This is a genomic window from Polymorphospora sp. NPDC050346 (genome assembly GCF_040655695.1).
Lineage (GTDB): Bacteria > Actinomycetota > Actinomycetes > Mycobacteriales > Micromonosporaceae > Polymorphospora > Polymorphospora lycopeni.
Window position 1 is genome coordinate 1 of sequence record NZ_JBFAKM010000046.1, and the last position, 51366, is coordinate 51366.

Sequence of the window (51366 nt, forward strand, 5' to 3'; positions counted from 1 at the left end):
GCCTAAGCGGAGCCACCACGGGAGGCGTCCCGCCTGCAAGCTGGCAGGCGTGGGCGGGGCGTTCTCCTTCACTGGGGGACACGCATGATACGCCACGCGAGCATGGCGTAGGTGTCCGAATTCCCGGGACCAGTTTGGCACACCGCATTCCGGCCCTGCCAGCTAACGCGCGACAGACCACCGTTCGGCGCAGGACTTTGCACCAGTACGTCAAGTTCGACCTGGGGAATCCACCAACCGTCAACGCTGCGGGTGGCGAGAAGCCGTCACCGGTGACCGTCAACGGACGCGACCAGTTCAAGGTCTCGACCACCGTGCCCGGCACGGCCAGGTCCTCACCGTCAGGGCCGGTGCCGTCCTGGTGCGCCAGTCCGAGCGTCGTCCAGATCAGCGCGTTGCAGCGGGTGTAGGCGATCTTGGAGGTGTCCGGGGCCGCGCGCTTGTCTCGCGTCACCTCGGCGACCTGTTCGGCGGCCGCGACCACGTCAGCAGAACGGAGGCTTCCTCTCCAAGGCTGCGCACGGCGCCGCCGGCGGCGTTGACTCCGCCGCATGAACCGGCGTCGTCGTAAGAACCCCGACCGACAGATGCCCATCCGGTTGTCGACCGGCCGCCAGCCGTAGACTCACGGACACGGCGGCCTCACGCCCGCCCGACTCCGAGCCGCAGGCGCCCACGCCGTCGGTGGCGACCGAGGACAAGCCGTCCATGACGCAGCGTGGGTCCTTCCGTGAAGACCTTCTTTCGCGGAGGGCGTGGGGCTCCGTCGGAGGACATCATGGGCAAGCGCAACCGTGGGCGTACCCGGGCCATCCGAGCCGAGATGGCGCAGACCGGAGAGAACTACACGAGGGCGGCGGCCGCGGCCGGCGGCAGGCCCGCCAAGCTGCCGGGCCGGGCTCAGTCCGATGTGGTTCGAGACCACATCGTTCGCCTCCTGGAGGAGAACGCTCGCCGGAACGCGAAGTACGACGAGCACCTCGATGAACTCGAACGCCTCGGTCACCGGTTCGTTGACGGCGGACAAACCGGCCACGACACCTGGGAGATCAGGGACTGGCCCAGCGGCGAACTGATCGCCAAAGGCGACGGCGGCTACGAGGGCTACGACGCCGCAGTGGCAAGGCTCGACCCGGACGAGAAGTGGCTCCACATCGATCACGTAGGCACCGACATCCCGTGGCTCGACGTGGACACCGCGGGATTGCCCGGGGGCCTCGGCGAGGCCATCGAACAATGGGTCAACGGCCACGCCACCGATGAAGAGATCGCGGAGTTCATCGGCTGGCCGGTCGACAAGGTCAAAGACCATCGGTGACCTCGGTGAGGGCCAGAGGAGACGGCACCTGACAGGCGGACAGGCGTGGTGCGAGTTGGTCGAAGGCCTCGCGATCCTCGCCCACGCTTAACCACGACGAAAGCCCGCTGCACTGTGAGCCCGGCGAGTTGACTGTCTGCGCCCAGCCGGTCGGGATCGCGGTGCCCGACCTGGACCGGCTGGCGGAGATCGGCCTCCATGTCGCCACCGATGAGGAGACCTTCCGCTCGACCCGGTTCGGCAGCTCCTGAGCATCAGCCGCCAGTGTGGCCGGGAGCGGGGTCATGGGGGCTGCGTTCCCGGCCGATCCGTTCCTGAACGAAGCTGTCGCAACCCACTGAACTGCCGGCGACGCTCAACACCTGCTGCCCGGAGCGGGGGCCGAAACCACCGTGCAACACCTCGCCAAGTTCATGCCTCCATAACTGATCTTATGGAGGCACAAAAAGTCGTACCCCGGCCGTAGCCTGACGGCCGGCCAGACACCTCCAAGGAGGACCGATGCACACCGACGCCGAACTCGTGTTGGGCGCGCTGCTGGCCGCCCAGGCCGACGGGGACGACACCGGCATGCGCCAGATCGCCGACCACGTCACGCCGGCGACCCGCGCCGAGATGCTCGACCTGGTCGCGGCCGAGCTGACCGACCGCACCCTGGCCCAGATCGCCGACGCCGACCAGATGGCCACCCTGCTCCTGGCCGGCAGCGTCTACTCCCGGCTCGACCGGCACGACCCGCTGATCCGGCACCAGGTTGTCCACCCGTACCGCCCGGTCGTCGACGCGCTGCGCTGGGAGCTGGGCGACCGCGCCGCCAACGCCTTGCGCTGCTGGTAGCCCCCTGCCACCGACCACTGAAGAGAGACGCTGTGACCTTCCAGGACTTCAACATCGTGCCGGTGCGCTACGAGGGCGGCTCCCTCGATGGCACCGTCAACGAGCTTGACCATGCCGAGCACGAGTTGCGCGAGGAACTCGACAGCGGCGCCTGCTGGGACTGGACCCCGGCCACCGTCGACAGCACTCGTGAGGACGTGATCGAGCGGTACCGGCTGGAACACCGGCCGGGCGATGGGTGGGTGTACGTGTACACCGGCACGTTCGAGCGGCCGGTGGAGGACCGCAACTTCACCGCCGAGTTCGTCGGCGGCCCCCGCGACGGGCAGAGCACGGTCTTCCTCGGCAGCATTCGCCAGCGCCTGGCCCAGGCCACCTGGCTGTTCCCCGGCTACCGCCTGGTCCACGACGGACCGGACCCTCTTACCGGCTGGCAGATGCGCCACGACCCGACCCCGGCCGTCGACGAGCAGAGCGGGGATCAACGGTGAGCCAGGCCCGGATCGCGTCCGACTGGATCGACCAGCTCGTGGGGGACCTGAAGCGTTCTGTGCCGGGGATGGTGCTGCTGGCGCTGGACATCACCGTCGACGGCGCGCTGGCCATCGGGGTCCTGCGGGTCCCGCTCGATGCCCGTGCCGGCTGGCACGGCCCTCGGATGCTGCTGGCCATCCTGGATGCCGCCGACGCCCGCGGCCTGGACGTGGTCTGCACCCCCACCGGTGAGTACGGAGCCAAGCAGTCGGCGCTGGTGCGGGCCTTGGGACGGGTCGGGTTCCGCCCCGTCGTCGATGATCCGTCCGGCCACACCATGCGCCGCCCCTCGCCCAACCCACGGATGGACGGAACCTGGTGAGCGAGAACGACGTGGCGGCCGCCGTCCCGAAGGCTCGTGGCCGTAAGAAGGAACCGAAGCCCAAGCCGGCGCCGACCGACCTCGGCCCGATCCAGGTGCTGGGGCACACCGGGCTGGCCGAGTGGCAGTGGGATGCCGGCACCGCGGCCGGGCTGATTCCGCCGGCCGACCTCGGCGGCCGGTGGTCGGTCGCCCTGGCCGACCAGGTCGCCGCCCGCCGCGACGAGATCGTGGCCGTTGTGGGTACCGAGGCCCCGATCGGCGGGCACCGGGCCGCCGAGCGGCTGGCCAGCCGTACTGGTCTGGACGTCGAGAAGTGGGACGTGGAGGCTCTGGCCGACGCCGGCGCGTTGGCGGTCGCCGGCTGGTACAAGGAGTGGCCGTTGTGGGACTGCCGGGCCTTGGACGCGGTCGACGTCGACCAGCTCGGCGCGGTGGTGGCCGAGCGGCAGGCGTGGATCGCCGCGAGCGTGAGCAAGTGGGATGCGCCGGCGTACCTCGGGTGGCGGCGCGACGAGTTCGAGCGAGTCGTCAAGGAGCGCGGGCTGCGGCCGGGCCGGCAGGACCGGTACGCCAAGGCCGACCTAGACGCGCTCGCCGGCGACGAGGACCTGGTCGAGCAGGTGCGCCAGGATCGGTTGCTGATGAGCCACCAGGCCGCGCAGCACCTGGAGATGCGGACGACCGACTTTCGGTACCTCGTGGCCAGCGATCTGCTGGCCCCGCGCAAGCACACCTCGGTGGAGGTGAGCCGGTACCGGTCGGTGAGCGTGCCCCTGTACCGGGTCGGTGACCTGGAGGCGCTGCGCGAGCACCCGGCGATCGACTGGGAGGCCGTGCACGCGGTCAAGCCCGGAGCCCCGTCCCCGCTGCGGGAGCTGGCCCGCCGGCCGGTCGACCGGGCCGCCGTGGTCCGCCGGTGGGTGGCCGAGCTGGGCGACCGGTACGGCATCGAGGTGTGGGCCTGGTTCCACCCCGGCGCCGGCCGCTGGGAGGTCGACTGGGAACGCGTCGACGGCGCTCCGACCGAGAAAGAGGTCCGCAAGGCGATCGCCGCCCACCCGTACCTCAAGGAGCACCGGCACGAGATCGCGGTGGCCACCGACGCCGGCGCGGCGATCCGCTGGGCCCGGGCGATGCGCGAGCCCGGCGCCGCCGTCATCCTGGACACCGAGACCACCGGCCTGGCCGGCTACCTCGTGGAGGTCGCCGTGGTCGACGCCTGCACCGGCCAGACGCTGCTGGACACCCTGGTCGCTCCGGGCTGCGAGATCGAGCCGGAGGCCCGCTGGGTGCACGGCATCACCGACGCCGAACTGGCCGATGCTCCGACCTTGGCCGAGGTTCTGCCCCGGCTGCTGGAGGTCACCGCCGGCCGGACGGTGCTGGCGTACAACGCCGAGTTCGACCACGCCGTCATCTGCCGGCACACCAGCCGGGACGGCCTGGACCCGGCCCACCTCGGCGACTCCGGTGTGTGGGCGTGCCTGATGGGCCGCCGCTCCGACTGGCAGCTCGTCCGCCGCTGGCTCCCGCTCGGCGGCGGCCACCGGGCCCGCGGCGACTGCGAGACCGCGTACGACCTGCTGTGCGCGATGACGGCGCCGGCGTCCCCGCCGAAGGCGGCCCAGCGGTGACGATCAAGATAAGGATCGTCGCGGCCGACGCCGACCAGCTCGACGCGGCCGCCGTCGCCATCGGCCAGGTCCTGACCATCACCAGGGAGAGCCGACCTCGGGCCCGCCGTTCCGGCGACGGCGTCAGCCTCTACCTCGATGTCGAGCTGCCCCCGCCAGCCACCACGGACGGTGCCCGATGACAGGCGCTCTCACCGGCGAGCTGCTGCCCGCCGTACCGCCGTCGCCGGACCCGGCGACGACTACGACCGCTGGCGGCGAGCTGCAGCGGCTGCTGGCCGAATGGCTGATCGGCTACCGGGCGGCGAACACCCGCGCCGCGTATGCCGGCGACCTGCAGCACTGGCTGACGTTCCTCGCCGATGCCGGCGTCGACCCGCTGACCGAGGCCCGCCGCCTGCACACCCACGCCTGGCTACGAGCCCAGGAGGCCGCCGGGGCGGCGACCGCCACCCGGGCCCGCCGCCTGGCGGCCGTGTCCGCGTTCTACGCCTGGATGATCGCCGAAGAGTTGTCCGACCGGGCCAACCCGGCCGCGATCGACCCCAAACGCAAGCCCCGGGTCAACCCGCACCGCACCACCACCTCCGGCCTGTCCCGTGAGCAGGCGATGGCGCTGCAGGCCGCTGCCGACGCCGACACCGGCCCGCAGGCGGCCCGGACCGCCGCGATCGTCGCGCTGCTGCTGTACACCGGTATCCGTGTCAGCGAGTTGGTCGGCGCCGACGTCGACCAGCTCGGCCAAGACCGCGGTCACCGGGTGCTCCGGTTCGTCGCCAAGGGCGACGACCCGCACCTGGTCGTGCTGCCGCCGCCGGTCACCCGCCGTCTCGACGCCTACCTCGCGGGCCGGGCGGACCTGGCCGGCGACCGGCTACCGGTGCCCGTCGGTGGTGCCGGCGCCCGGGTACGTCGGCCGCTGGTCGTCACCGACAGCGGCCGACGCCTGGACCGCGGCGCCGTCTGGCGGCTGCTGCGCCGGCTGGCCAAGACCGCCGAGATCCCCGTTGTGATGAGCCCGCACGTGCTGCGGCACACCTGCGCCACCCTCGCCCGCGACGCCGGCGCCCGCCTGGAGGACATCCAGGACCAGCTCGGTCACGCCGACGCCCGCACCACCCGCCGCTACGACCACGGCGGCGCCCGACTCGACCGTGCCCCGGCCTACACACTCGCCGGATACCTGACGGCCGGATGACGACTGCGGTCGATGCGTGTGTTGGGGGTGAATCGGTTCCGGTGGAGCCCGGAGGTCTGGTGGACAGTGGTGTCGGACGGGCCAGTTACGGTGCTGCTACGGGGGGCTCGGTCCATCGAGCCCGATGGGGAGATGGGCAAGGACTTTGGACAGAGAAACCGAACTCGGCGCGTTCATGGCGTGGCTGGAGGAGCGTACGCCGGGGAACCGCGAATTCATCGATGTCGAGGGGTTTCGGGGACGCGAAATTGGCTTCGACCTGGTCAAGGAGAGCGAAGCCTACGGCCTGGTGGAAGTCGTATTGACGTTCGGCCGCTGCATCGCCAGGATCCTGCCTCCCGGCCGGCGGCTCGCCGCCCAGTACCGGCAGCGGCTGAAAGATCCCCGGTGGCGGATTCCGGCCGCGCGTACCAGCCTGCTGCTCTGGCTCTACCGGCAGGATCTCGAAGGGGTGGAGTACCCCGTCACGAGCGACATCCTGCGCGACGATGAGTCGCTGTACCTCGGCGAACGTCTCACCGAGACCGAGATCGACCGGGCCGCCGGTTACCTGTACGAGAAGGGCCTCATCGAAGGGACGACGACCGGTGAGACCCGGGGGCCGGTACGGGCCCGGCTGACTGCCCAGGGCCAGGAGTGCGTCGAGCGCAATGATGGAGACGTGGTGGCGTACCAGCGGGACCAGCGGCGTGCAGCGACGGTCAACAACATCGGCACGATCAACAACCACGGCGGCGCTCTCGCGGTCGGCAGCAGCGGGTTCACGCAGAACGTCGGCATCGACCCGACCACGCTGGCCCAACTCGTGCAGACCATGCTCGACAGCCTGGACACCCTTCGGATGACCGACGCGGCCCGGACCGAGGCTCGGACCGAACTCGAAGCGGTGGCGCAGGAACTCGAACAGACCGACCCCGAGGAGGCCCGCGTCAACACCGGGCTCGGTCGAGCCGTGCAGTACGTCATGGACGCCGGCCAGCCGGTCGTCACCGCACTGCTCATGCAGATTGCCCGCGCCGGTGGCCTACCGACCGCCTAGCAAGGGGCGGCGGACTCGAGTCGGGCAACCTTGGCCGCGATCTTCGGCAACCGTGCCACGGCAGATCGGCCCGGAGCCGTACGGCTCCGGGCCGATCTGCCGTCTCGGACAGCCGTACCGACTCTCGTTGGGCTGCCGATCGCCGCAGACTCGAACGGCAAGCATGGCCAGGTGCTGATCCAGCACAGGACCCTGTCCGATCCGCTGGCGAATCGCATTCGGAGGTAGGGAACAGGGTCGAGTACCCGAGGCCGTCCGGCCGGTGGAACGCCCCAGCTCCGGCCGGCCCAGAGGCGCGTCCTGTTTCCGAGACGTTAGGCGGCCGCGCCCGCTACGGTTTCCCGACCACGTGGGCTCGGTCCGTCGAGCCCCGACAAGATGGAGCAGTACATTGGATCTGGAATCGGAAATTCCCAGGTTCCTGGCGTTCATCGCCGACCAGCCGACCCGGGCTGGCGAGGCCGTCGACGTGAGCGCGTACCGAGGGGACGAGGATCACGCGTACGAGCTGGTCAAGCTGTGCGCTGACCGCAACTTGGTTCGGAACCTGTCGTCACACGACGCGCCGGCCGCCATCCTCACCCTTGCCGGCCGCGACGTGGTCGAACGGTACCGGCGCGACCTGGCCGACCCGGTCAAGCGGGCGGCGGCAGCGCGGACCGGGCTGCTGCGCTGGCTCTACCAGCAGAAGGCCGCAGGCGCGCACTACCCCATCACGACGCACGTCCTGCAGAGCGAAGAGTCGATGTACCTCGGAGAGCGGCTGACCGAGGACGACATCGACCGGGCGGCCGGCTACCTGCACGAGCAGGAATTCATCAAGGGCACCCGCAGCTCCGGTATGCGCGGCCCGCTTCGAACGGAACTGACCAGCAAGGGCGAGGACTGCGTCGAGCAGTACGGAGGAAACGTGACGGCGTACCAGCAGGGCAGCCAGGGCCGGAGAAACACCAACACCTTCAACTTCGGGCCGATCACCAACAACGGCGGCGCGATGGCGGTGGCCAGCGAGGGCTTCACCCAGAACACCACCGTCGGCGTCGACCAGGACGGCATCGCCAAGCTCGTGCAGACCCTGCTCGACGGGCTCGACAAGCTGCAGTTGACCGACGAGGCCAGGGCGTCCGCGCGGGCCGAACTCGAAGCAGTTCAGCAGGAAGTCCAGCAGCCGCAACCCAACCCCGGCCGCATGACCGCCGGGATCAGCCGCGCCGTGAACTACTTCATGGAGGCCGGCAAGCCGGTCGTCACTGCAGCGTTCATGCTCATCGCAAGCGGCTACGGGCTCCCGCCAGCGGCGTAACACCCTGTCCGCGACGATGCCCTGCCGGGTCCACCGCAACCGGCGGGGCATCGTCGTGCGAAGATCGCCGTCTTCAAGCTTCTGATCTTGCACTGGCAGGTACGGTCCGCCGTCCGACGAGCGAAGGCGAACCCTGCCCAGCGGCCAGTGCTGGTCGACCGCAACGCCAGATACATCGAGAACGGAGAAGGCGTGGACGGAGAAGTCTGGGGCGAGGCGAGCGTGACCTACCCCGACTGGAAGGGCACGGCGCAGCTAGACGAGCGTTTGACGGTTCCGTGGGAGGGGCTTGCGCAGACGGTCGGGCTCGACAGTGACCAGTGGCAACTGGTCGGGTTCAGCATCGGCGGCGGTGAGCATGGGTACGAACTGCGGGTGGTCGCCACACCTCGCGACGTGTGGGAGGAGGGCAAGCTCGATGATGATGCCGAGATCGAGGTAACGGAGTTCCTTGTCCACGATGTCGACCCGCTCGCCATCCTCCAGCGGATGACGCACATGTTCGAGCTGAAGATGCGGATTCGCGTGCTCGACGGCCGCCAGATTCGCGTCCGGGCCTTGTCCGACCTTCCTTCGGAGAAGTTCGTAGACGAGATCTTCGGACCGCAGGAGGACTAGCAACAGGTACGCCGCTGACAGCTCGCACCCCGCCGATCGGAGAAGTGCGTCGGCCCGGAACCGTGAGGGTTTCCGGGCCGATCTGCGTCCGGCCCGGCCTGTTGTGTTGCCGTTTGGTGTGGACCCGATCGTCAAGGCGCCGTGGCGTGCCTGTCCCGAATGTTCACACGTCTTGTGGGTTCACACGTCGGCCCGTCAACGAGCACTTGGGCGCCGCCGAGCCCGGGGCCTGCGACCCTTACCCGACGCCCATCGAGCGAAGGAGAACCGATGCGCCGCCCCAACTTCCGGATCGCGTGCTGCCTGTGCGGCAAGCCCGTCCCGCTGTCCTCGGACGCCTACCTGCTCGACGAGGAATGGCAGCGCCGGTACCCACGGATGGTCGGCACCCTGGCCTGCGGTCACTGCACCGTCAGTGACGACTACTACTGGACCTGTCGCACATCCGGCGACGCCTTCGTGGACGGCCACCGGCCATCGGTCCGCCATCCTGCGGGCAACTGCCACGACTCCTGGAACCACATTCAGGCCCACGGCACGCACGTCGCCATGGTGATGTCGAGCCCGTGGTCCGGCCTGCTCCAGGGGGCCGAGGAGTACCTGCGCCACACCAGCCGGCGCCCCGGGCTGAACCGCGACGTGGCCCGCGACCTGCGGGCCGTGATCGAGCGATGGGACGCTCAGCAGGCGAACCACTGAGGTAGCCGGTTGCGGTCCGGCGCGCATCTCGCATGAGCCGCCACCCGGTCGGCCCGAAGCCCACGCCTGCTGACAGCCTCGCGATCGATCCGCTGACAACGAGGCGGCCGCTTCCGGCGCCTCGCACTGACAGACGCGGTCCGCTGCTGACAGATCGCTGTCGGGTGTCGCCGTCGCGGTGTTGGGTTGCCGATTGGTGTGGACCCGATCGGCAACCCGTGACAGCGTATTAGCCCAGTACAGGGCCACTGTCCGACCTGTCCGCCGTCAGGCGACTGACACAGTCTGTGTCACCGGTGGTGGCGCCATAGGGGTGCTGTGGGAGGTCGAGAGCCGGTGGCGGGCAGGAGCTCCAGGTCGTTCGTGGACCGGCTGCGTACCTCGGGCGGCCCGTCGCACGACCTGCTGGTCCTGTTGGACACGCACAGGGTGATGACCACCGACCAGTTGGCCCGGGCGACCGGCGCCCCGGTGCGGACGGTCCGGTACCGGTTGGAGCGGCTGCGGGAGGCCGGGCTGGTCGACGCGGTGCGGCCGGGCCGGGAGTCGGGGTCGGCGCCGCGGCACTGGTGGCTGAAGCCGACCGGTGCCCGCCTGATCGCCGGTACGGCGGTCGGGCAGGGCCGGGCGCCGTCCGGCATGTTCGTCGCGCATCAGGCGGCGATCGCGCAGGTCTGGTTGGCGCTGCGAGACGAGGGGCCGGCGGCCGGGCTGGTGCTGCGGGACTGGTGGGTGGACCGGGCCGGCTGGCAGGAGTGGGAGGCCCGCCACGGCTACGGCAGCCGGCGGCGTCGGATCACGCCGGACGCGGTCGCCCTGGTCGACGTCGACCACGCCGGCGTGGTCGGCACCGCCGCGGTGTTCATCGAGGTCGACCTCGCCAGCATGACCCAGGTGTTGCTGAAGGAGAAGGTCGGCCGGTATCTGGCGTACGCCACCGATCGGGCGTGGGACGGTGTGTGGCCGCACTGCCCGCCGCTGCTGCTGCTGACCACCACCGCGAGCAGGGCCGCCACGTTCGTCGCGGCCGCCGGGAAGATGCTCGCCGAGAGCCGTCGGGGGAACGTGGTGTACGGCGGTCAGGCCGGCCGGGACATCGCGGCCGCCGAGGCCCTCGTCGTCGCCGCCTGCGGCCTGGTCCGCGACCCGGACACGGCCACAGGCGACGACGTCGTGTGGATGCTGCCCCAGGAGGAGGCGGCGCTGGTGTCGCTGCCCGAACTGCTGGCCGAGCGGATCGAGGCGCAGGCCCGCGCCCGGCACTGGCTGGCCGAAGCCGACGCCGCCGCCGAACGGGGACGGCTCGTCGACGAGCTGCGCGCCGTCGACACGGGCGAGGTCGGCCGGCTCCTGGCGGCGCCGGCCGCCGCCACGATGCTCGAGTACCTCGCCGGCTCCGACCCAGGCCGGCTCGTCGACGAGCCCGAACTCGCCGAGATCCTGCTCGCCTGGTGGACCGACCGCGACGACGTCGCCGGCGACCGGTTGCGGCGGCTGCTGACCGACCGGCACGCCCGGGAGTGGGCCCGCCAGGTCGACGTGCTGCTGGCCGCCGTCGACGCCCGCGGCGACGAGCCCCGGCTGTGCGCGGCCGCCACCAGGCTGCTGCGACACCAGTTGTTGTCGCGCATCGAAGTCGACCTGCTCGGCACCCCGCTCGGTCGGACCCGCGCCCAGCTCCAGGCCGATCTACTGGACGGCTACCACGCCGACCGGGACGCCGGCGTCGCCGCGACGTACGCGCGGCTGTCGTGGCGGGCCCGGCGGGCGACCAGCGTCGAACAGCTCGCCGGCGAGCACGACCAGGAGCACCTGCTGGTGTGCGACGTCTGCCGGATCGTGACCCGCCGACCGGCGCCGGGGGAGTGGCCACCGGAGGAGTCCTGCACGTACTGCGGCGGCGGCGAACCGGTGCCGTACGAGCGCCACGACCAGGTGCCCACGCTCGATGCCCTCGTCGACGAGCTGCGCGCCGTCGCCGGCGACCAGACGCCCGCCGCGGACCCGCTCGTCGACGGGCTGCGGGCCGCTGCCGAAAAGGGCCACCAGGCGGGAGCAAGCTAAAGCACAACTAGTAGTTAGCGGCTGAGGCGGCCTGTTGCCGACCCGGATGCGGCGTCGGTCGGGGAGGTGCGGAGACGATGTGGAAAATCGATGCGACGTCAGGGAACGAAACGACGGCGGCTCGTCGTGAGGAGGGCATGACAGCGGCCAACACCACCATGACGGATGAGATCATGAGCACCGACTTCGACGATCCGCTTGACGAACTGCTGGACCCGACTCACGAGGACGCGTCGCCCGACGAGTACCCGCGGCTGACGAACATCTCCACCGGGTTCATGTACCGCGCCGTGGTCCGGGCACAGGATCCCGCACCGCCGGAGTACGTGACCGTCCCGCTACCCGTCCGCTTGGAGGATCCGAGGTCGACTGTTGCGGTGTCGCAGTGGAACAGCTTGTGGGAGTCCGCGCAGTTCCGCCGACGCTTCTTCGACGAGGAATCCCTTCCGGCGCCCCTGTACAAGGTGGCCGACCGCGGCGACCTGAACGTGGTCTTCGTCCCGCGTACCCGTTCGAGGTACTACGAGTACGCCCCGCTGTTCCACCTGCTCCCGAAGTCCGCCCTACAGCGACACGGCTTTCCGTTGTTGCGTTGCGGGGACTGGCCGTTCTCGGTCCAGTTGACCGACATCGACGCGTACCTTCCGGCTGACTTCGAGACCCGGCTGTCGCGGGCCTGGGCCGGCGCCGTATGGCGACACCTCATGCCGCAATACAAGTCCCCGATCAGCGGGTTTACGAAGGACGATCCGATCCGGCTGCTCGCGCACAATCTCGACTTCTGGATCCCACCGGTTACCGAGGTGATCCAGGACATCCTGCGGGACTTCCCGGAGGTGGACAAGGGCATCACCCCCGGCGCCGTGCACCTGCAGGACGGTTCCGTGCTGGAGGGAGCCGTGGCGGCGAATCCCCGTATGGGGGGAGACGTGTGGCGGGGCGAAGAGGAAGCTGCGGATGTCGTGCGCTGGACGGTCGATGCCGCTGACGCTGATGGCCGGCTGCGCGGCATCCTCGACGCTGTGCGTTCGCACCGCTGCGAGGACGACTTTTCGTCCCGGTGGACCGGTGCCCGCGAGGATTTCGAGCGCAAGCTGTACAGCAAGCGCTCGAAGGTGAAAGTCCGGTTCGTCGAGCTGACCGACACCATCCCGGTGCACGGGCCGGAGACGGAGGTCGTCGGTCGAATGCTGTGCGGCGACTTCCTGGCGCTGCTCGACGAGCGCGACCGTACGGTAGTCGTCCTGCTCAGCAGCGGCGTGACCAAGCTGACCGAGGTCGCGGACATCATGGGGTACCGCAACCACAGCGCCGTCTCGAAGCGCCTGGACAAGATCCGTCAACAGGCTGCACGCTTCTTCGGCTGACGACACGATGGTCGGAGCAAGTTAAAGCGTAACTAGTAGTTAGCGGCCGGGGCGGCCGTTGCGGGCGGGTGGCTGAAGCCCTGGACGGCTCCCGGTTGAGCCGTGGTCAGATCGGCTTGCCGCAGTGGTAGCAGCACCTCTCGGCGTCGTCTGGCGGGTCGAAGGGCAACCCGGGATTAGCCAGACGTAGGGCCGCCTCGGTGGACTGACAGTCGTCGGCGCAGCGCCCGTCTGGGCCGGTCGGGCGGCGCGGCGGAAACACCGTGCACCGGGTGTACCGGTAACGGGGATCGTGGTCGGCGGGATCGGTGCAGCCGTTGCCGCACGGCCAGTCCCGAGCGGCGCTCGCGCAGAACACGCAGTCACGGCTGTCACGGCCGTGCGGACACCGGCGCCGGGCCGGAGTCGCCCCGTCGCCACCCTCCATGGCTGTGACCGTACGACACCTGATCGACGCTCACGGATGACCCTCGTTGAGGTTCAAGACGTGAGACGGCTCGACCGGGGCGTGGTCACGGACCGGCGGAACCCGACCGGACAACCTCCCGTGAGCACTCCGGCCGGGCCCACCGGTACGGCGTGCCGCCACTCGTGGGCGGGGGTGTGGCGACACCGCATCACTGAAGGTAATCGAATGTTTTCGACACGTCGATAGCCTGTTGTCCCCTTTGGGCTTTCATCAAACGAAAGGATCCTTCGTTTGATGAAAGCGGCCGGCAGTCAGGCGGGCAGCGCCGACACCTGTGGCCGGGCGGGTAGCGGCGAGTGCGTACTCGATGCAACCCGCCACGGTGTGATCAAGTTATGGCTCCTGTTACAGGAGCGCGGCCGACCGGGCGCGGTCGGCGGGCCAGGAACGGGCGCCGGCGAGGCGGCCGACGGGGGTGGCCGGGGCGCCCGGCTGCCGCACCGCTCCCGGTCCTCGGCGCGGGGCGCCTGCGGGCCGGGACCGGCTTGCCACCGGTGCGCCTACACCAGCCCGGCCGCGACCAGACGGCGGGCGTGCCGGGCCAGCGACGGCCGGTGCAACGCCGCCCGGCGGAGGTCTTCGATCGCGTCCGCCAACGCGTTGGCGGACGCGCAGTGGCGCGGCCACCAGCGGCCCAGCAGCGGCGTCACCGCAGCGACGACGACGTCCAGGTCGACGTCGTCCGGCAGCCCAGCGAGCACGCCGGCGACGTCGTCGACCAGGCCGAGCACGTCACCGTCCGCGTCACCCAACGGCCGCCCGGTACGCCGCCACGCGCCGGCCAGCTCGACCACCGCGGCGGCCGCCGCGCGGACCTGGTCGACCAGGTCGACGTCGCGCACCGCGGCCAGCCTCCGCACGCCGGCCGCCGCCATCTCCGAGTCGAATGCACCGCCCACGTGCCAGAGCGTAGGCGCAACAGGATCGACCGGGCGGTCGGGCCGCCAGGGCGGGGCACGCGGTATGGGCGTGAGCTTCGAGGCGGCCGGCGTCGCGACGAAGAAGTTGTCGACCGGTGTTGCCGGGGCGTTGCCAGCGGTCTGACGTGCTGCCGCACGTCGACCGGCCGGCCGGAGATTCGGAAGCCTCCGGGGAAGCATCGGGGAAAGCTCCCGGGGAAGCACTAGGCGTACCTGCAGTACGTGCGTCACTGACGTTTCGGCCGTCAAGCGGAGCAAGATATGCGGTTGCTAAGCAACCCGCCGCTGTTGGCGGACTGAGTGCCGCCCGACCACTTGTCTGCGGTGGCCGGTTGAGAGGCATGCTGGCGGTCGTGAGTTCCGTTCAACGACCTGTGGTGCTGGTGAGCCGGAGCCGTACGGGTAAGCGGGCGATGGTGTCGGTGGCGAGCGTCCCCGAGCTGTTGTCGATGTGGGCGTACGACCTGAACGGCGATGTCGATCCGGCCGCTGTGCCGCTCCGGTCTCGGACGCGGGTGTGGTGGCGGTGCTCTGCGGGACATGTCTGGCAGGCGATGGTGTCGAGTAAGACCGCCGCTCCTGGGCGGTGTGGGCGATGCCCACGGACTCGCCATCCGGTGTTGAGCGTTGGTCGCCCGGATCTTCTCCAGGAGTGGGCTGCTGATCTCAACGGGGACCTCGATCCGGCGGCGGTCAGGTGCGGATCTGTGGTGCGGGTGTGGTGGCGGTGTCTGGTTGGTCATGTGTGGGATGCCCGGGTTGACGTTCGTGCGCTTCGCGGTCGTGGGTGTCCCACCTGTGCTGGCGGTCGACGGCCGTCGCCCCGCCTGCCAGATGCGTCGGCGTGGCTAATGGTCGAGTGGGCCCACGACCTGAACGCCGGTCTGGATCCGTTCGCCTTGTCGGCGAGATCGGGGCGGAAGGTGTTGTGGCGGTGCCAGCAGGGCCATACGTGGAGGCAGGCGGTGTCGGACCGTACCCGCGGTCGGGGCTGCCCCGCGTGCTTCGCCACCCGCGGCGAACGCGAGGTGGAGGTTCTTGTCGCCGTCGCGGCGGCGACGGGACTGCGTTACGACGGGCATCCCGCGCCGGCACCGCCGGTGCGCGGACTGCGCGACCTGGTCGACAGCGAGCGTCGGATCGTTGTGGAGTACGACGAGTCCGGGCACCGATACAACGTCGAGCGTGACCGTCGGTTGACCGCACAACTGGAGGCTGCGGGATACCTCGTGCTCCGGATCAGGGAGCACGGCCTGCCGTCGGGCGGTGGGACGACCATCGACGTGCACAGTCAGGACGATCCCGCTGTGATCGGGCGCCGGGTTGCCGTCGCCTTGGCCGCGGCGGGCAGAACACCACGGCCGACTACCGCTTCGACCGTGCCAGCGGTACCAAGGCAGAGTCCGCCACCGATGAGCCAACGAGCGGTCTACCCCGACAACGCCATCTTGGCGGCGTGGTTGCCGGCACCGTCAGGACCTCCCCCAACGTCGGTGAGGGTCAGGCTCCAGAGGGCGTTGACCGAGCTGCTGCACGAGGGAGTGCCGCTGGCATCGGGGCAGCTGAGAGCCCTTCTTGTCGCACGGACCGGGGCCTCACGCTCGTACGCCGGTCAGGTGCTTCGCCAGGCACGCCGCGCCCATGGCAGCCGGTTGCCCACGGTGGGCCGATGACCGGGGTCAGCGAGCGGCTGGTGGAGTCGCCGTGCGGGTGGTGCGGGCGCGCGATCACGCAGCCCGACCGGGGCCGGAAACGGACCTACTGCGACCGGTCGTGCCGGCAGCGGGCGTACGAGGTGCGTACCGCGCGGCGGCGTCTGGACGTCGACGTCGACGCCGGCCGGGTCCGGCTGCAGCCGGCCGAGCGGGTGGTCGAGCGGGTCGTCCAGGCCCGGGTGCCGACGTCGACGGCGCGGTGGGAGTCGCTGCTGACCGAGCTGGCCGCGCAGCTGCACGACGGCCGGATCCCGGCCTGGGACCGCGACCGGATCCGGGCCGCGCTTGCCGGCGTGACCGCCGAGCTGGAGCCGGCGCCACCGGTTCCGTCACCCGTCCGGCCGGTGGTCGACCCGGCGGCCGAGGCGGTGATGGCGGCGGCCGGCGACGGGTCGGTCTCGACCACCCTGACGAGGCTGGCCGCCGACGTCGGGCTGCCGGTCGACGCGGTCCGGGCCGCGCTGGCCGACCTCGCCGCGGCCGGCCGGGCGCGGCTGACCCGGCACGGCGCCGAGGTCGACGTCGATGTCCTGGTCGACCACGCCCGGTTCGCCGTCGACCTCGCCTGATCTGCGTTTACATCTGTCATACACTCGGTGTGTGCCTGAGGAGACGTACGAGTTCGAGGACTTGACCTACGAGCGGTTGGACGCGGCGGGGATCCGCCCGTTGTCGGTGCTCGACGTCCTGCACGGCAGCCCACGGGTGCGCCGGCACATCGGCGCGGCGATGCAGATCGCCGGCCGCGACCGGGCCGGCACATGGATCGTGGTGGCGCTGATCGAGCGGGGCGGTGACGACCGGTACACGGTCACCGGTGCCCGCCAGCTCGACGCCGACGAGATCGCCGCGATCGCCAAGATGATGGAAGGGGACCAGTCATGAGCACGTTCGACGAGGCACTGGACAGCCGGGACTGGTCCGGTGCCGAGGTGGAGACCAACGAGTCGCGCGGCAGCGTGGTCCACTCGACCCGCATGTCCCGCGACCTGACCGAGCGGCTGTTCGCCGAGGCGGAGCGCCGCGGCATCAGGCCCAGCGTCCTGGTCCGCGAGTACGTGGAGGCGGGCCTGGCGGCCGCGGCCGGCAGCGAGACGGTCACGATCCGGCTCGACGTCCTGCACCGGGCGATCGACACCGCCGTCAAACGCGACGCCGCCTGACCAGTTTCGGGATTTTCCGGAGCCCTCCACGCGCGCACGCGTGGAGGGCTCCGGCTTCGTGGGCGATCGGTTATTCGGCGGGCTTGCGGATGTAGGTGCCCTTGCCCTGGTGCCCTTCGATGAGGCCCTCTCCGCGCAGCGTGAGCATCGCTGAGCGGACGACGGTGCTGCTGACCTTGTACTGCCGTTGCAGTTCGGCACTGGACGGCAGTTGGTCGCCCGGTTTGAGGTCGCCGGAGGCGATCCGGGCGTGGATGTCGTCGACGATCCGCATGTACAGCGGCGTGATCATTGTGCGGTTACTCCCAGCTTGGCGGCTGGGCTGATTCGATCACGCGCCGTGGCGCAACTTCAAGCACATGGTGTCATGACCTGCTCGCGTTGGGTCGTTGACCTATAGCACTATGTGTCATAAGTTCGCCCCTGAGTCCGTGCGGTGACCGCCGCGGATTCCCAGCTTGGCGGCTGAGAATCTTGTGGGCTCCTGGCATGGCCCGTGGTCAGCCCGCCGGCGAGATGGCCCGGGCCATGCCGGCCGCGCCGTCTCGTGACCTCGTCCGGGGCGGCGCGTTGACGTTTGCAGGGAGAGGGACCGCGGTGCGTGAGGGACTGGTGCTGGTCGCACGGCGGCAGCTCGCCGCGCATACCCGGGTCGACGGCCGATGCCCGGCGTGTGACCGTCCGGTGGCCGGTCGGGGCTGCTGGTGGTGGGCCGACGCCTGGGGTGCGCTGGTGGCGTACGGGGTGCGGCCGTAGGAGTCGGGTCCTGTCGGAGGGGCGGGACTCGACGCGGCAGGGGCGGCGCCGGACCGGCGCCGCCCCTGCTCATATCCCCCGAGTGTTTCCCCTGGTCACCAACGGTAGATGTCGAACCCGGGGTCGTTGCCCAGTTCGTGGAAGTTGATCAACAGGCCCGTGTGGGTGTAGAAGTTCAGCGCGGAGAAGATCGCGAATCCGAGGCCGGCGAGGGTCCAGGACCAGTACATGATCTGCCAGGCGACCGCACGGCCACGTACGGCGGACGGGAAGGCGAGGCAGCCGAGCGCGGCGAGCCCGTACAGGCCGATCCCGAAGAACAGGTTCTCCAGGGCGGGCCACTGCCCGAACCGGCCTGTGATCGGCTCGGCTTCGGGGGCGCCGCCGACCGCCTCGAACCGCACGATCGCGGCGGCGCAGAAGACCAGGACGACGCCGAGCCACCAGATGATCCAGGTCGTCGGGACGAGCGCGGCGCGCATCCGGTTGGTGTCGACGACGTCGTCCTCGCCGGCGACGGGCCGGCCGGCGCGGGCGAGCCACCAGGTCGCTGAGACCAGGACCGCCGCGAGGATCAGCGACGGCTCCGAGAAGAGGGTGTCGATCCAGGACTTCTCGCTGTGCAGTGGGTGGACGATGGCGCTGATCAGCGCCAGGGGGTAGAGCACGAGGGCCAATGCGCCGAGCGCGGCGACCCAGCCCGAGCGCGACATCGAGTTGCGAGGCATGAGCAGCAGCGGTGCCTTGGCGCCGGTAACCAGCGCCCAGAAGCGCGGCACGAGCATCAACGCCAAGCCGGCGATCACGCCGATGGTCGTGTTGTACATGATCAGGGTGTTCATGGTGCTCCTGTCTCGCCGGCCCGGGGCCGGTGGCGATCAACGTGGTGACGAGATCGCCGGCGAGACCGACACGGCGCGGTAGGAGGCGGGCCGCTGGCGTTCCGGCACCGAGGGCCGGGCGGCGGGATCCGCGCGTGTCGTGATCACGTGCCGGTGATCGTCTCACCTCGGCCGGTGATCGCGCAGCCCCGCCACGCGGATGGCTGTGGACCGGTGACCCGCTGTTCGCCGGCGGCGTCGGCGACAGCCACGTCGGGCAGGGCGCCGGGGGCGTAGGCGACGCCGCTACCAGAGCGTTTGGCCTGGTACATCGCGGTGTCGGCGGCGCGCAGCAGCTCGCTCGCGGTGGTGTGTGTGCGGCCGGTGGCCCAGCCGATGCTGGCCCCGACCGCGATGTCGACGTCGTCGACGGCCAGCGGTGCGGTCAACGCAGCGAGCAGCAGCGCGGCGCACTCGTCGACGTCGGCGCCGGCGTCGACGAGGACGGCGAACTCGTCGCCGCCGAGCCGGGCGACCTGCGCGGCGTCGGGGACGGCGGTGCGTAGCCGGTGGGCGCAGGCGGTGATGACGAGGTCGCCGATGTCGTGGCCGTGGGTGTCGTTGACGGCCTTGAACCCGTCCAGGTCGACCAGGCCCAGGGCGAGCTGGCCGCGCCGGGTGTCGTCGTCGAGCAGGTCGAGTAGGGCGCGGCGGTTCGCCAGCCCGGTCAGCGGGTCGGTGTAGGCCAGGCGGGTGAGGTGCCGGGCCCGGCCGGCGGTGGCCAGCGCGGCGGCTAGGGCCTGCCCGAAGGCGGCGAGCCGCCGCCGGTCCGGACCGGCCAGCCCGCCGCCCAGTCGTAGCCAGGCCGGGCCGTCGAGCCCGGCCAGGCGCAGCACGGTGCCCTCCAACGCCGGCGCTGACGCCGGTCCCCGCTGGGAGAGTTCGCCGGCGGCCGCGTAGGCGTGCCGGCGGCCGGCCGGCGTCGGGTAGTCGACCTCAGCGTCGCAACCGAACAGGCGGGACGCGTGGACGGCGCCGGCCGCGGCGACTCGGTCGACGTCGACGTCGCCCAGCTCGGCGATCGCGGCGGACAGCCGCTCCCACGCCGCCCGGTCCCGGATCCGCCAGCCGTAGGCACTGTGGACGGCCAGCACCGACGGCGGTAACGCGGCCAGTAGTCGGCCGTCGACGGCGACCAGGGCCACCGCCACGACCGCGAGGACCAGGTCGACCAGCCGCAGCCCGGTCCGCAGGTCGGCGTCGGCGGCCGCGACCTGCCACCACCGCCGGCCGGTGGCCAGCGCGACCACCGGCGCGACCAGCGCCTCTTCGGTCACGGCGTAGACGGCGGCCGCGGCGACCAGGGCGACCAGCAGCCGCGGCCACACCTCCGGCGCGACATCGACCGCGTCCAGGTCCGGCCGCCAGCCCAGCCCGCACGCCACGGCGGCGCCGGCCGCCGCGCCCAGGACGTCCTTGCTCACGTTGAACGCGATCTTGTGTGGCTGGCGTTGGCGCAGCACCTTCGCCACCATCACGCCGGCCGCGGTCGTCAGGACCACCCACGGTGCCGGCAGCAACGCCACCGCCACCAGGACAGCGGCCGACGTCGCTGACAACGCCTGTTGTCGACGGGTCACGGCCACCGAACAGCCGGAAGCCACCGCGACCAGCGCCGCGACGACCACCAGGTGCAGGCCCGCCGCCGGCGACCACGACGCCGCCGATACTGCCCAGGCCACCGTCGCGACGCCTGCCGAAACGACGAGGCCGACCAGCGGCATCAGCCACCGGTCGGCCCTCGTCATCGCACCCCCACGCCCGGTCAGCAACCCCCCATCCGGCGGCTGCGTGGCGTCAGGATACCGTCACCATGAGCATCATTCAGATATTCGATACCAGGTATATCCGCAGCTCAGGCCCAATCATGCTCATTGCGTACATAGTGCGCCATGTGTCCCTCCCTCCCGCGCGGTCGCGGGCGAGGTTACCCACCTGAACGGCCTTGGTGCCCGTTTAGATGTCCTTTGGGATTTATGGTGCGTCTAGTGCTTTTTCGGCGGTGGCTGAAACGGGCAGGTGGTAGGCCGTGCTCCTCCAGCGCGACAGCGGCCCTGCCCCGGTTTCGGGGCAGGGCCGCTTGTTGGAGGGCCGGTCTCTTACTGGCCGAGGTGGATGGTGTCGAGCCAGGTGATCCGGGTCGGGCCGGTGCGGGCCCAGAGTTCGCCGTACCGATCGTCTGGGCCGGCGTGGTCGTGGAGGATCTGCCGGGCCCGTTCGATCGCCTCGCGGAGGGTGTCGGAGTTGAAGCCGACGGCGGTGGCCGGGGAGTCCTCGGCCGGGTCGACGACGATGTCGAGCCGGTACTCGTAGTCGTCGTCCAGGCCGGTCGTCCGGTGTGCGGGGAGCATGGTCACCACCCGCCGGCCGCGATGACGGCGGTGGTCAGGGCACCGGCGAAGCCAGCGAGCAGCAGCCTGCCCGCCCAGCCGATGGCGCGGAACTTGCCGTGGATGGCCCGGGACAGCCACCACAGTTCCCGGGCCCGGCCGATCGGGCTGGCCGGCCCGACGTCGCCATCACCGTCGGTGAAAGCGGCGAGGAGTTGGCCGGGGTTGTCCGCGCTGGCGTAGGCGACGAAGCCGTACCCGCCGCCGAGTCGGGGCTGGCCGGCCAGCAGCAGCAGGGTGATCGCGGCCAGCACCGTGGCGCCGGTCAGCCCGGCCGAGATCTGCACGGCGGTCGACAGGCTGGTGGTGACGCCGGCGCCGGTGAGCACGGCGGTGCCCAGACCGAGCATGATGCCGGCGACCTGGAGGTAGCCGGCGGCCTTCGGGTCGACGCGGGCCATCTCGGTGCGGGCGGTGGCGATCTCGCCGGCGAGGGTGTCGGCGGCCCTGGAAGGGCAGCGGACCGCGTGGGTGCCGGCGGCGACCAGGGCGTCAACGCTCGGCGCCTCGCCGGCCTCGCCGCAGGGGCAGGACCAGGTGGCCTGGGTGAGCATCAGTCGCACGGTGACGGCCCGGTCGCCGCCGTGCGGGATCTGGACCTGGCGGATCGTGATGTCCGGCCGGGCGCCGGACGGGCGGCTGTTGCGGGTGTTGATGAACGGCTCTCCGGGGTCAGGCACGGCTACCTCCCGCCACCAGAGACCCGGTGGCGGCCGGGGCACGCCAGCCGCGGACGGGCTTGCTGCCCAGTTCGACCCAGGGGTGGGTCTGGTGGAGCAGCCAGCCGGCGGTGGCCACCGGCGGGTAGCCCAGGACCAGGCCACGGACCGCCAGCGGCAGCTCGTCGAACACGGGCAGCACGTCGATCGGCCGGGTATCGAGGTGGTCACCGATCGGCAGGACGTGGGTGTGCCACAGGTCGGCGGGCAGCACGTCGTAGTAGCGGCCGACCAGGTCGGTCAGCCGGTCGGCGCCGTACAGGTCGGCCAGGCCGCAGGTGCTGCCCAGGTACAGCGGGCCGGCGGCCGGCCGGTACACGCCCAGCGACAGGCTGTTGTGGGCGATGAGGACGGTGGTGGCGCGGGCCTGGTCGTCGTCGTACTCGAGGTAGCAGCCGGGCTTGCGGCCGGCCAGGACCGCGTCACGCAGCCAGGCGTCGGGGTCGTGCCAGGTGCGCCGGCCGGTGCGGCCGTGGCCCTGGCCGATGATCGGGTGCCAGGCGGAGACGAGCGGGTGGCTCCAGTTGGCCAGGGTGGCCGGGCCGCGCCAGGCGCGGCACCGCCGGCCGTTGATGACCGCGACCTGGTCGACCTGGTTGACGAGCGGGGCGGCGGCCGGCCGGGTGTAGACGCCGTGCATCGGGCGGCCGTCCTGCCGCCACGGGCCGGACGTTCCGTCGGCCGGAATGCCCGGCGGGGTGCTGTCGGGTTGGAGGGTCCAGGACCGGTTGCGCGGTGTCCAGCCGCCCCAGATCCGAGGCGGTGTGGTGGAGTCGGTCATGATGGTGCTGCTCCTTCAGGGAGTGGCGGGCGGCCCGGTTGCTGTCAGGGCGGTGGGCCGCCCGCGCTTGACGGGGTGTCGGCTAGCGCCAGGCGGTGGTGATCGCCGCGGTGAGGCCGGGGGTGATGGTGTCGCCGGCCGGCTGCGGGACGAGGTCGTAGTCGTCCTCGATCAGCCGGCACAGCCCGACCAGCAGGTCCCCCATCGCCTGGCGGGGGTCGCCGTCGGCGGCCTCGGCTCGGTGGAGGATGGCGCGGACGGCGTCGATGAGCCCGCGTACGTGGGGGTCGTCGGTGGCCGGGTCGTGCCAGTGGTCGAGCAGGTGCTGGTCGACGAGGTCGATGTCGGGCAGGCCCTTGGGCGACAGCCGGTAGCGGGGGTCGGGGCCGATCTGCCCTGCGAGGACGAGCCAGAGACCGACGACGGCCCCGTTGAGGCGGGCCGGTACCGGTTCGAGGTCGGGCGTGTCGTCGGGGACGGGTTCGAGCCAGTAGTCGGCGACGTAGACCAGCCGGTCGACGAACACCTTCTGGGCGTCGCCGGTCGTGGTTGACGCTCTGGGCATGATGGTGGTGCTCCTTTCAAGGGGGGCAGCGGGCGGCCCGACTGCTGGAGGCTGTGGGCCGCCCGTGCTGATGGTCAGGTGTTGTGCGAGGTGGCGACCGGCTCGACCGGCCAGTCGCCGGCGACGCGGACGTCGCAGTCGGTGGCGTGGAGGACGACCATGCCGTCGCTGTCGGGCGGGCTGACGGCGACGATGTCGAGCACGTCGGGGTCGCCCTCGCACCACAGCGGGTGGTAGATCGAGGTGCCGGGCTCGATCTGGTCGGCGTGCGGCAGCCCGTACAGGTCGCCCTGCTCCTCCCACAGGTCTTGGGCGTACTGGCCGGACTCGTAGTAGGCGATCGCCCGTTCGATGGCGTCCTCGTACTCGGCGACGGTCAGGCCGCGTTGGTGCGCGCCGATGATGAGTTCGCGCCGGTCGTCGGCCCAGGACTCGATCGAGTCGGCCTGGACGAGCAGGTCGGCGGTCAGGTCGACCAGGCTGCGGACCTCGCGCAGCGCCAGTGGGTACGGCGCCTCGGCCAGGGGCGCGGTGGTGGTGACGGTCACCGAGGTTCCCTTCCAGACAGCAGGCGGCCGGGCCCGGGTGGGGCCCGGCCGCAGGGTGGTGGGGTGGTCAGTTGTTGTCGGTGGCGATGTAGGGGGCGCGGTCGCCGCCGGGTTGGGCTGCGCGGCCCTGGGCGACCCATTCGTTGAGCCAGTCGGAGACGGTCTGGCGGGTGGTCTTGTGGCCGTCGGCTTTGAGCTGGGCGGCCAGGGCCGAGGCGCCGGTGCCATCGGTGCCGGCGGCCTTGAGTAGCTCCCAGCAGCGCTCCTTCGCCGTCGGCCCGCTGGCCGGCGCGGCACCCGCACCGCTGGCGTCCGTGGTGCTGCCGGTGTCGGTGGCCGGTGCTGCCGGAGTGGGGTCGACGTCGAGGTTGAAGCCCTGCATGACGTCGTCGAACTCGCTGGCGAGCCGGGCGTCGCGGGGCTTGCCGGTGGCGGGGTCGACGTCGCGGTTGCGCTGCGCGGCGGCGTCGGCGTCGGCGACGGCCTTGGCCAGGTTGGCCTGGGCGCTGTTGAGGCGGGCGTTGACCTCGTCGAGCGACAGGCCGGACATGTCGGCGGGCGGGATCGTCGACACGGGGTCCTCCTTGATCGGTGTGGCGGTGGGGATGGGAGCGGCCGGGGGTGGGGTGCCCCCGGTGAGCGCGGCCGCTGCGGCGATGGTGCGGTCGACGGCGGCGATCAGGTCGGCGGCGCGGGCCCACCGGTTGGCGAGGGTGGCGCCGCCGAGCTGGCGGGCGCGGGTGTCGATCGCGGGCCGCCGGTCGGCGGTGGCCAGCACGACGTGCTCGCGGCCGGCGGGCTTGAGGTTGTAGGTGCGGTACGGCTGGGGCTGTCCCTGGCGCTGGATGGTGGCGTGCCCGGTGCCGGGCATCGTCGCCTCCTCCGAGCTGACCTTCACCTTCCAGCCGAACAGGAAGTTCAGCTCGTCGGCGTCGCCGACGGCCTGGGCGACCCGGATGCCGGCGAGCTTCTTGATCGACGCGGTGCCGATGACCTCGGCGGTGGCGCGCAGCCCGGCGATGACCATGCGTACGCCGGAGTCCCGGCCGATGCGCTGGATCTCCTCCAGGTTGTCGCGCAGCTTGGCCAGGCGGGGGTCGGTGAAGGTCTGCCGGTCGCCGAGGATCTCGGCGCATTCGTCCACGAACACCTCGTACTGCGGCACGTCGGCGCTGATCGGAAGCAGGGTCGAGTTCGTGGCGATCTTCAGGTGGGCGTACGTGCGCTTGCGGTCCTTGGCCACGGTCAGCAGCCAGTTGGTCATGGCCAGGGCCTCGTCGACGTTGTCGGCGACCCATCCGATCGGCGGCTCCGGGACGCGGTCGAGGTTCTTGCGCCAGGCGACCAGCCACGGGATGGCCAGCGAGCCGCCGTTGAGGTCGATGATCATTGGGATCGAGTCGACGGTCTCCAGATGGCGGGCGATCGTGACGTCCATCAGGGTCGTCTTGCCGGACCCGTCTGGGCCGATGTACAGGGCGGTGTACTGGCGGAAGACACCGGCGACCTCGCTGCTGTCGCGCCACACCCCGATCGACAGCGGGTTGTTCACCGACTTCACCGAGCAGTCCAGCGGGTACGGGGCCTCGGCCAGGATCGCGTTGGTGGTGGCGACGTCGATCAGTGCCGAGCCCCGGTTCGCTCCGGCCTTGACGGTGACGCCGCACCCTTCGGGCAGCCGGGCGTCCGACGCCAAACCCTCTTCGTGGGGCTTGAGGGTCTTCCACGAGCTGCCGCCCGGGGGCAGGTCGATGTCGAGGGTGTAGCCGGCGCCGGTGGGCCAGGTGCCGATGTTGACGACCCGGACGTCGTTGACCCGGCAGACCCGGGCGATCCGGGCGACCCACTCGGCACCCAGCTCGTCGCGCGAGTGTGTGATCGGCCCGGCCGCCGCAGCGGCGGCTGCGTTCGCCTGCCGCAGTTGGCGGGCGCGTACGGCCTTGCCGCCGGACCACAGGGCGGCGCCGGCCAGGGTGGCCACACCGAGCGACGACCAGGCCGGGGTGCTCCACAGCATTCCCGTGCCCAGCGTCCACGCCGACCAGGTGCCGCCGCACAACCAGGCGGTGCACCGCAACGTCGAGATGCGGCCGGGCAGGCCGGAGATCTGCCCGGCGAGCAGGGTGCCGCCGACGCCGGCGGCACCGGCGGCGGCGGCCCACCAGGGGCTGATCCCGGCCAGGTCGGCCACGGCGGTTCCGGCCGCCGTGGCCAACGCGGCGGTCACCGGTCCGGTCACCGGCGCCGGCTTGGACCAGTCCCACGAGATTGCTGCGGCGGCCATTAGAGCGCCTCCCGGTTGCGGGTGACGTCCCAGCGCCGCTGACGCGGGTCGTTGATCCGGGCGATGTCGTCCTCGTGCAGCCGGTAGAACGCGGAGGCGGCCTCGGCCAGGACCTCGACGACGCGGCCCTGCGCGCCGAATCCGGCCTGCATCACCTCCACGATCGCCGGGTGCAGCGGCACGTCCGGGCCGGCGTGCGCCTCCACGACGCGCTGCAACGCGGTGGCGACGTTGGCCATCACGTCCGGCAGGGCCTCCAGGTCCTTGCCGACGGTCAGCATCGCCTCCTCTGGATCGGCCGCCGCGGTGTTCCCGGCGACCGCGATCATCTCGTTCGACAGCTCCAACAACGCCTTCATCGACGTCGACATGGTTCCTCCCCTGATGGTGGGAATGGTGAGATCGGTGTTGCCGGCGGCCTGGTCGCCGCCGTGGGGGTTCATGGGCAGTCGGGGCGAGTCCCCGATGGTCGCCTCGGCGACCGGCCGTTCGTCGGCGCCCTCGGGGTGGCCGCGCCACCAGTCGCGCAGCCACTGCCAGAGCCGGGCGGCCAGCCACCGGCTGCCCCGCCCGATCCGGGGGCCCAGCCACCGGCCGGCCCGGCCGACACCGCGACCGATGCCACGGGCGACGGTCCCGCCGGCCGCCATCGACGCGGCCCCCAGTACCCGCCCGAACTTGCGCAGCCGGCCGCTGGCACTCATTCCGGCCGCCGCGCGGGCGGCCCGGATCGCTGCCCGGACCGGGTTACGGGTGTTCTTCATCCCGGCTGCCGCCGCCCGCCGGGCCGCGCCGCCCCCGCCGGATCCGCCGAACAGCCCCTTCGCCGCCCGGCCGAGGGCACCCGCCGCCCGGCCGCGAGACGCGCCAGCGCCAGCCGACCGGGCCGCGGACCCGCCGGCACCCAGGCCCAGCCCACGGCCCGCACCGCTGCGGCTCTTGCCGCCGCCGAGCCCCAGCCCTTTGCCGCGACCGCCGGCACCGGGACCGCTGCGGCTCTTGCCGCCGCCGAGGCCGAGACCCTTGCCGAGGCCGAGTCCCTTGCGACCGCCACCGAACAGGCCAGCGCCCCGGCTGGGCCGCTGACCGGCGGCACCAGCGGCACCGGCCGTCCGGGCGGCGGCGCGACGCTTGGCCGCCCGTCCCCGCGCCGCCTGCACACTGGCGACCGTGGCCCCGGTGCCCAGCACCGCCCCGGCGGTGATGACCGCCGCCGGCCCGGCCGCCGCGTACAGGCCGCTGCCGCCGACGGTCAGCACGTTCGCCAGCGCCACCAGGGCCGGCACCGCCGGCACCTCGTGCACCCGCGTACGGGTGCGCTTCTTCTCGCCCTCGTCGTCGGTGTCGGTCGTGTCGTCGACGTCCTCGTCGACGATGTCGACGTCGTCGACCGGGTCCGGTTCGGTCCGGGCCCGTGGCACCTGGCCGGTCTCGTCCACCGGCTCGGCGGGCGCCTGCGTCGCCGTTTCCGGCGTCTCCACCTTGCTCATCTCACCCTCCCTCCGCAATTACTGTCCGTTGATGTCGTCTGTCGCATGTCGCCTGTCGCCTGGTGTCGCCACTGGCCGATTCCACCGGTCAAACGGGGGGTGCATCCCCATGGCGACAACAGGCGACATGCGACAGGCGACAGGCGACAAGTGACCATCCGTAGTCGCCGACGAGGGGCGAGTGGCCGGCCGGGCGGTGCCCGGCACGCGCAGCGGCGTGCCGGACACCGGCATCGGAACGGTGGTCACTTGTCGCCCATCGCGTCGCCGATCGAGGTGACCAGGACCTCGCCGCCGTCGACCAGACCGTTGGCCACTCCCCGGGCGAGGTCCGCGACCGGGCTGTCCGCGCCGGCCAGGATGATGCCGAACAGCACCATCACCAGCGCGGCCAGCAGGCCGCTGCCGCTACGGGCCAGCCAGATCGCCAGACTGCCCAGCAGCACCAGCGCAATCAGCAGAACCATGTCGTCATCTCCTTGAAGTCGTTGGCTGCGGGGCCGGCCGGTGGTCGGTGTCCGGCCGGCCCCGGCAGGTCAGGCCGCCTCGGCCTGAGTGGCGTCCGGTCCGGCCTCGACGGCCTTGAGCACGAGCGAGACGGTCTTGTCGGACTTGCCGATGAGCGCGGCCAGGTCCTTGTGGGTGGTCACGTCGGGGTTGTCCTTGCGGGCCTGGAGCACCGCCAGGACCGTCGCCGGGCTGATCCGCTCGACCTCCGGGACCGGGCGCCCCTCGAACAGCAGCGGCTCGGCCTGCTCGACCGGCTCGGTCGGGACCGTCGTCGCCGTACGGCGCGGGCGGCGAGCCCCGTCCGCAGCCGCCTGGGCCAGCGCCTGCCGCAACTGTTCGGCCTGCTCGGCCACCGAATCGGCGCGGGCCTCGGCGGCGTGCCGGGCACGCTGTTCGGTGGCCAGTTCCCGGCGGGCCTGCGCGGTGGCGGCCTCCGCGGTCTGAACCCGCCGATGCCACTCCGCCGTCGCCGAGTCGAGCTGGCCCTGGGCGCGTGCCGCGCGGGCCGTCTCGGTGCGTACCTCGGTCCGGGCCGCTTCCGCTTCGGCGGCGATCCGGTCGCGTGCCGCGCGTGCTTCTGCTTCGGCCTGCCGGGCCAACGCGGTCGCGGCTGCTTCCGCTTCGGCCCGCCGCATCGCCCGGTGTGCTTCTGCTTCGGCGCGCTGGACCGCGTCACGTGCTTCCGCTTCGACGCGTGCCCGCCGTCCCGCTTCTGCTTCAGCGCGGCCCGTCGCTGCTTCTGCTTCGACGCGGGCCTGACGCACCGCCGCCGCCGCTTCCGCTTCGACGCGACGGATTGTTGCTTCTGCTTCGGCACGAACCTGCGCGACGGTCGCGGCGGCTTCTGCTTCGACGCGAGCCCGCCGTCCCGCTTCTGCTTCCGCGCGTTCGGCCTCGGCCGCTGCGAGTGCTTCTGCTTCGACGCGCGCCCGGTGTGCTTCGACCGTCTCGGCCCGCGCCGCTTCCGCGTCGGCCCGCGACGGCGACGGCAGCGCCAGCGTCGGCGCCGGGGTACCGGTGTGCGCCAACGCGACCAGCGCCGCGTATGCCGCCCCGCCGTCCTTGCTGCGCGCGGCCCGCCGAACCGCCTGCCGGGCCCGACGCGTCACCTCGTCGGTCACCTTCTGCTGCCGCGCCCGTTCGGCCGCCACCGCCTCCAGGCGTCGCTGCCGCTCGGCCTCGGCCGCCTGCTGACGCCGCCGCTCGGCCCGCCGCGTCTCGACCCGGGCGATCAGCGCCGCAGCCCCGGGCGAGAGCCGGTCCCGCACGTCCTCGGTCCACGCGGCCAGCGTCTGACGCGGGTAGGCGGCCCACCGGCGCCAGCCGAACCGCTCCGGCGGATCGGGCAGGTCACCACGGTCCCGCAGGAGCGGCCGGTGCTTGGCCCCGGAGCGGATCTCCCACACCACGATCCCGGCGACCGACAGCAGCGCCAGCAGCACCGCGCCAGCCTCGTCCTCCGGCTGCGCCTGGATGTGACCGGCGTAGTTGATGGCCGCCGCCGCACCGGCACACGCCCAGGTCAGCGCACGCGGCAGACGAGCCGCCTCACCATCCAGGCGCAGCCGCGACGCGGTCAGCGCCATCACCAGCGCCAGGCCCTCGATGGCCACCGCGATCACGATCCCGACCTGGGTCGGCCACCCCCGAGCCTCGGCCGCAGACAGTTGGCCATAGACCGCACCGCCCAGCGCCAGGGTGTAGATCACGCCGGAGACGATCCGGTCGACGTTGCCGACCGCCCAGGCCGTCATCGCGTCCCGCCGCGACGCCCACTGCTTGCGGCGTTGCTCCCTGTTCTGACGCCGCCGGTCGCGTTCGGCCTCGCGCCGCATCCGGCGCTGCTCCTCCTGCTCCGCCTTGACCTTGGCCTGCTCTGCCGCCAGCCGGAGTTCGCCCTGCCGCGTCCGCAGCTTGCGGTCGGCCGCCGCGTCCGCCGCCGCGATCCGCTGCTGCTCGGCGAGCTGGTCCCGTGCCGCGACGGCCAGCTCCCGCGCGACCCGCCGGTCGCGCTCGGCCAGGCCGGTCAGGTCCGGCCCCTGCACCATCGTCATCGAATGTCCTCCCCCGGGGCCGTCGCCGGCCCCCGCTCGTCGGCGATCAGCGCCCGCGCCGAACCCAGCCGCTCCCGGGCGATCTCGTTCGCCGCGCACGACTGGTGGCACGGCTCGCCACGCCCGTCGCGCATGTGCGTGACCGTCGTGCACAGCCGGCACGGCAACGACTCGGCCGCGAAGTGCTTCGGATCGGTCCAGTTCAGGTGCACCCGCACCACCAGCTCGGCGTCACCGGTCACGGCGGATCACCGCCCAGATCACCCAGACCACAGCGGCCATCACGATCAGGCCCGCCAGGCCGTAGACCAGGTCGGCCGGCACCGGCACCCCCGCCAGGTCCGCCCCCTGCATGTACGCGCCGAACCCGGCCGTCAGCAGGGCCGCGACCAGCCCGACCCCGGGCACCACCCAGCCACCGGCCGGGCCCGGCGGACGGACCGTGCCGTCCGGCCCCGGCCGCAGCTCGACCATCGGTCGCCACGCCAGCCACCGACCCTGCTGGCCCTGGCCGTTCCAGCCCGCCAAGCAGGTGTCACACATCCAGCCACCCAGCGCCGCAGACGAGCGCAGCATCGTGTCGTCCAGCGGGCACGACCACGCGCCCAAGTCCCGACGTACATCCGGCGGCCGCTGGTAGGCGGCGCGCAGCATCGTCACGTCGACCCGGACCAGCTCGTTCCCGGTCGGCTCGCTCCCGCCGCTCGGCGGGATCATCAGGCTGGTCATGCCGTCACCGCCCGCAGCCCGCGGCCGATGCCGGTCATGTCCCGCAGCCTTGCCGCCGGCTGGTCAGCCGGCGGCATCACCAGTCCGGCGACCGGATCGTGCTCGACGACCCCACCGGACACCTTCGCCTGGTACATGGCGATGTCGGCGGTGTGCAGCACCGCCGACATCGGCTCGGCCGTCCCCGCGTGCACCACCCCGACACTCGCCCCGACCTCAACGGTCTTGCCGTCGACCCAGATCGGCAGCTTGATCAGCGCCGCCGCCTCGTGAGCCAGCTCGGCCGCGAGCACAGGCGCGGCCGCCGGCACCGCCACAACGAACTCGTCACCGCCCGGCCGCGCCACGACCGCGTCCTGGCCGTCGACCAGGTCCACCAGCCGCCGCCCGACCTCGATCAGCACCGCGTTACCCGCCGCGTGCCCGAGGGAGTCGTTGACCTGCTTGAACCCATCCAGATCGATCATCAGCAGCCCGTACGGGTGCCCCGCCTTCACCAGCCGCGCCAGCCCAGCCTCCAGACCAGGCCGGTTCGCCAACCCGGTCAGCGAATCGGTGACCGCATCCCGGCGCGCGGTGGCGAGCTGACTTGTCAGTCGACGTCGACCAACCTCAACCACCGCGACGACTCCGGCGGTCAGCACCCCGGCGGTCACGCCGAGCACCAGCCGGGCGCTCATCGCGCAGCCCCCTGGTTCGCCGCCTGCACGGACGCGACGAGCCTGCGGCTGCGGATGATCTGGCGACGCTCGCCGGCGGCGAGGCCGCCGCGGATGCCCCACACGTCGCCGTGGTGCTGCTCCTGGCGGAGCGCCAGCTCCAGGCACTCGGCCTTGACCGGGCAGCCCTTGCACGCCTCGCGGGCCAGGATGACCGCCCGGCCGCCGGTCTCGATGGGGGGGAACCAGGGGTCAGCCTCGCTGTTGACCTGGTACCGAGCCTTGCTCGGATTGGTCATCTCGGGCCGGCAAAGGCCCCGGGTGTCCACCTGCTTGGCCAGGGTCCCGGTCGTCTCGGTAGAGACGCTCGTTCGTGCGGTCTCGGGGTTCGGGACCGCTACGCTGGTCGTTGGCACTCGATCTCTCCTTCCAGGGACTGGATCGGGATTGCCGTCGGGCCTCGTCGTGACAGCGGCGAGGCCCTTGTTCGTGTCGGGGCGTGACCCCATACCACAATTTCTGTATGTCCGTAGGTCTGTATACAGACCTGCATGAACAAGGAAGACGGTAGGTGGTCGCTCGGTCACAGGTCAAGGGTTTCTGTATGCAGACCTTCAAACACTCTCTGTAGATCCACATGCAGAGAGTTCTAGGGTGGTTGTCATGAGCACCGGCGCCACGGACGCCCGACCCCTCCAGGTCCGCGTCGCAGACGACATCCGAATGAAGATCGAGACAGGCGAGTACCAGCCCGGCGACCGCCTACCCACCCTCGATGAGCTGGCCGCAGCGAACCTGGTCAGCCTCGCCGTCGTGCGCAAGGCCATTGACCTGCTGAGGCAGCAAGGACTGGTCATCAGCCTGCAGGGCAAGGGCTCGTTCGTCCGTGAGCGACCGAGCGCGCGACGACACGGGATCGACCGGTACGCCAAGAGCCGCTGGCGGTCCGGACAAGCCATCCTTGCCGCCGAAGCCGCTGCTCAAGGACACCAGGCCGGCCAGCTCATCCGGGAACTGGCCGAGGTGCCCGCGCCGGCCGCCGTCGCCGAGCGACTCGGTATTCCACCAGGGACGCCCGTCTGGGCACGACGCCGTACCACCCTGGTGGACGACCGACCCAATCAGCTCGCCGACTCGTACTACGAACTGGACGTGGTCGATGGCACGCGGATCAAGGAGGAAGACACCGGCCCTGGCGGCGGGTACGCCAGGCTCGAAGAAGCGGGACACGAGCTGGACGAGATCAGCGAAGAGTGGTCGGTGCGGATGCCGACCGGCCCCGAGAGCGTCGCACTGCGCCTGCCTGCGGGCACACCGGTCGTGGACCTCATCCGCACGACGTACACCACCACCGGGCAGCCCGTCGAAGTCATGCTCGCCGTGATCGCGGGCGACATGGTCCAGATGGCGTACCGGTTCAAGATCCCCGACTGAGAGCAGACGTGCAGATCATCCAAGCGGCAACCACGGCAGCACCCGACCGGGCCCGACCCGAGGACAACGAGGATGCGTTCCGGGTCGGACCCGACTGGGCACTCGTGCTCGACGGCGCCGGCCGATATCCCGGCGTGACCGGGGGATGCGTACACCCAATCACCTGGATCGTTACCCGCCTGGCTCACCACATCGGCCAGCAGCTCGCCACGGACGAGCCAGTCACGGCGGTGCTGCACACCGCGATCAACGCCACCATGGCCGACCACGGACCCGAGTGCGATCTCACCGACCCGCTGTCCCCGGGTGCCACCGTCGCCTTCGTGCGGGCTCGTGGGGAAGTCGTCGACTGGTTGGTCCTCGGCGACTGTGTCGCGATGATCGAGCGCTTAGGAGCCGGCTGCGAGGCTGTCATCGACGACCGCGTCGACCAGCTCGACGCCCCCGTGGTCGATACCGCCGTCCGCACCTACGACCCGGCCCACGTCGCACAGGCCCGAAACCGGCCTGGCGGATTCTGGGTCGCCGGCGCTGTCCCCGAAGCCGCTGAGCACGCCCTGGTCGGCAGCGCCGACCGAGAGGACATTGCCCGCGTGATGCTGTGCTCGGACGGCGTTTCCAGACTCATCGAGCGGTACGGCTGGAGCTGGCCAAACCTGCTTAACCTGGCCGATCGAGCCGGATCCCAACGGGTTTTTCGAGCGATTCGACAGGCTGAACAGGCCGATCCAGACCCGCGCCGGTGGCGCGGCAAGCGCCACGACGATGCGACTCTGGTACTCGCCAGGATCACGGAAAACAGGCCCTGACCAGGCCACCCCAACAGCCCAGACGAACTCGCCGAGCAGCTTGGCGCACTCAAGGTAGACCTCGCACATCGAGACCTATCAACTTGGCTGTTTGCCGGAATGATGGTTGATTGATCGCCACGAACTACAACCGTGGATTTCGGACGGCACTGGAGACCGTGTCCTGCCCCGCATTTACCGGGCTGGAGACGTAAGATCCGGCCGACACGACTTTGGAGGCGCCAGCCGACGGACACCTAAGTCCATAAAAAGCAAGAGAGCCTCAAACCCCCAGTTTCGTTTGGCCGCGATTGCGGGGGTCCAAGGCTCCATCAAGCTCGGAGGTCAGCATAGCACCCACCTTCGGGCTGGGTGCTTCGTCGTCTCCAGACACGCCTTCGGCGTGTCCAGATGCCCCTGCGCGTCCTGGTGACGCGGCCCAGCCTTGCCCCCTTGTTGCCCCTGTTCGTACGTCGTTCACTCACCACGCTGCTCCGCAGCGGGTGGTCGTCGGTGTGCCCGGCCTGCCATGTGGTGGTGTCCGGTGACCGCCATACAAGACGCGGCCGAGGCTGCCCGCCAGGCAGAGGTGGTCGGATCCGGCCGGGTTCGTTCGTCGTCGTCGCGGCCGCCGTCGGTGGCCGCGACGTCTGGCCCGTACCGTCCGGCGGCCGGTCGGGGCCCGGCCCGACGTCGCCCCTGGCGGAAGCTGTCGAAGGTCGGGCAGTGGCACGTTCGCGTGCACGCGTCCCGTCCCGGCCGGGACGGCTTCGTCGCGCCCGAGCTGCACGAGGTGGACCTGCCGGCCGGGTATCGGGCGGTGACGGATCCGGCCGAGGTGCTGGCGTTGCTCGACGAGCTGCCGGCCGCGACCGCCGGCCTCTACGCCAACGGGTTGGCATCCCGCCGGGCGGTATGGAGAGCCCTGGTCGAGCACCTGCACGAGTCGGGGACGGTCGTGGCCGGACATCGCAGGCTGGCCGAGCGGGCTCATGTCCACGCCGGACGGCCGGACGACCGGCCGTTCGGCCGGTCCACGGTTGGGAACCATATCCGCGCCCTGGAGGCCGCCATGGTGCTGCACGTCGCCGTACGTGGCGCGTCCAAACAGGCCCTCGGCAGCGACCGGGACCGGGCCCCGGTCTACGTGTTCATCGCCCCGGTCGACCACGTCTCCACCGCCGTACCGGCCGTGCCCCTGGACCCCGCCGGCCAGGACGCCGTCGATGAGCTGGCCGCCCGACTGGCCACCGCCACCACCGCCGACCGGGCCATGTCGTCTGTGGACGAATATGGGCACCTCCCCGAAGGGTCCGCGCATTTTTCTGGCGGGTTAGATGGAACTCACCCCCGTAAGACCACGTATTTTCCCAGCTCAGACCACATGCCACGGTCACAGACGAAGAGCAAAGCGGAGCCGGCTACGCCGGCGCGGCGCGCCAACCCGGGACGCTTCGCGCCCCGGAGCGCCGCTGACCGACGCGTGGCCGTGGCGTACCTCGCCGCCGTAATGGGCTGGCCCTGGAAAAAGCGCACCGAACAGGAGCTTGCCAAGATCACCGGGCCGTGGTTCTCCGCCGGGTGGTCGCCTGACGCGGTCGTAAAGGCCCTCAGGAGCCAGCCTGACGGCATGCCGTGGCCCGGCCCGCTGCCCGAACCCCACCAACGGGACCGACGTGATCCGATCCGTATCCGCAACCTGTGGGCGGTCCTCACCCACCGGCTCCAGGCGTGGACCGACCCGCTCGGCCAGCCGCTCGACCCGCCGATCCCCACCCAGACACCACGCCGCGGCCGTCCACCAGGCCCCGACGCCCACCGCCGTGCCCTCACCCGCCTGATCGCCCAGCTTCCGGCCGACGACCCGCGCCGCGAAGCCGCACGCATCGCCCTCGGAGGACCCGAGCCGACACCACCACGGCGGCAACGACCGGCGGCCGTCGACGCCCAGCTCGCCGCCCTGGCTGCCCGCCGCGCCGCGGCGGCCGCCGAACGCGACGCCGCCGAGGCCGCCCGCCAGGCCCGCCTCGCCCGCTACGGACCCGCGCCCCGCCTCACCGAACCCGACCCCGAACCACCAGCCGCCCCTGCCGACCGCGCCCGCGCCCGGGCGATCTTCCGAGCCCGCATCGAACGGCAACACCGCAACCGGCCCTGACCAGCCAGAACAACTGCCGCCGTACACCCGTGCCAGCTCCCACCTGCGGGAATACGCGTGTATTACGCTTGGGGGGTGCCGTACGAGTGGGAAGAGTGGGCGCTGCAGGCCCTGGCCGGCATCCAGCCCTACGAGGTCCGCCAGGCCCTCGACGCCAAGCAACGGTGGCCGCGTCCAGGCGCCGACCACGCCGGCTTCCGGGTGCTCACCATCTGGGCCCGCACCCGCGGTGGCCGGCCCCTGATCGTCGCCGTACACCACATCGACGGCTTCACCTGGAAGATCATCGGCGCGCGGGACATGACCACCGCCGAGCTGGCCGACTTCACCCGATGGGAGCAGAACCGATGAGCGACGACCAGGCCCTGCCACGCACCCCCGAAGAAGTGGCCAACCTGATGGCCAACCTCACCTTCGACCCGGCCCCCACCCCACAACAGGAAGCCGAACTACTCGACTCCCTCCCGCCGGAAGGCGCCGAGGTCATGGTGGTCCGGTCCCTGCGCCTGCCCATCGAACTCGACGACGCCGTCACCGCGGCCGCCAAGGCCAACGGCATCACCAAGACCGCGTGGATCCGCCAAGCCATCGAGATCGTGCTCACCATGCAAGCCGAAGACGACCAGCCGATCTCCCGCGCCGACGCCCTGCGCGCCCTCACCCTGCTACGCCCCGTACGACGCGCCGCCTAACAACGCGACACACACCGTCCGCGACGGCGAGGATCACCACCATGACCAGCCCACCGGACATCAAATCCCACCTCGACGACGCCGACAGCGTCGTCGACGCGCTGCCATGGAAACTCGGCGACACCGAAGCGGCCCGCAAACGCGCCCGCGGCCGAGTCTCAGCCCTGGCCCACCAAGTCGCCGGCCTCCTCGCGACCGGCTGGACCGTCCAAGAGATCCAACAGGCCCTGGCCACCGCCCCGAACGCCGCCACCGCCCCCGACCCCGCCGCCCAGGAGAAACGCTGGCGCTCCGCACTCAAACAAGCCCGCCACACCAGACGGCAGACACAACGACCACCACACCACGGACCGATCCCGCCCGACCGTCCATCCACCAGCTGACCTGCCCGAGTGGTCAGCGTGGGCGGCTGACGGCGAACAGGAAGACCAGAAGCAACAGGCCGAACCAGAAGTTCCACTTCGAGTTCAGCCGGTAGTAGCTGCGTACACGTTTTCCGGCGCGCTTGTGCGACCTGACGAAGGGCATGACTTCTCCGAGAGAACTCGCTACGAGGGGTAGTGGGAGTCTCGCAGAAACCGTCCGATATTTGTGTCCCTGAATGCGGAGGCGCCGACCAACCGAGCCGCTCGACCTGGTCGCCGGGGCCCCGCCGCCTGCCGGGCCGGCTGCACCAGTAGGCCCCGCGCTTGGGTAGCTGTCCCAGGACCACGAATACTTGATCTTGATTCGGTTCCGGTCGTCGCTGCTGAGGTTCGGACCCTGCATCGCCTGCATCGGATAAGAGCCGGTTATCCGGTACATCAACCCGATCACGGTCAGCCCGGCCTGCGGCCGGCGGTACGGCCCGGACACGCGACCCGGGCACGTTATCCGGCGCATCGGTCCGGCGCTGCCAACGCGAATCCGGCTTGTCGTTGGTTTTTCGCTGGAAGCTATGACCAGGCCGGGACGCTCCCGACAGCGCCCGGGGGTCAGAACGGCTGGGTACCGCCGCTGGCCCGAAGTTCGCCCTTGCTCTTCACATCGATGATGTAGGCCATGCCGTCCGAGCCCTTGCAGCGGATCGACGAGCCCTGCCGGTTGGTGAGGCCACCCTCGCACTGAAGAGTCGCATCCTTATCGAGGTCGCGCTTGACCGCAGCGGCCCCGTCCTTCTGTAGCTGCTCGCTGGACCAGTCGCCCTCGTGTCCGCCACCACAGCCGGCGAGGACGAGGGCCACGGTGACGGCGAGGATCACGCGGGATGTTCTCATAACAGCTCCTTGGGACGGGGGAGGTGACCCTATCTGTCAGGTCCGACATGACCGGGCGCCCCGCATCAGGACGAGACTCGGGGCCGTGTACCGCTGACCGGGTGTGGTCGACGTCGACCAGGAACCACGCCGGCCGCCGTCGCGGGTCGGGATGCGGGGCCGCTCCGTCTCCTACGACAGCTAAACACCAAGATCAAATATTTGCGGTGCTGGGACAGGTACCCAAGCGTGGGGCCTACGACGGCCGTGACCGAGCGCGCTGACCAGTGGTGGAGCAGGTTGAGCGGGGGGGTGTCCCTATGGGTTTCGTCAAGCAGGGATCGGTGTGGCTGGGCGTGGTTGGTAGGGGATCTTGTCGCGGAGCATGGCGTATAGGACGTCGCAGCGGCGTCGGGCGAGGCAGATGAGGGCGGCGTTGTGACGTTTGCCTTCGGCTCTCTTTCGGTCGTGGTAGGCCCCTGCTGGTGGGGTCGGCGAGGGCGGCGAACGCGGCGAGGAAGAAGGCGCGTTTGAGGTTCTTGTTGCCGCCTCGGGGCGGGTGTTCGCCGCGGATGCTGCTGCCGGATCGTCGGGTGACGGGTGCGAGACCGGCGTAGGCGGCGAGGTGGCCGGGGGTGGCGAAGGCGGTGCCGTCGCCGACTTCGAGCAGGATCCGGGCTGCGGTCCTGACGCCGATGCCGGGCATCGAGGTCAGGACCGAGGCGAGAGGGTGCGCATCGAGCAGCCTTTCGACCTCGCCGGCGACCTGGTCGCGTTGTCGTAGAACATCGCGGAGGCTGTCGGCGAGGCGGGGCAGGATCATGTCGGCCGCTGTGGTGCCGGGGACGGTGACGGTCTGTTCGTCGAGTGCGGTCATGATCTGCTCGACGAGGCGTTCGCCCATGCGTGGTGCGTGGGTGACCGCGATCGAGATGAGCTTGCGGCGGCCGGCCTTGCGCAGACCGGCCGGTCCGCCGCAGCGGGACAGCAGCTCCAGGACGGCCTTGTGGTGCACCTTCGGGCCGAGGACGCGTTCCAGAGCGGGGTGGATCTGGGTGAGTAGTCCCCGGATCCGGTTCGATATTCGGGTGGCTTCGCCGGCGAGGTCGTCGTCGAAGCCCACAAGGACTTCCAGCTCGGCCAGAGCCTCGTCGCCGGTGTCGACCCGGCGCAGCGTGTGGGGCAGGGGCCGGGCGGCGTCGGCGATGACGTAGGCGTCCCGGGCGTCGGTCTTCGCGGCACCTGGGTGCAGGTCGGCGATGCGGCGCATCGCCAGGCCGGGCAGGTAGGCAACCTGGTGCCCACACGCCCGGGCCACCGCGACGGGCAGGGCGCCGATCGAGGCAGGCTGGTCGACCACCACCAGAACCGTGCCGTGACCGGCCAGCTTGTCGAACAGTTGCCGAAGGCGGGCCTCGGTGTTGGGCAACGGCGCGTCGTGCAGCCGTCTGCCGTCCGGGGCCAACCCGACCGCGTGATGATCGCCTTTGCCGACGTCCAAGCCGAGGAAGACGTCGTATCCGCCGTGCACCAGACCCCTCCACACCTCGTCGCGTGGGTCCTCGGCCGCGGTCAGAGCGTCGGACTGCCGGCAGCCACGTTACGAAGAGACCTACCCCAGATGGGGGGCGGCCGGGTCCCTATCAGCGGTCCACCGACGCCACCCGACCCGGCGACAACACCCCCCGGATCATCCGTACGACAGGGACTACAGAGCAGGTCGGCGCAGATCAACTGGGGACACGGAGCAGGATCACTGGAACTTGACAGAAGCCCCACGAGCCCCTCGCTCGTGGGGCTTCTCGCCGTTCCCGGCTGCCTCCAGCGTAGGTCAATATGGCCGACCTTCCGAAAACGGCTCAGAATCGCTCTCAGGTCGTCAAATAGCGATCATGAACTATCAAGATCAGCTAAGAATCTGTTACTGGAAACGATAAGCTGTGATTCTATATCCAGAAACAGGAAGTGTGTGGTAGAGTGAGGTCATGAGCGAACCCGTTGAGACGACCGATCCGGAGCTGGTGACCCAGGACTGCCCGGTCTGCGGTCTGCCGTTCAGCTACGCGAAGCGCGCGTCCCGGCCGCCGACCTACTGCTCGCGGACGTGGGACGAGCCGGGCCAGCCGCGGACCTGCCAGGCCCGCGCCAAGGCCCGCCGTGCGGTCACCCGCGCCGCCGGCCTGGACGCGCCGCTGGCCACAAGGCAGGCCGACACCGCCCAGCTGGCGGCCGCGATCGAGGCCCTGCAGGAGCAGCTCGCGGCGTACCTGGCCAACCGGGGGGTGGAGCAGGCCGCGCTGGACCGCGCCCAGCAGGCCGAGCGGGAGGTGGGGGAGGCGGTCGAGCGGGCCGAGCGGGAGACCGCCGCCCGCGACGCCGCCCAGCGAGCCGCCAGCGCAGCCGAGCGAGCCCGCGCCGAAGCCGTCGAACAGCGCCAGGTCGCCGACCGCCGCGTCCGCGACGCCGAAGCCGAGGTCGAGAAGATCCGCGTGAGGGCGGCCCGGGACGTCGCCGACGCCCGGGAGGCGCAGGGCCGGGCCGAGGCCCACGCCGGCGAGCGCGCCCAGGCGGTCATCACCGAGTCCCAGCGCCGTCAGGCCGCCGAGCAGCGCGCCACCGACCTCGCCGACCAGCTCAAGACCGTCCGCGCCGACCTCAAGACCGCCGAGGCCGAGGCCCGCAAGACCGAGCGCGCCCGGGTCGCGGCCGAGCAGCGCGCCGACCGAGCCGAGGCCACCATCGCCACCATCACCGCCGAGCGCGATATCGCCCGCGCCGACGCCGTCCGTCTCGACACCGCCCTCGTCGACGCCGGCCGCGCACGCGACGACCTCGCCACCCAGCTCGCCGCCGCCACCACCGAACGCGACACCGCACGGGCCGAGCTGGCCGACGTCCGTGCCCAGCTCGCCGCCGCCACCGCCCGCGCCGACCAGGTCCAGGCCGACCGCGACGCGATCCGTGCCGACCTGACCGAAGCCCAGACCACCGTCGCGCAACTGCGCGCCGACGTCGCCGACACCCAGGGCCGACTCACCGCGGCCACCGCGGCCGCCGACGCCCACACCGCCACGATCGACCAGCTCCGCGCCGACCTCGCCGCCGCCAACCAACGAGCCGACCGGGCCGAGACCCGGCTCGACCAGTACCTCTCCCTGGCCGCGCAGCAGGCCCAGCTCGACCAGGGCCACACCGAGGGTAGAGGCCGGGCATGACCGGGCCGAGCCCTCACCAGCGTCGACCAGGAGGCATCCCGGTAGTAATCAGCGAAAAATCAACGGCAGGCTGGTCAGAGCCGGGTCCCGCAGGATGGCGGCGCCGCTCGTGTCGACGACCGGTTGACCCAGCGTTACCGTTGATCCCGGGCTGAAAACTACGCCTGGCCTAGCTGCTCAACGCAGACCCCGGCCGCCTTCCCTCCGGGGTATGCCGCCGGGTTTGGTCTTCCTCCTGCGCCGACCCTCCGTTCTCTCGCGTCGCGCAGGGGAAAAACTCCAACTGTTGACAACGTCTATTGTCAGGACCCAAGCTGGTAGTTGACAACACTTGTTGTCAACTACCAGGGAGGTGACGTGACGACGACTGACGCGGACAGCCCCGCCGAGACGCTGGCCGGACCGCTCAGCCCGGCCGCCGCGGCCCGGCTGCGCGCCGACCTGGTCGACCTGGTCGACCGGCATGCCGCCGACCACGCCAGCACCGTCGACCCCCAGACCACCGCGCTGGCCGTCCTCGCCACCGCCCGGGCCGTCGCCGCCCTCGCCGACGAACTCAGCACCGCCGCGGCGGCCGCCGCCGCCCGCGTCGGCGCCGACTACCCCGAGATCGGCCGAGCCGCCGGCATGACCCGCCAAGGCGCCCGCCGCCGCTGGCCCGGCCTGGCCCAGCCGGCGGCCGCCGACCGTGCCGCCCGCGCCCAGGCCACCCGTGCGAGCGCACCCTCCGACCGCCTCAGCCAGCAAGCCGAGGATGCGGTGGTCACCCTGCTGATGCGCCGCGTAGCCGAACGCGGCGACTTCGAGGCGTTTCTCGCCGGCGTCACAGCAGCCGACCGAGCCGCCATCGAGGACGCCATGGAGCGACACGCCGTCCGTCAGCGTGCCAGAGGCGAGCCCGGCTGGTAACCAAGGCCTAGCTTCAAGCTGACCTGGAGGCCCCCGTTTGCGACACCAGCGAGGGTATGAGATGACGGACCCGATGGTCACGGCAGCCGTGGCGACGTGCGGAGGACCAGGCGAACCGTGAGGATCAGCACCATGGCCAGCCCGCCGGACATCAAGGCCCACCTCGCCGACGCCGACAGCGTCGTCGACGCGCTGCCGTGGAAACTCGGCGACACCGAACCAGCCCGTAAACGTGCCCGCGGCCGGGTCTCGGCCCTGGCCCCATCAGGTGGCTGCTCTACTCGCGGCAGGCTGGAGTGTGCAAGAGATCCGGGAGGTGCTGGCCGCATCTCCAGACGCCGCTGCGGCGCCGGATCCCGCCGCCCAGGAGAGACGCTGGCGTTCCGCACTCAAACAGGCCCGTCACGTTAAAAGGCAACAAGAACGCCCACGCCATCCGGCAGGCTGATCTTCGCCTCTGTGCGGGGCATCCGATGGAGCGCCTGGCGAGGGTGCCGAGTCTGATTCCCAGGTCGTGGATGGTCTAGGCGGCTAGCTGCTCGTCTCGAGCCTTCTCCAGCCGTTCGTCGACCATGTCGGCGACCTCGGAAAACGACGGCATCGCCGGGTTCTCGACCATGCGCTTGCTCGAGACCTGGAAGCCCTGACGCCATTGCGGCTCGACCACCTCGTACCCATCGGCCCGGCACTGGGCGATGTTGCGTGTAACCGCTGGTTTTGACCACATGACGTTGTTCATCGCGGGGACGATCAGGACTGGGCAGGATGCGGTGAGCAGGGTCGCCGTGAGCAGCGTGGGGGCGTGCCCGTGCGCGACGTCGGCGACGAGGTTCGCGGTGGCGGGGAGCACCAGGATCAGGTCGTGGCTGGCGGCGATCTTGGCGTGGTTGCCTCGGAACGGGACCTCGGGGTCGGTGGAGTCGAGAATCTCGTCGGCGAACAGCCCGGCGGTGCGCGGCGGGACGAACTTGGTTGCCGATGCCGTCAGCAGGACGGTGATGTGACAGCCCAGCCGGGCACGCAGGGTCGCCAGGTAGTTGGGCAGCATCACCACCGAAGCGGCTCCGCAGCAGCCGACCAGGATCCGCGGTCTTTCAGCGCCCTCGGCACCTGCGGGGTGGACGGGGTGGCTGGTCATCGGGCGGCTCCTACTGTGGCGGTCAGGCCGTTGAGGTCGGCGATCAGGTTGAGCCGCTGCTGTGTGTTGAACTTGTAGCTGGGGCAGGGGACATGTCCGTCGCGCCACAGCTTCGGGCAGGCTCCGCCGCAGGTCGGGTAGAACTCGCACGACGAGCAGCTGCGTTGGCCGGCGGCGACATCCTGCGTCCAGTCGTCGTAGGCGCCGAGCGGGCGAGGGCCTGCGTTGTCGGCCCAGGGCTGGGTAACGTGGCCGACCGCGGTGTCGGCGAGTTGATCGACTAGTGGCTGTTCGCTGCAGGAGAAGACGTCGCCGTCCGGCGCGATCAGCTCATCCGAGCGAGAGGCCGCGGGGCAGACCACCTCTGTGGGGGCAGGGGGGAGAATTTCGCAGTTCAGCCCCAGACGCCGCATGATCTTCAGCCATTGGGCCTCTCGGTCGGCGAAGTGACGCTTGCCGACCTCGATGGCGCTGACATCGTTACTCCACGAGTGCACCGGCTTGATGCCGAACCGGACGCGCGGGTGGGCGAACCCGTGAGCGGCCAGAAGCTCGAGCAACTCGGTGATGGAGTCCTCGTTGTGAACATCGACGTTGGACCGGATACCGAATGTCATTCCCGCCGTGGATTCATCGTCGAGAGCCTGTGTGACAGCCTCGACGATGCGCCAGAACGACGTTTCACCGCTCTTGAGTGGCCGGTGCCGGTCGTGCATCTCCGGTGGGCCATCGATGGTGATCTCCGCATGCGTGACCCGGCACTCCTCGGCGAGAACCTTGATCTTGCGGATGTCCAGTAGCGCGCCGTTGGTGACGATGACGGAGGTCCAGTCGAGTTCCCGTTGGTCCACCACCGGCACGAATGACTGCGACAGGTCGCGGATGGCGGCGAAGCCCATCAAGGGTTCTCCGCCGAACCAGTCCAGGCGCATAGCTCGGGTCTGCGGGTGCTCCAGCATCGCCAACACTCGGCGCCGGACGGCTTCGCGGTGGTTTCCGCGCAGCGAGGTACGCCGGTGGGTCTGACCGCAGTAGGTGCAGCCCATGTTGCAGTAGGCGGTGGGGAGCAGGGCGACGTGGCGACGGCCCAGGTCAGCGGCGTTGGAGTTGAAGCGCTGGTTGACGGCCTCGAGTTCGTTCTCGTCTGCGGGTACAAGAAGCTGATAGCGCCGTAGCGCTTCTAGCTGCTGGTCCCCGATGGCGGGCACGCGGCCGGCTTCGAGGTCGTCGGCGACCGCCCGCTTGACCGGGAGTACCTTGCTGATGCGAGTCGCGTACACCAGCCGAACCTCGTCACCGCCGGGCGCGATGTAGGACTTACGGCTGATGACCTTGTAGCGGGTTACCTTCTCCGGCTTCATCTGGCAGACATCCCCGTTCCGTCAGGCGTGTGGTTCTCGGGCTGCTAACAGCAACCGGGCGCCGCTTTGAAAAGCGGCGCCCGGCCGGTGTGGACTTACATCTGGAACCCGGAGGGGGCTCAGCAGACAATGTTCACGTGGTTTTCCAGCGGGCCACCTGCGGTGGTCGTGACGAGAGCGTCGTCGTACATGGAGATCACCTCCCCCTGTGATTCCAGTGCCGAGCATCGATGTTGCGGTCCGCACTGAGAAGCTAACTGCCTGTGATTCAGTGAGTCAAGGTTTTTTGTAAAAGCTTCCTTGAAAGGAATCCGACAGCCCCGAGAGTTATTAAGGATTTCTTGAATCAAGGTGAATCTTGACGTATCGTCCACACCGTGGACGAGCAGCAGCCTCGACGCGTGGATCAGGTGGAGGTCTTGAAGTCCTTCTCCCATCCACTGCGCCTACGCCTGTACTACGCCGTGGCGAAACGTGGTTCCGCGACGGCTACGACGCTGGCCAAAGATATTGGGACGACCGCCCAGCTGGCCTTCTACCATTTGTCGCGCATGGCCGAACTCGGTGTCCTCGAGGAGGATGCCGAAGCACCCAGCCGGGGCCGCGAGCGGCATTGGAAGCAGTCTGCCCGCGGGTTCTCCTTCAACCCAGCCGAACTAGGCACCGACACGGTCAGTAGTCTCGAAGTGCTTCACCGCGCCCAAGCGGGCATCCACGTCGAGCGGCTGCAGGAGTTCTTCGACTCTGGTCCGGATCCCTCCGACGAGTTCCGTTCGGCGGCGTTCGGCACCGACATGATACTGACCCTAACTGCCGCCGAGGCCAACCTGCTGCGTGAGGAACTGTCCGCCACCCTGCTGAAGTTCCGCAACCAGCGCCCACCCGCGAGCGAGCCGGACGCCGCCGCTCCCGGGGCTCGCGACATCTTCGTGTTCATCCATGCGTTCCCGACGAGATGACGTGTCATGACTGACACCGAGCCGAGGACTGCGCCCTCCACCCCTACGCCCACACCGCAGCCCATGTGGAGGCTGGCGCTCTGGCTGACGGCCGAACCGGTCTCGCTGATCGGTGATCAGATCTTCTTCCTGGCCATGGCCTGGACCGCCGTCCAGGCGGGCGGCCCGAAAGGTGTCGGCCTGGTTCTGGTGGCAGGCGCCGTACCACGCGCACTGCTGATGCTGGTCGGAGGCGCCGTTGTCGACCGGCTTGGCCCCCGCCGTATCGCGGTCAGCAGCGACATTCTCCGCGCTCTGCTGATGATCGTGGCAGTCACCGCCCTGGCCGGCCACAGTTCGATCGCGCTGCTGATGACCCTGGCGGCAGTCTTCGGCGCCATCGATGCGCTGTTCTATCCCGCCACCGGTTCACTCGCCCCGCGCGTCGTACCCTCCACTCAACTCGTCCGCGTGCAGAACATCCGAGCGCTCGGCACCAGGGCCGCACTCCTAGTCGGAGCGCCACTGGGTGGCCTGCTGCTCACTATCGGCGGGACCTCCCTGGCCTTCACTGTGAACGTGGCAGCCTTCACACTGTCCGCGGGCGCCCTAGCCCTGCTCAAAGTCCGTACCGACCAGTCCGACCAGCCCGACCGCGAGGGCATGATTCGGCAGATTATTGATGGTCTGCGCTACGCCCTGACCGAGCCCGTCACCCGCAACCTGCTGCTGCTGGTCGCTCTCCTGGAGTTCGCCGTCAACGGTGTGATCAACACCGCCTTCCCCAGTCTCGCCGCGGACCGTGGCTGGGGCGCGCAAGGACTGGGTTGGCTGGTCGCCGCGTTCGGCGCCGGTGCCGCCATAGCAGCCCTCGTCCTCATCACCGCACGCCGCATCAACCGGCCCGGACTACTCATCCCCGGCGCAGCCCTGACCGGCGCAATTGTCTTGGCGCTGTTCGCCGGCGCCCACAACCGCTCCCTCGTGCTGGCCCTCTCCTTCGGAATCGGTGTAGTCGGCGGCATTGTCGGTGGCATCGTCATCCCCCTCATCCAGACCACCACACCTCCCGACCTCCTAGGCCGTCTGATGAGCTTGTTCGGAATCGCCACCATCGGCACGGCCCCGCTCTCCATCGCCGCAGCAGCGTTCATCACCGATCAAGCCGGCCTGCGAACAGCGTTCCTATATGCCTCGACCCTGACCCTCATCGGGGCTCTCGCCTGCGCCGCCAGCTCATCCGTCCGCCGTCTCCAGATCCAGCACCCAGCCGGCCGAAGCTCGTGAACAACGACGCCCAAAGATCCCGAGATGCCGTGCCCTCGGCTGTGGACCCCTGACGTGTGGGCCGGCGGTTACGCCGAGGCGGCATCGGACTCGCGGAGCGGCCGGAGTTTTCTGCTCGGCGTTCGGGGCGGGGAGCTGAGCGGCCGAGCATGTGATGTGCGCGCCACCGCGCATAGGCCGGCGCCGACTACCCCAAGATCGGCCGGGCCGTCGGCATGGCCGACAGCGTGCCTGCCGCCGCTGGCCCGGCCTGGCCTGCGGTCGCCGACCGCGCCATCCGGACCGGTGCCCCGGCGACCCTCAGCTGGGGAAACCGACGCACCCTGCTGATGCGCTGCTTGGCCGAGGCTGGGTACGAGGCGTTCCTCGCTGGCGTGCCGATCGGCGACCGGGGCTGCTATCGAGGTCGCCTCGATCGAACGTGAGACCGCACGCCGCCGGCGATCCCGGCTGGTAACTCAGTTCGACATCCCCTGTTGCCGGGGGACCGGCAACAGGGGGGCCAGGGCGGTTGGGAGGCCAGTAGCTGCTGGTTCTTGCTGTAGTAGTTGCCCTACGGGGTGGCGGCTCCGCGTCCCATCCTCCACAGGCGGTTAACCGCGGTTAATCGCCCACGTGGTGCGGGCCAAGCTTCTGAGCAGGGAGCTTCGCCATAACATGACGTCATCCGAAGTACCGCGGCCCGCACCCGGCGGCCCGGGAAGCACACGGAATGGAGCGTCTCATGGCCCTGGTGCATGTCATCGCGAACCAGAAAGGCGGCGTCGGCAAGACCACGCTGGCTGTCAACCTTGGTGCGGTGACCTACGACGTACTGGTCAACCCCGAGCCGATCCTTCGCGCGGCCGCCGAGGCGGTGGGTGACCCCGAGAGCCCGGTGATGGTTGCATCCACCGACCCTCAGGCATCGTCGGTGTGGTGGTCTCGCCGTGTGGAGCGGCAGGGAGGATTGCCGTTCGACTTCGCCCAGATCGACGATCCACGCGACCTCGGCAAGCTCCGCAGTTTGCACTACGAGCACATCTTCGTTGACACGCCAGGTTCCCTTGAGGACGAGCGCATCCTTCAAGCCGCGCTCGATGAGTGCGACGACGTCCTGGTGCCGATGGTGCCCGAGCCGCTCTGCTACGACCCCACCGCACGGACGATCGAATCCGTCATCGGCCCTCGGGGAATCCCGTACCGAGTGGTGGTCAACTCCTGGGACCCGCGTGACGGGGTCCCCGACCTCAAGCAGACGGCCCAGTTCATCCAACGCAAGGGCTGGCCGATGTGTAACACCGTCATCCGGCGGTACAAGCTGCACGCCCGGGCCTCTGCTGAAGGGTTGGTCGTCACCCAGTACCCCCGCAACCGGGTAGCGATGGAAGCCCGGGAGGACTTCTTCCGTCTGGCGCTGGAGATGGGGTTCGGCGGGGGAGCGGCTGTCCCGCCGAAGAGTGGCCCATCAAGCCTGGAGGAGGTCTGACATGGCCGGGAAGCGAGTGAACCTCTCGGACCTGGCTAGCGAGCCGACTCTCCCAGAAGCCCGGGTGCCCAGCTTCGCTGAGTCGACACCACGTACGGCCCGGGTGCACCAGGTCGCGGCGAACCCGCTGAACACCCGAGATCTGACGGCGGACCGGTCGAAGATCGAGAGCATCGCAGAGTCGCTGAAGGTCCATGGGCAACTCCAGCCCTGCGCCGTTGTGCCTCGCGAGGTGTTCTTGCGGATATACCCCGAACACGAGGCAGCGCTCGGTGCAGCCAAGTGGGTACAGGTCACCGGCGGCCGGCGCCGTGCCGCCGCACTGTTGGCGGGGCTCTCGACCCTCGACATCGTCGTCAAGCCTGGCCTGGCCGAGAGCCGCGAGGCCTGGGTCAGCGCCACGGCGGCCGAGAACCTCGACCGCGAGAACCTCGACCCAATCGAGGAAGCCCAGGCCGTACAACTCTTGGTCACCGAGTGCGGTACGGCGAAGGCGGCAGCCACTCGACTCTCCCGCACCCCCCCGTGGGTAACCCAACGACTCAACCTCCTCAAGTTGGCCCCAGATGTCCAGGCGCTCGTGCGAGCTGGCGAGGCTCCACTACGGGATGTACGCGATCTCCATCAGGTGCCCGCTGAGGCGCAACTTGAGGAGCTAAAGCGGCGGCAACAGCCCACTGAAGCGGAGTTAACCGCGGTTAATCGCAGCGGCGATGACGAAGCAGTAGCTCACCGAGACGCCCGCCCTAGGAGATCCGCCGTTGCCTCCGCTATCCGCCGGCTAGGCGCCACCCCAGACAAGATCGCGGATTCGCTACGGCAGGAGATGTCCCCAGAGGACCTTCGAATCTTGGTGGACCTCCTTTCGGCTCAGGCCGCAGCAGAAGCGGCCACCAGCCCCGAGTAGGACATGATCATGGCGGTCCCCGTCGCGTCGGTCGTCCAGCCAGCCAGACGCTCGTGCCGCCCGGCGTAGACGTTGCCCGGGTGAGTGCCGCAACCGATGTTGCGCATGGACGTAAGAACGCCGCCGTCACCCGTTCAACGGTGACGGCGGCGTTCTTACGTCCTTTATGACATTACCTTCGCTGGCCCTGCCTCAGCCGATTTGGCCCGATGGCCGATGGTGTGGCCAGTTGATTGGATCTGGCGGTGTTGCAGTCTTCGCCAGTGCTGCTAGCTTGACCTCTCGCAGTGCCTGCTCGACACTCTTGCGGACATAGTCGGAGTTCGGCGCTAGAGCTAGTTCTGGACCTTCGCTCAGGTACTCGTCTAGGTCAAAGTGGATGTCCTGCTGCATAGCTGCCTCCCGCTGCTGCCAGCGGTTCTTTCTGGTAAGTGCGAAGTTCCCGCGTAAGGCGGGCACGCGCGTGCCGCAAGTTGGAGCGCACAGTTGCGACCGGGCGGCGGGCCATCGTGGCGATCTCGGTCGGTGCGTAGCCGTCGTACAAGAAGGCCATGACGGTTCTCTGCCCTTCGGGGAGCCGGCTGATCAGATGCATCACGTGGGATGTCTCGTCCTGAAGGATCACGCGACGTTCTACCTCAGGTGCGGGGGCCGCATCGGCGAGAGCAGCGGTAACGTGCCGTTGCCACCCGTCTGACCGACGCCTGCTGATTTCCGCAAGTTTGTTCATGGCGACCTTGAACACCCAGCCCTGAGGGTTCAAGGTCGGCCGTTCTTGGGTCGACCACCTTTCATAGAGTTGCGTCATCGCGTACGAGGTCGCGTCTTCGACGTCCTCGATGGTCGCACCCCACGCCTTCCGGGATACGTGCTTGATCATTCGGTCCCAGTTTGCCCGGAAGAACGCGTCGAACTCTTGGTCTTCCGGTGCGCTCAGTGCTCCGGGGCGTTGCCTGCCTTGGGCCATAGAGATTGTCTCCTCGCGATGCGCAGGGTCAGGGATGGCCTAGCCATTGCGTTCTCCTTCCGAGAGATGAGCGGAGACGTTCCCGGCCCTGTGCCAGGGACGCGGGCGGAGCTCGGTCGCTGCCGAACCCCGCCTTCCAACTGTGTAGAGGGGCGAGTCCTTGGATGCGTGCAAGACCCAAGAGAACTTTTCGGAGCTTGTAGGCTGTAGCCGTGGCTACTGTAGAGAGCCGCGTCTGCGGATCAGGTAGGTCATGAGCACCAGTGCGACGGCGAAAGCCGCGAGCGCGGTGACGGTTAGCGATCCTGAGGTGACATAGGCCCCGGGGACTCCGACGAGAACCATGTTGGTGAGTATGAGCAGTGCTCCAAACTCGCCGTGGCCCTGCTGGAGATGTACCTCGTGCCTGCCGAGTTGTGGATCGGTTCCAGGCCGTCGTGTCTCGTCCGTCATGCTGGTCTCATCGTGCAACGGGGCAACCTCCTCTTGGTTAAGGGCACCAAGCTGGGCCCAGCTTGGTGCCCTCTGGGTTCATGTTGGAGAGGGTTACGGACCGGAATACGTGCAAGATCGGGCACCGTGCCCGCCCGGATGCTCGACTTGCGTGTGTCCTCAAGCCCACCAAGGACATCGGCGACGAGCAGGTCAAGCCGGAGCTCAAGCCGACGGTCAAGACCAGGCGGCGCCGGCCCGGTAGACGCCGTCCGGCGTGGCGATGGTCCCCCAGGCGCTGATCGCACGGGTGGCGCCGACGGCCCGCAGCCACCTGCTCCGTTACGAACGTGCGAGGGGATGGTAGTCACTGATGGTGACGCCTGCGAGGTTTCGTTTCGTCCCCAGGCGTCACGGCTAACTCCAGTGACGTTCGTCACACACCAGGCTTGTTCAGGGTGAACACCCCCACGCGTGCGGGGATCCGGCGCGCGCCCGCCGCGCATGAGGATGGTTCGCGTTCCGCTCGATATTGCGGAGCGTGATATCGACTCATGAGAATCTGTTGACGTCGGCCCGGTAAACCGTGGCTGCCGGTACGACCCTGGTCGCCGCCCGTGCCGCATCGATGACTGACGAGGTCTGGTCCGCAATGCAGTGGGCGTGCACAACGGCTCCAAAATGCCGCTCGACCGAAGTCGGGGCCGTCCGGAAAGTCGGATCCCGTAGCCGTACAACTGTCCTATCCGGCCTGCGGTGACGGTCCTACTTGCACGTAGCTTCCGGCCCGGCCAGGCCCGCGTGTGGCGACTCGCTCTGTGCGTGGTCCACCCCGGGGCCAGAGCCAGTAGAGTTGCTTCCCGACGGA

The 51366-nt window shown here is 70.2% G+C and carries 54 protein-coding genes and 1 pseudogene; 32 read left to right on the forward strand and 23 right to left on the reverse strand.

Annotated elements, in window-relative coordinates:
- Nucleotides 1–272: 272 nt before the first annotated feature.
- The 15 genes from AB0I42_RS32195 (at nt 273) to AB0I42_RS32265 (ending at nt 12936) form a co-directional block, all read left to right on the forward strand.
- Nucleotides 273–410, forward strand: coding sequence for a hypothetical protein (locus tag AB0I42_RS32195; RefSeq protein ID WP_357543357.1), 138 nt, complete (start codon nt 273–275; stop codon nt 408–410).
- A 368-nt stretch (nt 411–778) separates the two neighbouring features.
- Nucleotides 779–1318 (forward strand): hypothetical protein, encoded by a 540-nt coding sequence (locus AB0I42_RS32200; protein ID WP_357543359.1) that lies wholly within the window; start codon nt 779–781, stop codon nt 1316–1318.
- A 128-nt stretch (nt 1319–1446) separates the two neighbouring features.
- Nucleotides 1447–1569, forward strand: coding sequence for a hypothetical protein (locus AB0I42_RS32205; RefSeq protein ID WP_357543361.1), 123 nt, complete (start codon nt 1447–1449; stop codon nt 1567–1569).
- 250 nt (nt 1570–1819) lie between these two features.
- On the forward strand, nt 1820–2155 hold the full coding sequence (locus AB0I42_RS32210; protein ID WP_357543363.1) for a hypothetical protein: 336 nt from the start codon (nt 1820–1822) through the stop codon (nt 2153–2155).
- A gap of 32 nt (nt 2156–2187) precedes the next feature.
- Nucleotides 2188–2646 carry a hypothetical protein gene (locus tag AB0I42_RS32215; RefSeq protein ID WP_357543365.1) on the forward strand — a complete coding sequence of 153 codons (459 nt, stop codon included), beginning with the start codon at nt 2188–2190 and terminating at the stop codon, nt 2644–2646.
- Nucleotides 2643–3011, forward strand: a complete 369-nt coding sequence (locus tag AB0I42_RS32220) for a hypothetical protein (protein ID WP_357543367.1) — start codon at nt 2643–2645, stop codon at nt 3009–3011. The genes AB0I42_RS32215 and AB0I42_RS32220 overlap by 4 nt, the downstream gene beginning before the upstream one ends.
- Entirely contained in the window at nt 3008–4648 is a 1641-nt protein-coding gene (locus tag AB0I42_RS32225; RefSeq protein ID WP_357543370.1) for an exonuclease domain-containing protein, read from the forward strand. Before AB0I42_RS32220 ends, AB0I42_RS32225 begins: the two co-directional genes overlap by 4 nt.
- Nucleotides 4645–4830 carry a hypothetical protein gene (locus AB0I42_RS32230; protein WP_357543372.1) on the forward strand — a complete coding sequence of 62 codons (186 nt, stop codon included), beginning with the start codon at nt 4645–4647 and terminating at the stop codon, nt 4828–4830. The genes AB0I42_RS32225 and AB0I42_RS32230 overlap by 4 nt, the downstream gene beginning before the upstream one ends.
- Nucleotides 4827–5846: a tyrosine-type recombinase/integrase gene (locus AB0I42_RS32235; protein ID WP_357543374.1), complete on the forward strand. Its 1020-nt coding sequence runs from the start codon at nt 4827–4829 to the stop codon at nt 5844–5846. The genes AB0I42_RS32230 and AB0I42_RS32235 overlap by 4 nt, the downstream gene beginning before the upstream one ends.
- Nucleotides 5847–5991: 145 nt before the next feature.
- Nucleotides 5992–6885 (forward strand): hypothetical protein, encoded by an 894-nt coding sequence (locus AB0I42_RS32240; protein WP_357543375.1) that lies wholly within the window; start codon nt 5992–5994, stop codon nt 6883–6885.
- 391 nt (nt 6886–7276) lie between these two features.
- Entirely contained in the window at nt 7277–8188 is a 912-nt protein-coding gene (locus AB0I42_RS32245) for a hypothetical protein (RefSeq protein WP_357543376.1), read from the forward strand.
- A gap of 147 nt (nt 8189–8335) precedes the next feature.
- On the forward strand, nt 8336–8806 hold the full coding sequence (locus tag AB0I42_RS32250; RefSeq protein WP_357543377.1) for a hypothetical protein: 471 nt from the start codon (nt 8336–8338) through the stop codon (nt 8804–8806).
- 270 nt (nt 8807–9076) lie between these two features.
- The gene (locus AB0I42_RS32255) at nt 9077–9505 is read left to right on the forward strand and encodes a hypothetical protein (RefSeq protein WP_357543379.1); all 429 of its coding nucleotides are present in this window, start codon (nt 9077–9079) and stop codon (nt 9503–9505) included.
- A 336-nt stretch (nt 9506–9841) separates the two neighbouring features.
- Nucleotides 9842–11569 carry a replication-relaxation family protein gene (locus AB0I42_RS32260; protein ID WP_357543381.1) on the forward strand — a complete coding sequence of 576 codons (1728 nt, stop codon included), beginning with the start codon at nt 9842–9844 and terminating at the stop codon, nt 11567–11569.
- Nucleotides 11570–11646: 77 nt separating this feature from the next.
- Nucleotides 11647–12936, forward strand: a complete 1290-nt coding sequence (locus tag AB0I42_RS32265; protein ID WP_357543383.1) for a sigma-70 family RNA polymerase sigma factor — start codon at nt 11647–11649, stop codon at nt 12934–12936.
- Nucleotides 12937–13905: 969 nt separating this feature from the next.
- Here the strand turns inward: AB0I42_RS32265 and AB0I42_RS32270 are convergent.
- Entirely contained in the window at nt 13906–14304 is a 399-nt protein-coding gene (locus tag AB0I42_RS32270) for a hypothetical protein (protein ID WP_357543385.1), read from the reverse strand.
- A 434-nt stretch (nt 14305–14738) separates the two neighbouring features.
- Here AB0I42_RS32270 and AB0I42_RS32275 point away from each other — a divergent pair, with 434 nt between their 5' ends.
- Genes AB0I42_RS32275 through AB0I42_RS32290 form a run of 4 tightly spaced genes read left to right on the forward strand, consistent with a single transcriptional unit; the run spans nt 14739 to nt 17203 of the window.
- A complete protein-coding gene (locus AB0I42_RS32275) occupies nt 14739–15998 on the forward strand; it encodes a zinc-ribbon domain-containing protein (protein ID WP_357543462.1) in 1260 nt (419 codons plus the stop codon).
- A complete protein-coding gene (locus tag AB0I42_RS32280; protein ID WP_357543387.1) occupies nt 15995–16609 on the forward strand; it encodes a hypothetical protein in 615 nt (204 codons plus the stop codon). The genes AB0I42_RS32275 and AB0I42_RS32280 overlap by 4 nt, the downstream gene beginning before the upstream one ends.
- A 31-nt stretch (nt 16610–16640) precedes the next feature.
- Nucleotides 16641–16925, forward strand: a complete 285-nt coding sequence (locus tag AB0I42_RS32285; RefSeq protein WP_357543389.1) for a hypothetical protein — start codon at nt 16641–16643, stop codon at nt 16923–16925.
- Nucleotides 16922–17203 (forward strand): hypothetical protein, encoded by a 282-nt coding sequence (locus tag AB0I42_RS32290; RefSeq protein ID WP_357543391.1) that lies wholly within the window; start codon nt 16922–16924, stop codon nt 17201–17203. The genes AB0I42_RS32285 and AB0I42_RS32290 overlap by 4 nt, the downstream gene beginning before the upstream one ends.
- A 70-nt stretch (nt 17204–17273) precedes the next feature.
- Here AB0I42_RS32290 and AB0I42_RS32295 read toward each other — a convergent pair whose 3' ends face one another.
- A complete protein-coding gene (locus tag AB0I42_RS32295) occupies nt 17274–17495 on the reverse strand; it encodes a winged helix-turn-helix domain-containing protein (RefSeq protein WP_357543393.1) in 222 nt (73 codons plus the stop codon).
- Between the two features lie 305 nt (nt 17496–17800).
- On the opposite strand from AB0I42_RS32295, the gene AB0I42_RS32300 reads away from it, so the two are divergent.
- Nucleotides 17801–17959: a hypothetical protein gene (locus AB0I42_RS32300; protein WP_357543395.1), complete on the forward strand. Its 159-nt coding sequence runs from the start codon at nt 17801–17803 to the stop codon at nt 17957–17959.
- Between the two features lie 95 nt (nt 17960–18054).
- Here AB0I42_RS32300 and AB0I42_RS32305 read toward each other — a convergent pair whose 3' ends face one another.
- The 15 genes from AB0I42_RS32305 to AB0I42_RS32375 form a co-directional block, all read right to left on the reverse strand.
- Nucleotides 18055–18801, reverse strand: a complete 747-nt coding sequence (locus AB0I42_RS32305; protein WP_357543397.1) for a DUF981 family protein — start codon at nt 18799–18801, stop codon at nt 18055–18057.
- A gap of 143 nt (nt 18802–18944) precedes the next feature.
- The gene (locus AB0I42_RS32310; protein WP_357543399.1) at nt 18945–20588 is read right to left on the reverse strand and encodes a GGDEF domain-containing protein; all 1644 of its coding nucleotides are present in this window, start codon (nt 20586–20588) and stop codon (nt 18945–18947) included.
- 351 nt (nt 20589–20939) lie between these two features.
- A complete protein-coding gene (locus AB0I42_RS32315; protein ID WP_357543401.1) occupies nt 20940–21191 on the reverse strand; it encodes a hypothetical protein in 252 nt (83 codons plus the stop codon).
- 2 nt (nt 21192–21193) lie between these two features.
- Complete coding sequence (locus AB0I42_RS32320; protein WP_357543403.1) at nt 21194–21910, reverse strand: hypothetical protein; 717 nt, start codon at nt 21908–21910, stop codon at nt 21194–21196.
- Nucleotides 21903–22730: a hypothetical protein gene (locus AB0I42_RS32325; protein ID WP_357543405.1), complete on the reverse strand. Its 828-nt coding sequence runs from the start codon at nt 22728–22730 to the stop codon at nt 21903–21905. The genes AB0I42_RS32320 and AB0I42_RS32325 overlap by 8 nt, the downstream gene beginning before the upstream one ends.
- Before the next feature lie 82 nt (nt 22731–22812).
- A complete protein-coding gene (locus AB0I42_RS32330; RefSeq protein ID WP_357543407.1) occupies nt 22813–23295 on the reverse strand; it encodes a hypothetical protein in 483 nt (160 codons plus the stop codon).
- A gap of 74 nt (nt 23296–23369) precedes the next feature.
- Entirely contained in the window at nt 23370–23843 is a 474-nt protein-coding gene (locus AB0I42_RS32335; RefSeq protein ID WP_357543409.1) for a hypothetical protein, read from the reverse strand.
- A 67-nt stretch (nt 23844–23910) separates the two neighbouring features.
- Nucleotides 23911–26127, reverse strand: a complete 2217-nt coding sequence (locus AB0I42_RS32340; RefSeq protein WP_357543411.1) for a hypothetical protein — start codon at nt 26125–26127, stop codon at nt 23911–23913.
- Nucleotides 26127–27617 (reverse strand): hypothetical protein, encoded by a 1491-nt coding sequence (locus tag AB0I42_RS32345; RefSeq protein WP_357543413.1) that lies wholly within the window; start codon nt 27615–27617, stop codon nt 26127–26129. Before AB0I42_RS32345 ends, AB0I42_RS32340 begins: the two co-directional genes overlap by 1 nt.
- A gap of 245 nt (nt 27618–27862) precedes the next feature.
- Nucleotides 27863–28084, reverse strand: coding sequence for a hypothetical protein (locus AB0I42_RS32350; RefSeq protein WP_357543415.1), 222 nt, complete (start codon nt 28082–28084; stop codon nt 27863–27865).
- 69 nt (nt 28085–28153) lie between these two features.
- Nucleotides 28154–30181 (reverse strand): DUF2637 domain-containing protein, encoded by a 2028-nt coding sequence (locus AB0I42_RS32355; protein WP_357543418.1) that lies wholly within the window; start codon nt 30179–30181, stop codon nt 28154–28156.
- Nucleotides 30178–30423 (reverse strand): hypothetical protein, encoded by a 246-nt coding sequence (locus AB0I42_RS32360; protein WP_357543420.1) that lies wholly within the window; start codon nt 30421–30423, stop codon nt 30178–30180. The genes AB0I42_RS32355 and AB0I42_RS32360 overlap by 4 nt, the downstream gene beginning before the upstream one ends.
- Complete coding sequence (locus tag AB0I42_RS32365) at nt 30413–30910, reverse strand: hypothetical protein (protein ID WP_357543422.1); 498 nt, start codon at nt 30908–30910, stop codon at nt 30413–30415. The genes AB0I42_RS32360 and AB0I42_RS32365 overlap by 11 nt, the downstream gene beginning before the upstream one ends.
- Nucleotides 30907–31590 carry a GGDEF domain-containing protein gene (locus tag AB0I42_RS32370; protein ID WP_357543424.1) on the reverse strand — a complete coding sequence of 228 codons (684 nt, stop codon included), beginning with the start codon at nt 31588–31590 and terminating at the stop codon, nt 30907–30909. The genes AB0I42_RS32365 and AB0I42_RS32370 overlap by 4 nt, the downstream gene beginning before the upstream one ends.
- Nucleotides 31587–31985, reverse strand: coding sequence for a WhiB family transcriptional regulator (locus AB0I42_RS32375; protein ID WP_357543426.1), 399 nt, complete (start codon nt 31983–31985; stop codon nt 31587–31589). Before AB0I42_RS32375 ends, AB0I42_RS32370 begins: the two co-directional genes overlap by 4 nt.
- 247 nt (nt 31986–32232) lie before the next feature.
- On the opposite strand from AB0I42_RS32375, the gene AB0I42_RS32380 reads away from it, so the two are divergent.
- The 6 genes from AB0I42_RS32380 to AB0I42_RS32405 all read left to right on the forward strand — a co-directional run bounded on the left by AB0I42_RS32380 (nt 32233) and on the right by AB0I42_RS32405 (nt 37024).
- Nucleotides 32233–33003 (forward strand): GntR family transcriptional regulator, encoded by a 771-nt coding sequence (locus AB0I42_RS32380; RefSeq protein ID WP_357543428.1) that lies wholly within the window; start codon nt 32233–32235, stop codon nt 33001–33003.
- 8 nt (nt 33004–33011) lie between these two features.
- On the forward strand, nt 33012–33812 hold the full coding sequence (locus tag AB0I42_RS32385) for a protein phosphatase 2C domain-containing protein (protein WP_357543430.1): 801 nt from the start codon (nt 33012–33014) through the stop codon (nt 33810–33812).
- A gap of 718 nt (nt 33813–34530) precedes the next feature.
- Nucleotides 34531–35949 carry a hypothetical protein gene (locus tag AB0I42_RS32390; protein WP_357543432.1) on the forward strand — a complete coding sequence of 473 codons (1419 nt, stop codon included), beginning with the start codon at nt 34531–34533 and terminating at the stop codon, nt 35947–35949.
- A gap of 57 nt (nt 35950–36006) precedes the next feature.
- Nucleotides 36007–36300, forward strand: coding sequence for a hypothetical protein (locus AB0I42_RS32395; RefSeq protein ID WP_357543434.1), 294 nt, complete (start codon nt 36007–36009; stop codon nt 36298–36300).
- Nucleotides 36297–36641 (forward strand): hypothetical protein, encoded by a 345-nt coding sequence (locus tag AB0I42_RS32400; RefSeq protein WP_357543436.1) that lies wholly within the window; start codon nt 36297–36299, stop codon nt 36639–36641. Before AB0I42_RS32395 ends, AB0I42_RS32400 begins: the two co-directional genes overlap by 4 nt.
- 41 nt (nt 36642–36682) lie before the next feature.
- Nucleotides 36683–37024, forward strand: a complete 342-nt coding sequence (locus AB0I42_RS32405) for a hypothetical protein (RefSeq protein ID WP_357543438.1) — start codon at nt 36683–36685, stop codon at nt 37022–37024.
- 13 nt (nt 37025–37037) lie between these two features.
- Here the strand turns inward: AB0I42_RS32405 and AB0I42_RS32410 are convergent, their stop codons facing one another.
- From AB0I42_RS32410 to AB0I42_RS32420, 3 genes and pseudogenes are all read right to left on the reverse strand, one after another.
- Nucleotides 37038–37169: a hypothetical protein gene (locus tag AB0I42_RS32410; RefSeq protein ID WP_357543440.1), complete on the reverse strand. Its 132-nt coding sequence runs from the start codon at nt 37167–37169 to the stop codon at nt 37038–37040.
- Between the two features lie 446 nt (nt 37170–37615).
- Nucleotides 37616–37897, reverse strand: coding sequence for a hypothetical protein (locus tag AB0I42_RS32415; RefSeq protein ID WP_357543442.1), 282 nt, complete (start codon nt 37895–37897; stop codon nt 37616–37618).
- 309 nt (nt 37898–38206) lie between these two features.
- A pseudogene (locus AB0I42_RS32420) lies at nt 38207–39407 on the reverse strand (IS110 family transposase).
- Between the two features lie 454 nt (nt 39408–39861).
- On the opposite strand from AB0I42_RS32420, the gene AB0I42_RS32425 reads away from it, so the two are divergent.
- Both AB0I42_RS32425 and AB0I42_RS32430 read left to right on the forward strand, forming a co-directional pair.
- Nucleotides 39862–41091 (forward strand): hypothetical protein, encoded by a 1230-nt coding sequence (locus tag AB0I42_RS32425; RefSeq protein WP_357543444.1) that lies wholly within the window; start codon nt 39862–39864, stop codon nt 41089–41091.
- 357 nt (nt 41092–41448) lie between these two features.
- Nucleotides 41449–42000, forward strand: coding sequence for a hypothetical protein (locus tag AB0I42_RS32430; RefSeq protein ID WP_357543446.1), 552 nt, complete (start codon nt 41449–41451; stop codon nt 41998–42000).
- A 523-nt stretch (nt 42001–42523) separates the two neighbouring features.
- On the opposite strand, the gene AB0I42_RS32435 is transcribed toward AB0I42_RS32430, so the two are convergent.
- Entirely contained in the window at nt 42524–43138 is a 615-nt protein-coding gene (locus tag AB0I42_RS32435; RefSeq protein ID WP_357543448.1) for a flavoprotein, read from the reverse strand.
- Nucleotides 43135–44499 (reverse strand): radical SAM protein, encoded by a 1365-nt coding sequence (locus AB0I42_RS32440; RefSeq protein WP_357543450.1) that lies wholly within the window; start codon nt 44497–44499, stop codon nt 43135–43137. Before AB0I42_RS32440 ends, AB0I42_RS32435 begins: the two co-directional genes overlap by 4 nt.
- A 377-nt stretch (nt 44500–44876) precedes the next feature.
- Here AB0I42_RS32440 and AB0I42_RS32445 point away from each other — a divergent pair, with 377 nt between their 5' ends.
- From AB0I42_RS32445 to AB0I42_RS32460, 4 genes are all read left to right on the forward strand, one after another.
- The gene (locus AB0I42_RS32445; RefSeq protein ID WP_357543452.1) at nt 44877–45458 is read left to right on the forward strand and encodes a helix-turn-helix domain-containing protein; all 582 of its coding nucleotides are present in this window, start codon (nt 44877–44879) and stop codon (nt 45456–45458) included.
- Nucleotides 45459–45464: 6 nt separating this feature from the next.
- Nucleotides 45465–46724: an MFS transporter gene (locus AB0I42_RS32450; RefSeq protein WP_357543454.1), complete on the forward strand. Its 1260-nt coding sequence runs from the start codon at nt 45465–45467 to the stop codon at nt 46722–46724.
- A 724-nt stretch (nt 46725–47448) separates the two neighbouring features.
- Nucleotides 47449–48192: a ParA family protein gene (locus tag AB0I42_RS32455; RefSeq protein ID WP_357543456.1), complete on the forward strand. Its 744-nt coding sequence runs from the start codon at nt 47449–47451 to the stop codon at nt 48190–48192.
- A 1-nt stretch (nt 48193) separates the two neighbouring features.
- On the forward strand, nt 48194–49099 hold the full coding sequence (locus AB0I42_RS32460) for a ParB/RepB/Spo0J family partition protein (RefSeq protein WP_357543458.1): 906 nt from the start codon (nt 48194–48196) through the stop codon (nt 49097–49099).
- A 370-nt stretch (nt 49100–49469) separates the two neighbouring features.
- Here the strand turns inward: AB0I42_RS32460 and AB0I42_RS32465 are convergent, their stop codons facing one another.
- Nucleotides 49470–50066 carry a sigma-70 family RNA polymerase sigma factor gene (locus AB0I42_RS32465; protein ID WP_357543460.1) on the reverse strand — a complete coding sequence of 199 codons (597 nt, stop codon included), beginning with the start codon at nt 50064–50066 and terminating at the stop codon, nt 49470–49472.
- Between the last annotated feature and the right edge of the window lie 1300 nt (nt 50067–51366).

What these genes read in the sequence shown, in the direction of transcription:
- AB0I42_RS32275 (WP_357543462.1), top strand. Translation starts at nt 14,739, where the DNA reads ATGGTGTCGGTGGCGAGCGTCCCCGAGCTGTTGTCGATGTGGGCGTAC.
- AB0I42_RS32295 (WP_357543393.1), bottom strand. Translation starts at nt 17,495, where the DNA reads ATGATCACGCCGCTGTACATGCGGATCGTCGACGACATCCACGCCCGG.
- AB0I42_RS32440 (WP_357543450.1), bottom strand. Translation starts at nt 44,499, where the DNA reads ATGAAGCCGGAGAAGGTAACCCGCTACAAGGTCATCAGCCGTAAGTCC.
- AB0I42_RS32365 (WP_357543422.1), bottom strand. Translation starts at nt 30,910, where the DNA reads ATGACCAGCCTGATGATCCCGCCGAGCGGCGGGAGCGAGCCGACCGGG.
- AB0I42_RS32340 (WP_357543411.1), bottom strand. Translation starts at nt 26,127, where the DNA reads ATGGCCGCCGCAGCAATCTCGTGGGACTGGTCCAAGCCGGCGCCGGTG.
- AB0I42_RS32310 (WP_357543399.1), bottom strand. Translation starts at nt 20,588, where the DNA reads ATGACGAGGGCCGACCGGTGGCTGATGCCGCTGGTCGGCCTCGTCGTT.
- AB0I42_RS32425 (WP_357543444.1), top strand. Translation starts at nt 39,862, where the DNA reads ATGAGCGAACCCGTTGAGACGACCGATCCGGAGCTGGTGACCCAGGAC.
- AB0I42_RS32380 (WP_357543428.1), top strand. Translation starts at nt 32,233, where the DNA reads ATGAGCACCGGCGCCACGGACGCCCGACCCCTCCAGGTCCGCGTCGCA.
- AB0I42_RS32235 (WP_357543374.1), top strand. Translation starts at nt 4,827, where the DNA reads ATGACAGGCGCTCTCACCGGCGAGCTGCTGCCCGCCGTACCGCCGTCG.
- AB0I42_RS32370 (WP_357543424.1), bottom strand. Translation starts at nt 31,590, where the DNA reads ATGAGCGCCCGGCTGGTGCTCGGCGTGACCGCCGGGGTGCTGACCGCC.
- AB0I42_RS32325 (WP_357543405.1), bottom strand. Translation starts at nt 22,730, where the DNA reads ATGACCGACTCCACCACACCGCCTCGGATCTGGGGCGGCTGGACACCG.
- AB0I42_RS32410 (WP_357543440.1), bottom strand. Translation starts at nt 37,169, where the DNA reads ATGCCCTTCGTCAGGTCGCACAAGCGCGCCGGAAAACGTGTACGCAGC.
- AB0I42_RS32345 (WP_357543413.1), bottom strand. Translation starts at nt 27,617, where the DNA reads ATGAGCAAGGTGGAGACGCCGGAAACGGCGACGCAGGCGCCCGCCGAG.
- AB0I42_RS32355 (WP_357543418.1), bottom strand. Translation starts at nt 30,181, where the DNA reads ATGACGATGGTGCAGGGGCCGGACCTGACCGGCCTGGCCGAGCGCGAC.
- AB0I42_RS32435 (WP_357543448.1), bottom strand. Translation starts at nt 43,138, where the DNA reads ATGACCAGCCACCCCGTCCACCCCGCAGGTGCCGAGGGCGCTGAAAGA.
- AB0I42_RS32315 (WP_357543401.1), bottom strand. Translation starts at nt 21,191, where the DNA reads ATGCTCCCCGCACACCGGACGACCGGCCTGGACGACGACTACGAGTAC.
- AB0I42_RS32415 (WP_357543442.1), bottom strand. Translation starts at nt 37,897, where the DNA reads ATGAGAACATCCCGCGTGATCCTCGCCGTCACCGTGGCCCTCGTCCTC.
- AB0I42_RS32400 (WP_357543436.1), top strand. Translation starts at nt 36,297, where the DNA reads ATGAGCGACGACCAGGCCCTGCCACGCACCCCCGAAGAAGTGGCCAAC.
- AB0I42_RS32330 (WP_357543407.1), bottom strand. Translation starts at nt 23,295, where the DNA reads ATGCCCAGAGCGTCAACCACGACCGGCGACGCCCAGAAGGTGTTCGTC.
- AB0I42_RS32465 (WP_357543460.1), bottom strand. Translation starts at nt 50,066, where the DNA reads ATGGCCCAAGGCAGGCAACGCCCCGGAGCACTGAGCGCACCGGAAGAC.
- AB0I42_RS32210 (WP_357543363.1), top strand. Translation starts at nt 1,820, where the DNA reads ATGCACACCGACGCCGAACTCGTGTTGGGCGCGCTGCTGGCCGCCCAG.
- AB0I42_RS32405 (WP_357543438.1), top strand. Translation starts at nt 36,683, where the DNA reads ATGACCAGCCCACCGGACATCAAATCCCACCTCGACGACGCCGACAGC.
- AB0I42_RS32455 (WP_357543456.1), top strand. Translation starts at nt 47,449, where the DNA reads ATGGCCCTGGTGCATGTCATCGCGAACCAGAAAGGCGGCGTCGGCAAG.
- AB0I42_RS32290 (WP_357543391.1), top strand. Translation starts at nt 16,922, where the DNA reads ATGAGCACGTTCGACGAGGCACTGGACAGCCGGGACTGGTCCGGTGCC.
- AB0I42_RS32255 (WP_357543379.1), top strand. Translation starts at nt 9,077, where the DNA reads ATGCGCCGCCCCAACTTCCGGATCGCGTGCTGCCTGTGCGGCAAGCCC.
- AB0I42_RS32200 (WP_357543359.1), top strand. Translation starts at nt 779, where the DNA reads ATGGGCAAGCGCAACCGTGGGCGTACCCGGGCCATCCGAGCCGAGATG.
- AB0I42_RS32265 (WP_357543383.1), top strand. Translation starts at nt 11,647, where the DNA reads ATGTGGAAAATCGATGCGACGTCAGGGAACGAAACGACGGCGGCTCGT.
- AB0I42_RS32450 (WP_357543454.1), top strand. Translation starts at nt 45,465, where the DNA reads ATGACTGACACCGAGCCGAGGACTGCGCCCTCCACCCCTACGCCCACA.
- AB0I42_RS32350 (WP_357543415.1), bottom strand. Translation starts at nt 28,084, where the DNA reads ATGGTTCTGCTGATTGCGCTGGTGCTGCTGGGCAGTCTGGCGATCTGG.
- AB0I42_RS32280 (WP_357543387.1), top strand. Translation starts at nt 15,995, where the DNA reads ATGACCGGGGTCAGCGAGCGGCTGGTGGAGTCGCCGTGCGGGTGGTGC.
- AB0I42_RS32305 (WP_357543397.1), bottom strand. Translation starts at nt 18,801, where the DNA reads ATGAACACCCTGATCATGTACAACACGACCATCGGCGTGATCGCCGGC.
- AB0I42_RS32460 (WP_357543458.1), top strand. Translation starts at nt 48,194, where the DNA reads ATGGCCGGGAAGCGAGTGAACCTCTCGGACCTGGCTAGCGAGCCGACT.